General features: G+C 64.4%; 56 protein-coding genes (2 of these 56 running past the window's edge). 23 read left to right on the forward strand and 33 right to left on the reverse strand.

Annotated elements, in window-relative coordinates; all coding sequences use genetic code 11:
- The 3 genes from zapE to N5C28_RS04765 all read right to left on the reverse strand — a co-directional run.
- A protein-coding gene (zapE, locus tag N5C28_RS04755; protein WP_279820689.1) for a cell division protein ZapE crosses the window boundary here: on the reverse strand, positions 1–161 show its 5' portion. The gene continues 934 nt to the left of window position 1, outside the view; the window shows 161 of its 1,095 coding nt (coding positions 1–161); the start codon lies at positions 159–161; its stop codon lies beyond the left edge, outside the window.
- Positions 162–311: 150 nt separating this feature from the next.
- Positions 312–1,658 carry a tryptophan--tRNA ligase gene (locus N5C28_RS04760; RefSeq protein ID WP_279820690.1) on the reverse strand — a complete coding sequence of 449 codons (1,347 nt, stop codon included), beginning with the start codon at positions 1,656–1,658 and terminating at the stop codon, positions 312–314.
- A 36-nt stretch (positions 1,659–1,694) separates the two neighbouring features.
- Positions 1,695–2,324, reverse strand: a complete 630-nt coding sequence (locus N5C28_RS04765) for an alpha/beta fold hydrolase (RefSeq protein WP_279820692.1) — start codon at positions 2,322–2,324, stop codon at positions 1,695–1,697.
- A 129-nt stretch (positions 2,325–2,453) separates the two neighbouring features.
- Here N5C28_RS04765 and N5C28_RS04770 point away from each other — a divergent pair, with 129 nt between their 5' ends.
- Positions 2,454–2,903, forward strand: a complete 450-nt coding sequence (locus tag N5C28_RS04770; protein ID WP_279820693.1) for a DUF1043 family protein — start codon at positions 2,454–2,456, stop codon at positions 2,901–2,903.
- Positions 2,904–3,017: 114 nt separating this feature from the next.
- Here the strand turns inward: N5C28_RS04770 and cysN are convergent, their stop codons facing one another.
- From cysN to N5C28_RS04785, 3 genes are all read right to left on the reverse strand, one after another.
- Positions 3,018–4,919 (reverse strand): sulfate adenylyltransferase subunit CysN, encoded by a 1,902-nt coding sequence (gene cysN, locus N5C28_RS04775; protein ID WP_279820694.1) that lies wholly within the window; start codon positions 4,917–4,919, stop codon positions 3,018–3,020.
- A gap of 12 nt (positions 4,920–4,931) precedes the next feature.
- On the reverse strand, positions 4,932–5,849 hold the full coding sequence (cysD, locus tag N5C28_RS04780) for a sulfate adenylyltransferase subunit CysD (RefSeq protein WP_279820695.1): 918 nt from the start codon (positions 5,847–5,849) through the stop codon (positions 4,932–4,934).
- Positions 5,850–5,982: 133 nt separating this feature from the next.
- Positions 5,983–6,741 (reverse strand): Nif3-like dinuclear metal center hexameric protein, encoded by a 759-nt coding sequence (locus tag N5C28_RS04785; protein ID WP_279820696.1) that lies wholly within the window; start codon positions 6,739–6,741, stop codon positions 5,983–5,985.
- 111 nt (positions 6,742–6,852) lie between these two features.
- On the opposite strand from N5C28_RS04785, the gene algW reads away from it, so the two are divergent.
- The 3 genes from algW (at position 6,853) to N5C28_RS04800 (ending at position 10,899) form a co-directional block, all read left to right on the forward strand.
- Complete coding sequence (gene algW / locus N5C28_RS04790; RefSeq protein WP_279820698.1) at positions 6,853–7,995, forward strand: Do family serine endopeptidase AlgW; 1,143 nt, start codon at positions 6,853–6,855, stop codon at positions 7,993–7,995.
- A 122-nt stretch (positions 7,996–8,117) separates the two neighbouring features.
- A complete protein-coding gene (locus N5C28_RS04795; RefSeq protein ID WP_279821072.1) occupies positions 8,118–10,169 on the forward strand; it encodes a TonB-dependent siderophore receptor in 2,052 nt (683 codons plus the stop codon).
- A 13-nt stretch (positions 10,170–10,182) separates the two neighbouring features.
- A complete protein-coding gene (locus N5C28_RS04800; RefSeq protein ID WP_279820699.1) occupies positions 10,183–10,899 on the forward strand; it encodes a DUF4198 domain-containing protein in 717 nt (238 codons plus the stop codon).
- 62 nt (positions 10,900–10,961) lie between these two features.
- On the opposite strand, the gene hisC is transcribed toward N5C28_RS04800, so the two are convergent.
- The 10 genes from hisC to N5C28_RS04850 form a co-directional block, all read right to left on the reverse strand.
- Entirely contained in the window at positions 10,962–12,014 is a 1,053-nt protein-coding gene (gene hisC / locus N5C28_RS04805; RefSeq protein ID WP_279820702.1) for a histidinol-phosphate transaminase, read from the reverse strand.
- A 61-nt stretch (positions 12,015–12,075) separates the two neighbouring features.
- On the reverse strand, positions 12,076–13,386 hold the full coding sequence (hisD, locus tag N5C28_RS04810) for a histidinol dehydrogenase (RefSeq protein WP_279820704.1): 1,311 nt from the start codon (positions 13,384–13,386) through the stop codon (positions 12,076–12,078).
- 124 nt (positions 13,387–13,510) lie between these two features.
- Positions 13,511–14,146, reverse strand: a complete 636-nt coding sequence (gene hisG / locus N5C28_RS04815) for an ATP phosphoribosyltransferase (protein WP_279820706.1) — start codon at positions 14,144–14,146, stop codon at positions 13,511–13,513.
- Positions 14,147–14,275: 129 nt separating this feature from the next.
- Positions 14,276–15,541, reverse strand: coding sequence for a UDP-N-acetylglucosamine 1-carboxyvinyltransferase (gene murA / locus N5C28_RS04820; protein ID WP_279820708.1), 1,266 nt, complete (start codon positions 15,539–15,541; stop codon positions 14,276–14,278).
- A 12-nt stretch (positions 15,542–15,553) separates the two neighbouring features.
- Positions 15,554–15,793 (reverse strand): BolA family transcriptional regulator, encoded by a 240-nt coding sequence (locus tag N5C28_RS04825; RefSeq protein WP_279820709.1) that lies wholly within the window; start codon positions 15,791–15,793, stop codon positions 15,554–15,556.
- A gap of 129 nt (positions 15,794–15,922) precedes the next feature.
- Positions 15,923–16,231: an STAS domain-containing protein gene (locus N5C28_RS04830; RefSeq protein WP_279820711.1), complete on the reverse strand. Its 309-nt coding sequence runs from the start codon at positions 16,229–16,231 to the stop codon at positions 15,923–15,925.
- A complete protein-coding gene (locus N5C28_RS04835; RefSeq protein WP_279820713.1) occupies positions 16,228–16,860 on the reverse strand; it encodes an ABC transporter substrate-binding protein in 633 nt (210 codons plus the stop codon). Before N5C28_RS04835 ends, N5C28_RS04830 begins: the two co-directional genes overlap by 4 nt.
- 11 nt (positions 16,861–16,871) lie before the next feature.
- The gene (gene mlaD / locus N5C28_RS04840; protein WP_279820714.1) at positions 16,872–17,342 is read right to left on the reverse strand and encodes an outer membrane lipid asymmetry maintenance protein MlaD; all 471 of its coding nucleotides are present in this window, start codon (positions 17,340–17,342) and stop codon (positions 16,872–16,874) included.
- Positions 17,342–18,139 carry a lipid asymmetry maintenance ABC transporter permease subunit MlaE gene (gene mlaE / locus N5C28_RS04845; protein ID WP_279820716.1) on the reverse strand — a complete coding sequence of 266 codons (798 nt, stop codon included), beginning with the start codon at positions 18,137–18,139 and terminating at the stop codon, positions 17,342–17,344. The genes mlaD and mlaE overlap by 1 nt, the downstream gene beginning before the upstream one ends.
- The gene (locus tag N5C28_RS04850) at positions 18,139–18,948 is read right to left on the reverse strand and encodes an ATP-binding cassette domain-containing protein (RefSeq protein ID WP_279820719.1); all 810 of its coding nucleotides are present in this window, start codon (positions 18,946–18,948) and stop codon (positions 18,139–18,141) included. Before N5C28_RS04850 ends, mlaE begins: the two co-directional genes overlap by 1 nt.
- A 248-nt stretch (positions 18,949–19,196) precedes the next feature.
- Between N5C28_RS04850 and N5C28_RS04855 the strand changes: the two genes are divergently transcribed.
- From N5C28_RS04855 to N5C28_RS04900, 10 genes are all read left to right on the forward strand, one after another.
- Positions 19,197–20,171 carry a KpsF/GutQ family sugar-phosphate isomerase gene (locus N5C28_RS04855; protein ID WP_279820721.1) on the forward strand — a complete coding sequence of 325 codons (975 nt, stop codon included), beginning with the start codon at positions 19,197–19,199 and terminating at the stop codon, positions 20,169–20,171.
- Positions 20,171–20,692: an HAD family hydrolase gene (locus tag N5C28_RS04860; RefSeq protein WP_279820722.1), complete on the forward strand. Its 522-nt coding sequence runs from the start codon at positions 20,171–20,173 to the stop codon at positions 20,690–20,692. The genes N5C28_RS04855 and N5C28_RS04860 overlap by 1 nt, the downstream gene beginning before the upstream one ends.
- Before the next feature lie 8 nt (positions 20,693–20,700).
- On the forward strand, positions 20,701–21,270 hold the full coding sequence (gene lptC / locus N5C28_RS04865; RefSeq protein WP_279820723.1) for an LPS export ABC transporter periplasmic protein LptC: 570 nt from the start codon (positions 20,701–20,703) through the stop codon (positions 21,268–21,270).
- Positions 21,257–21,799 carry a lipopolysaccharide transport periplasmic protein LptA gene (lptA, locus tag N5C28_RS04870; RefSeq protein WP_279820724.1) on the forward strand — a complete coding sequence of 181 codons (543 nt, stop codon included), beginning with the start codon at positions 21,257–21,259 and terminating at the stop codon, positions 21,797–21,799. The genes lptC and lptA overlap by 14 nt, the downstream gene beginning before the upstream one ends.
- A gap of 3 nt (positions 21,800–21,802) precedes the next feature.
- On the forward strand, positions 21,803–22,528 hold the full coding sequence (gene lptB, locus N5C28_RS04875; protein WP_279820726.1) for an LPS export ABC transporter ATP-binding protein: 726 nt from the start codon (positions 21,803–21,805) through the stop codon (positions 22,526–22,528).
- A 133-nt stretch (positions 22,529–22,661) separates the two neighbouring features.
- Positions 22,662–24,170, forward strand: coding sequence for an RNA polymerase factor sigma-54 (locus tag N5C28_RS04880; RefSeq protein ID WP_279820727.1), 1,509 nt, complete (start codon positions 22,662–22,664; stop codon positions 24,168–24,170).
- 182 nt (positions 24,171–24,352) lie between these two features.
- Positions 24,353–24,661, forward strand: a complete 309-nt coding sequence (gene raiA / locus N5C28_RS04885; RefSeq protein WP_279820728.1) for a ribosome-associated translation inhibitor RaiA — start codon at positions 24,353–24,355, stop codon at positions 24,659–24,661.
- A gap of 15 nt (positions 24,662–24,676) precedes the next feature.
- Positions 24,677–25,141 carry a PTS IIA-like nitrogen regulatory protein PtsN gene (gene ptsN / locus N5C28_RS04890; RefSeq protein ID WP_279820729.1) on the forward strand — a complete coding sequence of 155 codons (465 nt, stop codon included), beginning with the start codon at positions 24,677–24,679 and terminating at the stop codon, positions 25,139–25,141.
- Positions 25,142–25,156: 15 nt separating this feature from the next.
- Positions 25,157–26,014 (forward strand): RNase adapter RapZ, encoded by an 858-nt coding sequence (rapZ, locus tag N5C28_RS04895; RefSeq protein ID WP_279820731.1) that lies wholly within the window; start codon positions 25,157–25,159, stop codon positions 26,012–26,014.
- 12 nt (positions 26,015–26,026) lie between these two features.
- The gene (locus N5C28_RS04900; protein WP_279820732.1) at positions 26,027–26,299 is read left to right on the forward strand and encodes an HPr family phosphocarrier protein; all 273 of its coding nucleotides are present in this window, start codon (positions 26,027–26,029) and stop codon (positions 26,297–26,299) included.
- A 34-nt stretch (positions 26,300–26,333) separates the two neighbouring features.
- On the opposite strand, the gene N5C28_RS04905 is transcribed toward N5C28_RS04900, so the two are convergent.
- The 6 genes from N5C28_RS04905 to pmbA form a co-directional block, all read right to left on the reverse strand.
- The gene (locus N5C28_RS04905; RefSeq protein ID WP_279820734.1) at positions 26,334–27,233 is read right to left on the reverse strand and encodes a ZIP family metal transporter; all 900 of its coding nucleotides are present in this window, start codon (positions 27,231–27,233) and stop codon (positions 26,334–26,336) included.
- Positions 27,234–27,401: 168 nt separating this feature from the next.
- Complete coding sequence (locus N5C28_RS04910; protein WP_279820735.1) at positions 27,402–28,013, reverse strand: superoxide dismutase; 612 nt, start codon at positions 28,011–28,013, stop codon at positions 27,402–27,404.
- Between the two features lie 10 nt (positions 28,014–28,023).
- A complete protein-coding gene (locus N5C28_RS04915) occupies positions 28,024–28,473 on the reverse strand; it encodes a hypothetical protein (RefSeq protein WP_279820737.1) in 450 nt (149 codons plus the stop codon).
- 71 nt (positions 28,474–28,544) lie between these two features.
- A complete protein-coding gene (locus N5C28_RS04920) occupies positions 28,545–29,921 on the reverse strand; it encodes a class II fumarate hydratase (RefSeq protein ID WP_279820739.1) in 1,377 nt (458 codons plus the stop codon).
- A complete protein-coding gene (locus N5C28_RS04925; protein WP_279820741.1) occupies positions 29,914–30,309 on the reverse strand; it encodes a FagA protein in 396 nt (131 codons plus the stop codon). Before N5C28_RS04925 ends, N5C28_RS04920 begins: the two co-directional genes overlap by 8 nt.
- Positions 30,310–30,494: 185 nt before the next feature.
- Positions 30,495–31,841 (reverse strand): metalloprotease PmbA, encoded by a 1,347-nt coding sequence (gene pmbA / locus N5C28_RS04930; RefSeq protein WP_279820743.1) that lies wholly within the window; start codon positions 31,839–31,841, stop codon positions 30,495–30,497.
- Positions 31,842–31,945: 104 nt separating this feature from the next.
- On the opposite strand from pmbA, the gene yjgA reads away from it, so the two are divergent.
- The gene (gene yjgA / locus N5C28_RS04935) at positions 31,946–32,464 is read left to right on the forward strand and encodes a ribosome biogenesis factor YjgA (protein ID WP_279820745.1); all 519 of its coding nucleotides are present in this window, start codon (positions 31,946–31,948) and stop codon (positions 32,462–32,464) included.
- Positions 32,465–32,488: 24 nt separating this feature from the next.
- Here yjgA and tldD read toward each other — a convergent pair whose 3' ends face one another.
- The 8 genes from tldD to mreB all read right to left on the reverse strand — a co-directional run bounded on the left by tldD (position 32,489) and on the right by mreB (position 43,706).
- The gene (gene tldD, locus N5C28_RS04940) at positions 32,489–33,931 is read right to left on the reverse strand and encodes a metalloprotease TldD (protein WP_279820747.1); all 1,443 of its coding nucleotides are present in this window, start codon (positions 33,929–33,931) and stop codon (positions 32,489–32,491) included.
- A 2-nt stretch (positions 33,932–33,933) separates the two neighbouring features.
- Positions 33,934–34,782: a carbon-nitrogen hydrolase family protein gene (locus N5C28_RS04945; protein ID WP_279820748.1), complete on the reverse strand. Its 849-nt coding sequence runs from the start codon at positions 34,780–34,782 to the stop codon at positions 33,934–33,936.
- A gap of 56 nt (positions 34,783–34,838) precedes the next feature.
- The gene (locus tag N5C28_RS04950; RefSeq protein ID WP_279820749.1) at positions 34,839–38,666 is read right to left on the reverse strand and encodes a YhdP family protein; all 3,828 of its coding nucleotides are present in this window, start codon (positions 38,664–38,666) and stop codon (positions 34,839–34,841) included.
- A gap of 19 nt (positions 38,667–38,685) precedes the next feature.
- Complete coding sequence (gene rng / locus N5C28_RS04955; RefSeq protein ID WP_279820750.1) at positions 38,686–40,143, reverse strand: ribonuclease G; 1,458 nt, start codon at positions 40,141–40,143, stop codon at positions 38,686–38,688.
- Between the two features lie 114 nt (positions 40,144–40,257).
- A complete protein-coding gene (locus tag N5C28_RS04960; RefSeq protein WP_279820752.1) occupies positions 40,258–40,881 on the reverse strand; it encodes a Maf family protein in 624 nt (207 codons plus the stop codon).
- A gap of 45 nt (positions 40,882–40,926) precedes the next feature.
- Positions 40,927–41,415 carry a rod shape-determining protein MreD gene (mreD, locus tag N5C28_RS04965; protein ID WP_279820754.1) on the reverse strand — a complete coding sequence of 163 codons (489 nt, stop codon included), beginning with the start codon at positions 41,413–41,415 and terminating at the stop codon, positions 40,927–40,929.
- Positions 41,412–42,464 (reverse strand): rod shape-determining protein MreC, encoded by a 1,053-nt coding sequence (gene mreC, locus N5C28_RS04970; RefSeq protein WP_279820756.1) that lies wholly within the window; start codon positions 42,462–42,464, stop codon positions 41,412–41,414. The genes mreD and mreC overlap by 4 nt, the downstream gene beginning before the upstream one ends.
- Positions 42,465–42,668: 204 nt before the next feature.
- Positions 42,669–43,706, reverse strand: a complete 1,038-nt coding sequence (gene mreB, locus N5C28_RS04975; RefSeq protein WP_279820758.1) for a rod shape-determining protein MreB — start codon at positions 43,704–43,706, stop codon at positions 42,669–42,671.
- Positions 43,707–43,945: 239 nt separating this feature from the next.
- Between mreB and gatC the strand changes: the two genes are divergently transcribed.
- The 5 genes from gatC to N5C28_RS05000 all read left to right on the forward strand — a co-directional run bounded on the left by gatC (position 43,946) and on the right by N5C28_RS05000 (position 48,812).
- Entirely contained in the window at positions 43,946–44,233 is a 288-nt protein-coding gene (gene gatC / locus N5C28_RS04980) for an Asp-tRNA(Asn)/Glu-tRNA(Gln) amidotransferase subunit GatC (RefSeq protein WP_279820759.1), read from the forward strand.
- Between the two features lie 15 nt (positions 44,234–44,248).
- Positions 44,249–45,700, forward strand: a complete 1,452-nt coding sequence (gene gatA, locus N5C28_RS04985; protein ID WP_279820761.1) for an Asp-tRNA(Asn)/Glu-tRNA(Gln) amidotransferase subunit GatA — start codon at positions 44,249–44,251, stop codon at positions 45,698–45,700.
- Complete coding sequence (gene gatB / locus N5C28_RS04990) at positions 45,697–47,163, forward strand: Asp-tRNA(Asn)/Glu-tRNA(Gln) amidotransferase subunit GatB (RefSeq protein ID WP_279821073.1); 1,467 nt, start codon at positions 45,697–45,699, stop codon at positions 47,161–47,163. Before gatA ends, gatB begins: the two co-directional genes overlap by 4 nt.
- An 83-nt stretch (positions 47,164–47,246) precedes the next feature.
- Complete coding sequence (locus tag N5C28_RS04995) at positions 47,247–47,621, forward strand: septal ring lytic transglycosylase RlpA family protein (RefSeq protein WP_279820764.1); 375 nt, start codon at positions 47,247–47,249, stop codon at positions 47,619–47,621.
- Between the two features lie 81 nt (positions 47,622–47,702).
- Entirely contained in the window at positions 47,703–48,812 is a 1,110-nt protein-coding gene (locus N5C28_RS05000) for a calcium/sodium antiporter (protein ID WP_279820765.1), read from the forward strand.
- Positions 48,813–48,875: 63 nt separating this feature from the next.
- On the opposite strand, the gene N5C28_RS05005 is transcribed toward N5C28_RS05000, so the two are convergent.
- From N5C28_RS05005 to N5C28_RS05015, 3 genes are all read right to left on the reverse strand, one after another.
- Entirely contained in the window at positions 48,876–49,817 is a 942-nt protein-coding gene (locus N5C28_RS05005) for an AEC family transporter (RefSeq protein ID WP_279820766.1), read from the reverse strand.
- A gap of 119 nt (positions 49,818–49,936) precedes the next feature.
- A complete protein-coding gene (locus N5C28_RS05010; RefSeq protein WP_279820768.1) occupies positions 49,937–50,497 on the reverse strand; it encodes a response regulator transcription factor in 561 nt (186 codons plus the stop codon).
- Between the two features lie 13 nt (positions 50,498–50,510).
- Complete coding sequence (locus tag N5C28_RS05015) at positions 50,511–51,764, reverse strand: ATP-binding protein (RefSeq protein WP_279820770.1); 1,254 nt, start codon at positions 51,762–51,764, stop codon at positions 50,511–50,513.
- A gap of 192 nt (positions 51,765–51,956) precedes the next feature.
- Here N5C28_RS05015 and N5C28_RS05020 point away from each other — a divergent pair, with 192 nt between their 5' ends.
- The 3 genes from N5C28_RS05020 to N5C28_RS05030 form a co-directional block, all read left to right on the forward strand.
- The gene (locus N5C28_RS05020; RefSeq protein ID WP_279820772.1) at positions 51,957–52,667 is read left to right on the forward strand and encodes an SIMPL domain-containing protein; all 711 of its coding nucleotides are present in this window, start codon (positions 51,957–51,959) and stop codon (positions 52,665–52,667) included.
- A gap of 222 nt (positions 52,668–52,889) precedes the next feature.
- On the forward strand, positions 52,890–54,488 hold the full coding sequence (locus tag N5C28_RS05025; protein WP_279820774.1) for an ABC transporter substrate-binding protein: 1,599 nt from the start codon (positions 52,890–52,892) through the stop codon (positions 54,486–54,488).
- A gap of 191 nt (positions 54,489–54,679) precedes the next feature.
- A protein-coding gene (locus N5C28_RS05030; RefSeq protein WP_279821074.1) for an ABC transporter substrate-binding protein crosses the window boundary here: on the forward strand, positions 54,680–56,084 show its 5' portion. The gene runs 149 nt beyond the window's last position; 1,405 of the gene's 1,554 nt are visible here — the first part of the coding sequence; it begins with the start codon at positions 54,680–54,682; its stop codon lies beyond the right edge, outside the window.

The following is a 56,084-nucleotide window of genomic DNA, read 5'->3' on the forward strand; positions in this document are numbered from 1 at the left end:
TTCTTGCCGAACAGCTTGCCCAGCAGCCCCGGCTTGGCCGACTCACTGGCCACCAGGTCGTCGTAGAGACGCTGCAGATGGCGCACGGCAGTTTCCTGCGCCGCATCATGGAAGAAGTCCGGACGTTTGAGGTCGGCCTGATAGCGCTCTAGCGGAGTCATGATTCGTTAGCCGGGCAAGTAAAAACGGGGGCGTACTTTAGGGTCTGTTGCGCGTTCTGCGCAAGCTGTGGACGACGGGAGCCGCTACCAGGAAGGTACGTACCGTGACAGCAGCGATAGGGGCGGCGAGTCATCGCCGCCCCCACTGCCTCATTCAGCCGGTGCCAGCGCCTCGCGCAGGCGGGTGGTCGCGGTTTCCAGTGCCGCTGCATCGGTGAACTCGGGGCTGTTGGCCACGCACTCGCCCTCCAGCCAGACGCCGACGCTCAGGCCTTCGCTGCGCAGGTCCAGCGCCTCGCCGGACTGCAGGCGCTTGTTGACCATGCCGGCCGACTTGCCATCGGCGAAGGATTTCGACAGCAGCAGTTGCTCACCATCGGCATCCAGCAGGCGGAAGCGGAAGCTGCCGTCCTCGTCGCGGAAGCTGACGAAGCGTGCACTCTTGGCCGCTTTCTTCTTCTCGCCACCAGCGACCTGCACCTGCTCGCGGAACGAACGCAGGCCAACGGCTTCGCGCAGCTCACCGAGGAATGGCGTGGCGATCCGGCGCGCCTTGGCCGCGCCCGCCAGCAGGATGTCTTCCAGGTCGGCCGGGCGGGCGATCAACGCGTTGTAGCGCTCACGGGCCTCGCCCAGTTCGCCTTCGAGCAGTTGATACAGACGATTCTTCGCCTCACCCCAGGCCAGGCCACCTTCCAGCTCGGCACGGAACTCGGCCTGCTGCGACTGGCTGGCGAAGGCCTGATACAGCGTGAACAGGTGGGCGTTGTCCGCATCTTTCGGCTCGCCCGGCAGGCGGGAGTCGGTGACGATGCGGGCCACGGCGTCCTTGAGCTGCTTGGCAGTGCCGAACAGCGGGATGGTGTTGTCGTAGCTCTTGCTCATCTTGCGCCCGTCGAGGCCTGGCAGGGTCGCCACGTCTTCCTCGATCACCGCCTCGGGCAGGGCGAACAGCTCCTTGCCCTGGCCAAACAGGTGGTTGAAGCGCTGACCGATGTCACGGGCCATCTCCACGTGCTGGATCTGGTCGCGGCCGACCGGCACCTTCTGCGCGTTGAACATCAGGATGTCCGCCGCCATCAGCACCGGGTAGCTGAACAGGCCCATGGTCACGCCGGCGTCCGGGTCTTCGCCCTGCTCGACATTCTTGTCCACCGAGGCCTTGTAGGCATGGGCGCGGTTGAGCAGGCCCTTGCCGGCCACGCAGGTCAGCAGCCAGCACAGCTCCGGGATTTCCGGGATGTCGGACTGACGGTAGAAGGTCGCCGTGTCGGTATCCAGGCCGAGCGCCAGCCAGGTGGCTGCGATTTCCAGGCGCGAACGCTGGATGCGCGCCGGGTCGTCGCACTTGATCAGGGCGTGGTAGTCGGCCAGGAAGTAGAACGAATCGGCATCGGCAGCGCGGCTGGCGACGATGGCGGGACGGATGGCGCCGGCATAGTTGCCGAGGTGAGGCGTCCCGGTGGTGGTGATACCGGTAAGGATACGAGTGGTCATGGCGTTCGCTTGGTCAGGTGCAGGCAATATAAGGAATCAGAGACGTGGCAGCACCAGATCCTTCAGATCGGTGAGCTTGCCGTGAAAAAAGTGCCCGCATTCTGCCACTTTCAGCAGCTCGTGGGGGCGTTGCAGTGCCGCCGACCAGGTATAAACCGACGCCGGATCGACCACTTCATCGGCCTCCGGCTGGATCACCGTCAGCGTGCCGCGCTCGGCAATCGGATTCTCTGCCGTGAGCCGGTGCACCGCTGGCGCGACCATGAACAGCCGCTCCACCGCTGCGCCCTGACGCTCCAGGCGCCCGGCCAGGCTGGCCGCGACGAAACCGCCGAAAGAGAAGCCCAACAGCGTCAGCGGCAAGCCTGGGTACTGCGCCTGCACCCAGCGCGCTGCCGCTTCGGCGTCATCCACCTCACCGGAGCCCATGTCGTGGCTGCCGGCGCTGGCGCCCACGCCGCGGTAATTGAAACGCAGGGTGGCGTACCCGGCATCGCGCGCAGTGCGCTGCAGCGTCGACACGACCTTGTTGAGCATGGTACCGCCCTGCACCGGATTCGGGTGGCACAGCAGCGCCACGCCACGGGCGTCGGCGACCTCGAGGGACAGGGCTTCCAACTGGCCGCAGGGGCCATCGATAAATACGGGGGTTTCGCGGGTAAGCAACGGGGAACTCCGTGACCTCAGGCTGGGTCGACTCGTCTAGCTGACAGCCTGCACGGCATCGCGATTGCGGTATACAGCGCAGGTTCGAGCCGTTAACGTAAAGCAAAGCCGTTTAGAGAGGAAGGACTCGTGGAACAGACGCTCACAGCCTGGCTGCTACCAGCTCTCACCCTGGTAGCCGGCATCGCCATCGGTTTCCTGATCGCCCGTCTCGCGCCCAATGCAGCCCCAGGCCGCACGCAGCGCCAGCTGGACGAAATGCAGGAGCGCTTCGAGGCGTACCAGAGCGAGGTGGTCACCCACTTCAATACCACCGCCAACCTGGTCAAGAAGCTCACCCAGAGCTACCAGGACGTGCAGGAACACCTGTCCGACGGTGCCAACCGCCTGGCACTCGACGAACTGACGCGCCAACGCCTGCTCGCCGCCCTGCACACGGACGAAAGCAGCGACAAGCGTGAAAAGCGCGATCGCCTCACGCCGCCGCGCAACAACGAAATGCCCAAGGACTACGCGCCCAAAAGCGCCGATGTTCCGGGCATGCTCGACGAAAGCTACGGCCTCAAGGGTCGCCAGTAACGTCCTCCAAGGCCCCGGTGTTCCGGGCTCTCCGCAGTCTGTTGCAGAGCCCCGCTCGATGCCCACAAAAAAGCCCCGCCTAGGCGGGGCTTTTTTGTGGGGCAATGACGCGACTCAGATCGCGCCACGCTCACGCAGGACATCCAGCACCTGCTTGACGCCCTCCTCCACGCTCACCGTCTGCGTGTCGATCACCAGATCGGCATTCAGCGGCACGTCGTACGGGAAGGACTCGCCCGGGATGTTGTCGCCAGCGGCGGCGTACAGGCCCTGCGGGTCACGCTCGGCGCAGACCTGCGGAGACGCCTGCACGTAGACGGTGACCAGGCGCTCGGCACCGATCAGCGCCTTGGCCTGCTCCCGACCTTCCGCATCCGGCGCAACGAACGCCGCCAGGGTCAGCAGACCGGCTTCGTTGAACTGACGGGCCACATGGGCCGCACGACGCCAGTTCTCGGTGCGCCCGGCACGGTCCTGCGGCAGGCCCTTGTTGAGGTCATGGCGCAGGTTCTGGCCATCGAGCACGTACACCGCACGGCCCATGTCGAAGAGCTTGCGCTCCACGGCGTAGGCCAGGGTGCTCTTGCCAGCGCCCGACAGGCCGCTGAACAGCACGGTGGCCGGCTGCTGACCGAAACGCGCAGCACGCTCCTCGGTGGAGACGTGGGCGAACTTGCCGTGGCTACCACCGCTTCCCTGCGCACCCACCGGCTCGGCGATGATCATGCCGGCGCCGACGGTGCCATTGGTCAGGCGATCGATCACGATGAACGCGCCCGTGGTGCGGTTGTAGGCATAGCCGTCGAGAGCGATCGGTGCATCCAGGGCGATCTTGACCTGGCCGATCTCGTTGAGCTGCAGACTGCTCGCGGCGCCCTGCTCCAGGGTGTTCACATCGACCCGGTGGGCGATGCTGGCAATGGAGCCCGGCACGTAGCTGGTCGCACGCTTGATGTCGTATTTCTTGCCGGGCAGCATCGGCTCTTCGGCCATCCACACCAGCATGGCGCTGAAGCTGTCGACCACCTGCGGACGGTTGTCGGCATGCACCAGCATGTCGCCGCGGGATACGTCGATCTCGTCTTCCAGGGTCAGGGTGATGGCCTGGCCGGGGCCGGCCTGCTCCAGTTCGCCCTCATAGGTCACGATCGACTTGACGCGGCTGCCCTTGCCGGACGGCAAGGCCACGACTTCATCACCCTTGCGCACGATGCCGCTGGCCAGGGTGCCGGCGAAACCGCGGAAGTTCAGGTTCGGCCGATTGACGTACTGCACCGGGAAACGCATGTCGTCGAAGTTGCGGTCACCCGACACCTCGACGGTTTCGAGGATTTCCATCAGCGACTGGCCTTCGTACCACGGCGACTGCTCGCTCTTGTTGACCACGTTGTCGCCCTTGAGCGCGGACATGGGCACGAAATGCAGCGAGGTCGGCTTGAGCTGGATGCCTTCGGCGAACTTCAGGTAATCGGCCTTGATCTGCTCGAATACGCCTTGATCGAAGCCCTTGAGGTCCATCTTGTTGACCGCGACCACGATGTGCTTGATGCCCAGCAGCGAGGCGATGAAGCTGTGGCGCTTGGTCTGGGTCTGCACGCCGTAGCGCGCGTCGATCAGGATGATCGCCAGGTCGCAGGTCGAGGCGCCGGTGGCCATGTTGCGCGTGTACTGCTCGTGGCCGGGGGTGTCGGCGATGATGAACTTGCGCTTGGCGGTGGAGAAATAGCGGTAGGCCACATCGATAGTGATGCCCTGCTCGCGCTCGGCCTGCAGGCCGTCGACCAGCAGTGCCAGGTCGATGTCGTCGCCGGTGGTGCCGACTTTCTTCGAGTCGCGGCTGATGGCTTCGAGGTGGTCCTCGTAGATCATCTTGGAATCGTGCAGCAGGCGCCCGATCAGGGTGCTCTTGCCGTCATCGACGTTACCGCAGGTCAGGAAGCGCAGCAGTTCCTTGCGTTCGTGCTGGGCGAGGTACGCGAGGATGTCCTCGCTGATCAAATCAGACTGATGACTCATGGTGCGCGATCCTTAGAAATAGCCCTGACGTTTTTTCTCTTCCATCGAACCTGCGCCGTCGTGATCGATCACGCGGCCCTGACGCTCGGACGTCCGGGTCAGGAGCATCTCCTGGATGATGTCGGTCAGGCTGGTCGCCTCGGACTCCACCGCGCCGGTCAGCGGGTAGCAGCCCAGGGTACGGAAGCGCACCATTTTCTTGGTGATGCGGGCTTTTTCTTCGTCGGACAGGTGCTCGAGGATGCGGTCGTCGTCGATCATGATCAACGTGCCGTTCTTCTCGATCACTTCACGCTCGGCCGCGAAGTACAGCGGCACGATCGGGATCTGCTCCAGATAGATGTACTGCCAGATGTCCAGCTCGGTCCAGTTCGACAGCGGGAAGACGCGGATCGACTCGCCCTTCTTGACCTTGCCGTTGTAGACGTTCCACAGCTCGGGACGCTGGTTCTTCGGGTCCCAGCGGTGTTTGCTGTCGCGGAAGGAGTAGACGCGCTCCTTGGCCCGGGACTTCTCTTCGTCACGGCGCGCGCCACCGAAGGCGGCATCGAAGCCGTACTTGTCCAGCGCCTGCTTCAACCCTTCGGTCTTCATGATGTCGGTGTGCTTGGCACTGCCGTGGGTGAAGGGGTTGATGTTCTGCGCCACGCCATCGGGGTTGATGTGAGTGATCAGGTCCAGGCCCATTTCCGCGACCATCTTGTCACGGAAGGAATACATCTCCTGAAATTTCCAACGGGTGTCGACGTGCATCACCGGGAACGGCAGTTTGCCGGGAAAGAACGCCTTGCGTGCCAAGTGCAGCATCACGGCGGAGTCTTTACCGATGGAATAGAGCATTACCGGATTGTCGAATTCGGCGGCCACTTCACGAATGATGTGGATACTTTCCGCCTCCAGCTGCTTCAGGTGGGTCAATTTATCGAGCATGGCTACTCACGGATTGCTGTTTTATTGGGCCGGCGGGCCGTGGACGAGCGCGCACTCTAGCACAGCACCCTCTTCTATTCAGGGCGCTGCTTAGATCGAAAAAGTCTAGGTTTATACCCGCTGCACAGGGCGCTCAGATGGGGTTGGGGCAGTCGATGAACAGGTGCTCGATGGCGAACCGACGGGCCAGGTAGTCACCCAGCGCCTGGACCCCGTAGCGCTCGGTGGCGTGGTGACCGGCCGCTATGAAGCTGACGCCGTTTTCACGGGCACTGTGGAAAGTCTGCTCCGAGGCTTCGCCGGTCAGGTACAGGTCCACGCCGGCGGCAATCGCCTGATCGATATAGCCCTGGCCGCCGCCCGTGCACCAGCCGACGCGGCGGATCATGTCGTCCCCTTCCACCAGCAGCGGTTCACGTCCCAGCACATCCTGCACGCGCCGGGCGAAGTCGCGGGCGCTCATGGGCTCGGCGAGCGAACCGACCAGCCCCACCGTCCGCGGGTTCTCCGGCTCCAGCGGGCCCTCCACGGTGATGTCGAGCTGACGGGCCAGTTGTACGTTGTTGCCCACGTCCGGGTGCAGGTCGAGTGGCAGGTGATAGGCCAGCAGGCTGATGTCGTTGGCCAGCAGGGTTTTCAGGCGGCGCTGCTTCATCCCGGTGATGCAGGGATTCTCGCCCTTCCAGAAATAGCCATGGTGCACCAGCAGCACGTCCGCCTCGGCCTCGACCGCCGCGTCGATCAGCGCCTGGCTGGCGGTCACACCACTGACGATACGCCTTACCTGGGGACGTCCTTCCACCTGCAGGCCATTCGGACAATAGTCGCTGATCCGGGCAGCGTTCAGAAACCGGTCCGCCTCATCGACCAGTGTTGTCAGGGAAATGGCCATAAAGATTCCTCACGAGCTGTTGCAAGCCGCTGCTTTATTGCCGAACGGCCCTCTATAATGGCGCCACCTTAAGGGGCGCCTTTCGCCCCCGCAACCCTCAGGATTTCATTGATGCTCAAGGCCCTGCGTTTTCTCGGCTGGCCCCTGCTGGTCGGCGTCCTGCTGGCACTGCTGATCATGCAGTACCACCCGCAGTGGGTCGGTTTGCCGAACCAGGACGTGCAGGTCCGTCAGGTGCCTATCTATAGCCGCATGCAGGAAGGGCCGGCGTCCTATGCCGATGCCGTGAGCACCGCCTCGCCCGCCGTGGCCAACCTCTACACCACCAAGTTCGTCAACAAGCCGAACCATCCGCTGTTCGAAGACCCGCAGTTCCGCCGCTTCTTCGGTGACAACCTGCCGAAACAGCGACGCATGGAATCCAGCCTCGGCTCCGCGGTGATCATGAGTTCGGAAGGCTACCTGCTGACCAACAACCACGTGACCAGTGGCGCCGACCAGATCGTGGTGGCACTGAAGGACGGCCGCGAGACCCTCGCCCGGGTCATCGGCAGCGACCCGGAAACCGACCTGGCAGTGCTCAAGATCGACCTGGAAAACCTGCCTTCCATTACCCTCGGCCGCTCCGACAACATCCGCATCGGCGACGTCACCCTAGCCATCGGCAACCCGTTCGGCGTCGGGCAGACCGTGACCATGGGCATCATCAGTGCCACCGGGCGCAACCAGCTGGGCCTCAACACCTACGAAGACTTCATCCAGACCGACGCGGCGATCAACCCCGGCAACTCCGGCGGCGCGCTGGTCGATGCCTACGGCAACCTGGTCGGCATCAACACTGCCATCTTCTCCAAGTCCGGCGGCTCGCAAGGCATCGGCTTCGCGATCCCGGTAAAGTTGGCGCTGGAAGTCATGCAGGCGATCATCGAGCACGGCCAGGTCATTCGTGGCTGGCTGGGTATCGAAGTACAACCGCTGACGCCCGAGCTGGCGGAATCCTTCGGCCTGGAAGGTCGCCCCGGCATCGTCGTCGCCGGCATCTACCGCGACGGCCCCGCCCAGAAGGCCGGCTTGCAACCCGGCGACCTGATCCTCAACATCGACGGCGAACCCGCCGGCGATGGCCGCCGCTCGATGAATCAGGTCGCGCGCGCCAAGCCCGGCGACAAGATCCGCATCGAGATCATGCGCAACGGCAAGCCGATGATGCTGACCGCTGAAATCGGTATCCGCCCCCCTATCAACGGCAACTGAAAAAACACCGCAGGAAGCGAGTTGATAATTTCTCTTGAACAATATGTAATGTTATTACATAAAAATACAGAGAAGGATGCGTCATCTTGCGCCCCGTCCATGCCCTTATCGCCGGCCTGCTCATCTCGAGCAGCGCCAGCGCCGTCGAATCGTCCGACGCCATCGTTCTCGACGACAGCCTCATCTCCGCCGACCAGGAACGCGCCGACGGTCCCGTACAGGGCTATCGCGCCACCCGCTCGAGCAGCGCCACCCGAACCGACACCGCCCTGGAGGCAATTCCTCAAGCCATCAGCGTGGTACCTGCCCAGGTTTTCGAAGACCTCAACACCACGCGCATCGACCGTGCCCTGGATTTCGCCGGCGGCGTGTCGCGGCAGAACAACTTCGGTGGCCTGACCTTCCTCAACTACAGCGTGCGCGGCTTCACCACCGGCGAGCTGTACAAGAACGGTTTCGCCATCAACCGCGGCAGCTACAGCACCCCCGACGCCTCCGGCATCGAACGCATCGAGGTTCTCAAGGGGCCGGCAGCAAGCCTTTATGGGCGGGGCGACCCGGGCGGCCTGGTCAACATCGTCACCAAGAAGCCCCAGGCCGAAGCGTTCACCCGACTCGACGCCAGTGCCGGCAGTTGGGATCGCTACCGCACCGCTCTGGACGTCAACACCCCGCTGAACGAAGACGGCAGCCTGCTTTCGCGGGTCAACCTGGCCGTGGAAGACAACCAGAGTTTCCGTGACCACGTGGGCAACTCCCGGCAGATCATCAGCCCGGCGTTCAGCTGGCAGATCAGCCCGGATACCTACCTGCTACTGGAAAGCGAGTTCTCGCGGACCGAGTCGGTGTTCGATCGCGGCATACCGGCGCCCAACAACCAGGTCGGCGCAGTCAAGCGCTCCGCCTTCTTCGGGGAGCCCAACGACGGCGAGATCCACAACAACAACCAGATGATCCAGCTCACCCTTGAGCACTACCTCAACGACGATTGGAAACTGCGCCTGGCCAACCACTATTCCCAGGGCAACCTTCATGGCTACAGCTCGGAAACTTCGCGCTTGGTCGGCGACGCCGTCACGCGCTTCTACCGGCACCGCAATTTCGAGTGGAACGACAGCATCACCCAGGCGGAGCTGCACGGTAATCTCGATGTTGCCGGCTGGCAGCACCAGTTGCTGCTGGGCCTGGAATACGAGAACTACCGCAACAGCCAGAAGTATCCGCAGAGCGCGACGAGCCTGGGCTATGGCCTGGATATCTACAACCCGGTCTACGGGCAGCCCAAGCCGGCGATCATCAACCCCAACGATTTCTTCGAGCAGGTCGAAAGCCAGGCCATCAACCTGCAGGACCAGATCACCTTCACCGACCGCCTGAGCGGCCTGGTCGGCGTGCGCCTGGAGCGCTTCGAGCAGACCGCCCTGAACCGCACCAGCCGGGTGAGCAACGAACAGGATAAGGACGTGGCGACGCCGCGCGCCGGCCTGCTGTACCAGTTGACCCCGGCCGTGGGCGTGTTCGCCAACGCCTCCACCTCGTTCAAACCCAACGCCATCAGCAGCCAGGGCACGGTGTTCAAGCCGGAAAAGGGCGTCGGTTATGAAACCGGTCTGAAGCTGGATCTCTTCGACAGCCGGCTGGGCGCCACCCTCGCCCTGTTCCACATCGAAAAGGAAAACGTGCTGACCGCTGACCCGGCGAGCCCGGGCGACAGCATCGCCGCCGGTAAGGCGCGCAGCCAGGGCATCGACCTGCAGTTCAGCGGACAGTTGACCGATGCCCTGCGGGTGATCGGCGCCTACGCCTACATCGACGCCGAGGTGACCGAGGACAACACCCTGCCCGAGGGCAGCCGCCTGCTCGGCATCCCCGAACACAGCGGCAGCCTGCTGGGGGTATACGAGTTCCAGGACGGCTGGCTGCGCGGCTCCGACGTTGGCGCTGCAGTCAATTACGTCGGCGACCGCTCCGGCCAGGCCGGCAGCAACTTCGAACTGCCCGCCTACACCACCGTCGACCTGCTGGCCCATTACCAGGCCAGCGACACCGTGCGCGTGGGCCTGAACCTCAACAACGCCTTCGACCGCAAGTACTACGAGCGCGCCTTCAACAGCGTGTGGGTGCTACCGGGCGACCCGCGCAACCTCAGCCTCAGCCTGTCCATCGATCTGTAACCAAGGAACGACCATGAAAAGAAGCTTCGTCTTTATCGCTGCCGCCCTGTTCATCGCCGATGCCGGCGCCCATGGCCTGTGGACCGAACAACGCCGTGGCAATATCGAGATCGTCTACGGCCACGGCGCCGAGGACGACGCCTTCAAGCCCGAGAAGATCAGCGGCGCCTGGGCCTTCGACCGGGCCGGGAAAATGGTTCCGGTCACCGTGGAGCGCCTGGCCGACCATGCCCGCCTCAAGCCCCTGAAAGCCCCCGCCCTGATCGGCGTCGCCCTGGACAACGGCGCCTGGTCGCAGACGCCGGACAAGCAATGGATCAACCAGGGCCGCACCCAGGTGAGCAACTCGACCCAATCCCTGCACGCCCTCAAATACAGCCTGGCGATCTACCAGGAAGGCGTGAAGCTGCCAGCCCTCGACCACCTGAAGATGATCATCCGACCGGAAGTCGATCCGCTCACCGTCGGCCCGGGCAAACCGCTCCCGGTGCGCGTGCTGGTGGACGGCAAGCCGGCTGCCGGGGTCAAACTGATCGGCGATTACCGCAGCGCGCCGCACCAGATCAGCGCCACCACCGACGACGAAGGGCGCGCGCAGGTGATCGTGCGTAACGAAGGGTTGAACATCATCGCCGCGCAGACCAGCGTCCCGGTCAAGGGCGACAAGAACATCGAAAGCCGCAGCCTGTTCACTTCCCTGACCTTCGCCGGCGAACCGCACCACGAGTAACCCGTCTGGCAGGCACAAAAAAGCCGGAGCATTGCTCCGGCTTTTTGCATTCAGACCAATGCTCAGAGGCTGCGCAAGGCGTCCAGCAGTGCCTGGTTCTGCTCCGGCGCACCGATGGTGATGCGCAAGAATTGAGCGATACGCGCCTGTTTGAAATGACGCACGATCACCCCCTGCTCACGCAGCATCGCCGCCACACCGGCCGCGTCGTGTTGCGGGTGACGGGCGAAGACGAAGTTGGCGGCCGAAGGCAGCACCTCGAAGCCCAGCGCCTGCAGGCCGGCGGTCACACTTTCGCGGCTGTCGATCACCTTCTGGCAGGTTTGCTGGAAGTAGGACTCGTCTTCGAATGCCGCCGCCGCGCCGGCAATCGCCATGCGGTCCAGCGGGTAGGAGTTGAAGCTGTTCTTGACCCGTTCCAGCGCTTCGATCAGGTCCGGGTGGCCAACGGCCAGGCCAACCCGCAGGCCGGCCAGGGAGCGCGACTTGGACAGGGTCTGGCTGACCAGCAGGTTCGGGTACTTACTGACCAGACTGATGGCCGTCTCGCCGCCGAAGTCGATGTAGGCCTCGTCGACCAGCACCACGCTGTCCGGGTTGGCCTGCAGCAGGCGTTCGATGGCCTCCAGCGCCAGGACACAGCCGGTGGGCGCGTTCGGGTTGGGGAAAATGATGCCGCCATTGGGCCGCGCATAATCCTCGACGCGAATCTGGAACTGCTCATCCAGCGCGATCGTCTCGAACGCGATGCCGTACAGGCCGCAGTAGACCGGGTAGAAGCTGTAGCTCACGTCCGGGAACAGCAAGGGTTTGCCGTGCTGGAACAGGCCATGGAAGGCGTGAGCCAGCACCTCGTCGGAGCCATTGCCGACGAACACGTGGGCGGTGCTGACGCCGTAGTACTCGGCGACCGCCTGCTTCAGGCGATCCCCGTTGGGGTCCGGGTACAGGCGCAGGTTGTCGTTGAGTTCGGCCTGCATGGCCGCGATCGCCTTGGGCGACGGGCCATAGGGGTTCTCGTTGGTGTTGAGCTTGACCAGTTTGGCCAGTTTCGGCTGCTCACCCGGCACGTAAGGCACCAGGTCCTTGACGAAGGGGCTCCAGAATTTGCTCATCTGCCCTTCTCTCCTCGAATTCGTTGCAAGTGGCGGGAGCGCTCGCTCCCGCAGTATGGGGTCAGGGCTTGATCCGGTACTCGGCGCTGCGGGCGTGGGCCGTCAGCGATTCGCCACGGGCGAGCACCGAGGCGCTCTTGCCCAGTTCGGACGCCCCGTCAGCCGAGCAGTAGATGATCGACGAGCGCTTCTGGAAGTCGTACACACCCAGCGGCGAGGAGAAACGCGCCGTGCCGGAGGTCGGCAGCACGTGATTCGGGCCGGCGCAGTAGTCACCCAGGGCCTCGGCGGTATAACGGCCCATGAAGATCGCACCGGCGTGGCGGATTTCAGGCAACCATTTTTCCGGTTCGGCCACCGACAGCTCCAGGTGTTCCGGCGCGATACGGTTGGCCACTTCGATGGCCTGGGCCATGTCGGCGACCTGGATCAGCGCACCGCGCCCTTCGAGGGACGTGCGGATGATCTCGGCACGCTCCATGGTCGGCAGCAAGCGGGCAATGCTCTCGGCCACCTTGTCGAGGAAGGCGGCGTCCGGGCTGACCAGAATCGACTGGGCATCTTCGTCGTGCTCGGCCTGGGAGAACAGGTCCATGGCGATCCAGTCCGGGTCGGTCTGGCCATCGCACACCACCAGGATCTCCGACGGGCCGGCGATCATGTCGATGCCGACCTTGCCGAATACGTGACGCTTGGCGGTGGCCACGTAGATGTTGCCCGGGCCGACGATCTTGTCCACCGGCGGTACGCTTTCGGTGCCGTAGGCCAGGGCCGCAACGGCCTGGGCGCCACCGATGGTGAAGACGCGGTCGACCCCGGCGATGCAGGCGGCAGCGAGGACGATCTCGTTGATCTCGCCACGCGGCGTCGGCACCACCATCACCACTTCCGGCACACCGGCGACCTTGGCCGGGATGGCGTTCATCAGCACCGAAGACGGATAGGACGCCTTGCCGCCCGGCACGTACAGACCGGCACGGTCCAGCGGCGTGACTTTCTGGCCCAGCACCGTGCCGTCGGCTTCGGTGTAGGTCCAGGAATCCTGCTTCTGCTTCTCGTGGTAGAGACGCACCCGCTCGGCGGCGACGGTCAGGGCCTCGCGCTGTGCTTCGCTGATACGGGTCAGGGCCAGTTCCAGGCGCTCGCGCGGCAGGATCAGATCAGCCATCGAGGCGACTTCCAGGCCGTCGAAACGCTGGGTGTATTCGACCAGCGCGGCATCGCCACGCTGACGCACGGCATCGATGATTTCCAGCACACGCTGGTTGACGCCATCGTCCGACACGCTTTCCCAGCTCAGCAGATGATCCAGATGACCGGCGAAATCCTGATCAGCAGCGTTGAGTCGGCGGATGGCGGTAGGAGCAGTCATGGCTAAGCCTCGTGTGATGGCAATTTTCAGGCGCCGCTAGAGTAGCAAGCCCACCGTGCGGGCACCTGAGAAATTTGGCTATGACACGGATAGGCGTGTGCGGCTGACCGCCGCACAGGGGGAATCAGTGCGGATGTCGCGACTCGACCGCTTCGCGGAGGGTATCGATCAGGGCCTGGATGCGGCCGTGCTGCATTTTCATGGAGGCTTTGTTGACGATCAGGCGCGAACTGATCGTGGCGATCAGCTCCTGGGCCTCGAGGCCGTTGGCACGCAGGGTGTTGCCGGTGTCGACCACGTCGATGATCTTGTCGGCCAGGCCGACCAGCGGCGCCAGCTCCATCGAGCCGTAGAGCTTGATCACATCGACCTGACGGCCCTGTTCGGCGTAGTAACGCTTGGCCACGTTGACGAACTTGGTGGCCACGCGCAGGCGACCCTTGGGCTCCGGCGCACCCACGGCACCGGCGGTCATCAGCTTGCACTTGGCGATACGCAGGTCCAGGGGCTCGTAGAGGCCCTGGCCGCCGTATTCCATCAGCACGTCCTTGCCTGCCACGCCCAGGTCGGCGGCGCCGTGCTCGACGTAGGTCGGCACATCGGTGGCACGCACGATCAGCAGGCGCACGTCATCCTGGGTGGTCGGGATGATCAGCTTGCGACTCTTGTCCGGATTCTCGGTCGGCACGATGCCGGCTGCCTCGAGCAGCGGCAGGGTGTCATCCAGAATACGGCCTTTGGACAGCGCAATGGTGAGCATGGAGCAGATATCCTTTGAAACCTGGCGAAGCTGGCGCCGGCGGCCCAGACAAGCAGATGGTTCAGGTCAGTCGGACACCACCGGCCGCGCATGCTTCATGCACGGACCGGGTGGCGCCGGTGCAGGTGATCAGCCCGGAACGCGGCGGATCTTGGCACCCAGCAACTGCAGTTTTTCCTCGATGCACTCGTAACCACGGTCGATGTGGTAGATCCGGTCGATCAGCGTGTCGCCGTCGGCGACCAGCGCTGCCAGCACCAGGCTCGCCGAGGCACGCAGGTCGGTGGCCATGACCGGGGCGCCCTTGAGCTTGTCGACGCCGGTGACGATCGCGGTGTTGCCTTCGACCAGGATCTGCGCGCCCATGCGCGACATCTCGTAGACGTGCATGAAACGGTTTTCGAACACGGTCTCGATGACGGTGCCAGTACCTTCGGCAATGGCGTTGAGGGCGATGAACTGCGCCTGCATGTCCGTCGGGAAGGCTGGGTACGGTGCGGTACGCAGGTTCACGGCTTTCGGCCGCTTGCCCTTCATGTCCAGCTCGATCCAGTCGTTGCCGCAGGTGATTTCCGCACCGGCTTCCTGGAGCTTCGACAGCACGGCTTCCAGGGTGGTCGGGTCGGTGTCTTTCAGCTTGACGCGACCGCCAGTGGCCGCAGCGGCCACCAGGTAAGTGCCGGTTTCGATACGGTCGGGCATCACGCTGAAACGCGCGCCGCCCAGGCGCTCGACGCCTTCGATGACGATGGTGTCGGTACCGGCACCTTCGATCTTGGCACCCATGGCGATCAGGCAGTTGGCCAGATCGACCACTTCCGGCTCGCGGGCAGCGTTTTCCAGCACGCTGCGGCCCTTGGCCAGGGTCGCGGCCATCATGATGTTTTCGGTACCGGTCACGCTGACGGTATCGAAGAAGAAGTGCGCACCGCGCAGGCCGCCCTCAGGCGCCTTGGCCTTGATGTAGCCGCCCTCGACGTCGATGATCGCGCCCATGGCTTCCAGGCCGCGGATGTGCAGGTCCACCGGACGCGAACCGATGGCGCAACCGCCGGGCAGTGCCACTTCGGCTTCGCCGAAACGGGCCACCATCGGCCCCAGCACCAGGATCGAGGCGCGCATGGTCTTGACCAGCTCGTACGGTGCGACCAGGGTCTTGATTGCCCGCGCATCGACTTCCACGCTGAGCTTCTCGTCGATGATCGGCTCGATGCCCATGCGGCCGAACAGCTCGATCATGGTGGTGATGTCGTGCAGGTGCGGCAGGTTGCAGATGGTGATCGGTGCATCACCCAGCAGGGTGGCGGCGAGAATCGGCAGTGCAGAGTTCTTCGCCCCGGAAATGCGGATTTCGCCATCGAGGCGCACGCCGCCGGTAATAATCAGTTTGTCCATGACTCTCTCGGTTTAGGAGCGCGCGGCCCAATCGGCACGGCTGAAGAATTTCATGCTCACGGCGTGGATGCTGCCATCGGCGATCCAGGCGTTGAGGTGAGCATAGATCTGCTGCTGACGCTTGACCGGGCTCAGCGCGGCCAACTCATCACTAATCAGGTTCAGTTGGAAGTTACAGCCTTCGCCTTCCACTTCCACTACGGTATCCGGCAGTTTAGCCTCCAGGAGGCTTTTCACTTCTAAGGCCTGCATGCTCAACCTCGATCGGCGCATTCATTAACGACAGCAGAGCCTAGGCTCGCGGGCCGAGCATGATACAAAAAAGCCCTTCGCCTGCGAACCCCGGATGCGGTCGCGCCGATCAATGCCCTGTGGGGCGGCTCAATCGGCCTGCGGCAGGATATCGAGCAGCCCCGACACCCCGGCGATTTCACGCATGTCGTTGGGCAGCGCGCGGATGCTCAGGGTCTTGTTCGCCCGCTGGGCATCACGCATGAAGGCCAGCAGCAGCGACAAGCCGACGCTGCTGGACTTCTCCACCGCACCGCAATCCACCACGCAGGTGCTGGCGGTACTGGCGGCAATCAGTCTCGCCCCCTGCTCGCGCAGGGCCGGCCCACTGAGGTGGTCCAGCACACCACTGAGCTGGAATACCCCCGGGGACTGTTCGACGAAACCGGCGCGACTCACTGCTCGCCCCTGGCCTGACGGGCCTTGGCCACGGTGTCGGCCCAGGTGTCGATGACCTTGTCCAGGTCGTTGCCGTTGTTCTGCATGGACTGGGCGAACTGGTCGCGGAACAGCTTGCCGACGTTGATGCCGTTGATCACCACGTTACGCATCTTCCAGGAACCGTCCTGGGCGACCATGGTGTAGGACAGCGGGTAGACCGTGCCGTTGCCGTCCTTGATCTCCATGTTCACCGCGGTGCGCTCCGGGTTCTGCTTGCCGCTGACCGGCAGCACGCGGATGTCCTGGTTGTTGTATTCCAGCAGGGCATTTCCGTAGAACTGCATGAGGCTGCGCTTGAAGTTTTCCTGGAAGCGGGTCATCTGCTCCGGAGACGCCTGGCGCGCGTAGCGCACGGTCATCACGCCACGGGAGATGCCATCGACGTCCACCACCGGGCCGAGGATGCGGTCCAGCGAGGCATAGAATGCCCCCGGGTCCTTGCGGTACTGCTCCTTGTTGGCCTTGAGGTCGGCCAGCAGGGTATCGGTGGTTTCCTGCACCACTTCGTGAGCGGCAGGGGCTGCCACGGCTAGCATCGGCAGGGCGGCCAGCAGAACCAGCAGGCCATTACGCAGAGTCTTGATCATTTCCAGTGTCCTCAATTGGCTTGGTCTTTGTTGACCGAATTGAGCAGGAACTTGCCAATCAGGTCTTCGAGTACCAGCGACGACTGGGTGTCGTGAATGGTGCTGCCCTCCTTGAGCAACTCCTCATCCCCCCCCACGCTGATGCCGATGTACTTTTCTCCGAGCAGGCCCGCCGTGAGGATCGACGCGGTCGAATCGAGCGGCAGGTTGTTCACGTCGTCGTCCAGCAACATGGTCACGCGACCGGTGTAGCTGTCGCGATCCAGGTCGATAGCAGTCACCTTGCCGATGGTCACACCGGCCATGGTCACCTTGGAACGTACCGTTAGACCGGCAATATTGTCGAAGTGCGCATAGACCTTGTAGGTATCCGCGTTGCTGCCCACGGCCAGACCACTGACACGCAGCGCCAGCAACAGGGCTGCCAACAGACCGGCCAACAGGAACAGGCCGACACCAATCTCCAGTGTGCGGTTTTGCATCAGAAGTCTCCAAACATCAAAGCGGTCAGAATAAAGTCCAGCCCCAGCACGGCCAGCGAGGCGTAGACCACCGTTCGGGTGGTTGCGCGGCTGATCCCTTCCGAAGTCGGTTCACAGTCATACCCCTGGAACACGGCGATCCAGGTGACGACGAAGGCGAAGACCAGGCTTTTGATTACCCCGTTGAGGACGTCTTCGCGGAACGAAACACTGTTCTGCATATTGGCCCAGAACGAGCCCTCGTATACCCCCAGCCAGTCGACGGCGACCATCGCGCCGCCCCAGATGCCGACGACACTGAAGATCATCGCCAGCAGCGGCATGGAAATGAAACCGGCCCACAGGCGCGGGGCGATGATGTGCTTGAGCGGGTCGACACCGATCATCGCCAGGCTGGACAGCTGCTCAGTGGACTTCATGTTGCCGATTTCCGCGGTCAGGGCCGAACCGGCCCGCCCGGCGAACAGCAACGCAGTGACCACCGGCCCAAGCTCGCGCAGCAGCGTCAGGGCCACCATCTGGCCGACCGCCTGCTCCGAACCGTACTTGGCCAGGATGCTGAAGCCCTGGAGCGACAGCACCATGCCGATGAAGATGCCCGAGACCACGATGATCGCCAGCGACATGACGCCGACCGAATACAGCTGTTTAGTCAGCAGTTGCAGCGGGTTGCCCGAGGTGCCGCGACCGAACAGTGCGCCCAGCAGGAACAGCGTCGAGCGTCCCAGGGTGGCGACTACGTCAATACCGGCACGGCCGAACAGACGGATCCGTTCGAGCGGAGATGTCTTGCGCATCAGCGCCCTCCCAGAAGGTCGTCGCGGAAGCTTTCCGCGGGGAAGTGGAAGGGTACCGGACCGTCAGGGGTCCCTTTCATGAATTGGCGCACACGCGGGTTCTCGGATTCCATCAACTCGGCCGGTGTCCCCTGCCCCAGCACCTGGGTATCGCCCACCACATAGATGTAGTCGGCAATGCTGGCCGTCTCGGCTAGGTCATGGGACACGACGATGCTGGTGATGCCCAGCGCATCGGTGAGCAGGCGGATCAGGCGAACCAGAACGCCCATGGCGATCGGGTCCTGGCCCACGAACGGCTCGTCATAGATGAGGATCTGCGGATCGAGGGAAATGGCACGCGCCAGTGCCACCCGGCGCTTCATGCCGCCCGACAATTCATCGGGCATCAGCTCGACGGCACCGCGCAGCCCTACGGCCTGCAGTTTCATCAGGACGATGTCACGAATCATTTCTTCGGGTAGCTGGGTATGGACCCGCAGCGGGAAGGCGACGTTCTCGAACACATCGAGGTCGGTGAACAGCGCGCCGCTCTGGAACAGCACGCCCATCTGCTTGCGCATGTCGAACAGTTCGCTGCGCGACAGGGTGGGCAGGTTCACGCCATTGACCCACACTTCGCCCTGGCTGGGGCGCAGTTCGGCCGCGATCAGGCGCAGCAGCGTGGTCTTTCCGCAGCCGGAAGGTCCCATGATGCCGGTGACCTTGCCCCGCGGAATGCTTATGTCGACATTTTTGAAAATGTCCCGGTCGCCACGCTGAAAGCTCAGGTTTTTCAGCTCGACCGCGTACTGATTCTCGGCGCTCATCTGGACTCCTTGCGAACGGCCTTCCTTGAAGACGTACCCCCTGGCGCTCAGGACACTACAGTCTGCAGGAGGGGCCGAAACAGCCGCGCACTATACCATCGCAGAGCCCGCCCGCCCACGACGGAACATTTGTTTACAGACGTGGTTCTAAACGCGCCATCACATTCCTTGCACGATTGGAAGGTGAGCACGGCAGGCTTTCCCGGTATAATCGCCGCCTTTTAACTTGGCACGCCTATCCAGACGCTATGAGTCAGTCCAACGATCTGATCAAGTCCGCGCAACGCACCATCCGCCTCGAACTCGAAGCGGTTGAAGAACTGCTGTCCCGGATCAACAGCGAATTCGTCCGGGCCTGCGAGCTCATCCTGGCCAGCAAGGGCCGGGTGGTCGTGGTCGGCATGGGCAAGTCGGGGCATATCGGCAACAAGATCGCCGCCACCCTGGCCAGCACCGGCACCACCGCCTTCTTCGTGCACCCGGCGGAAGCCAGCCATGGCGACATGGGCATGATCACCCGCGACGACGTGGTGCTGGCCCTGTCCAACTCCGGCTCGACCGCCGAGATCGTGACCCTGCTGCCCCTGATCAAGCGCCTCGGCATCACCCTGATCAGCATGACCGGCAACCCGGACTCCCCCCTGGCCAAGGCCGCGGAAATCAACCTGGATGCCCGCGTCGCCAAGGAAGCCTGCCCACTGAACCTGGCGCCCACTTCCTCCACCACGGCCTCACTCGTGCTGGGTGATGCGCTGGCCATCGCCCTGCTGGAAGCCCGCGGCTTTACCGCCGAAGACTTCGCCTTTTCCCACCCGGGCGGCGCCTTGGGTCGTCGCCTGCTGCTGAAGGTCGAGAACGTGATGCACGCCGGCGACACCCTGCCCTGCGTCTCCCGCGGCACCAGCCTGCGCGACGCCCTGCTGGAAATGACCCAGAAAGGCCTGGGCATGACCGCCGTGGTGGAAGACGACGGCCGGCTGGCCGGTATCTTCACCGACGGCGACCTGCGCCGCGCCCTGGACAAGGGCATCGACGTGCGCCAGGCCCGCATCGATGACGTCATGACCCTGCACGGCAAGACGGCCCGCGCCGAGATGCTCGCCGCCGAGGCCTTGAAAATAATGGAAGACAACAAGATCAGCGCCCTCGTCGTGGTCGACGACGCCGACCACCCGATCGGCGCCTTCAACCTTGGCGACCTGCTGCGCGCCGGAGTGATGTGATGAACGACCTGCTGCAGCGCGCGCGCGCAATCAAGCTGGCCATTTTCGATGTCGACGGTGTTCTGACCGACGGCAAGCTGTACTTCCTCACCGACGGTAGCGAGTTCAAGACCTTCAATACCCTGGACGGCCACGGCATCAAGATGCTGATCGCCTCGGGCGTGCGCACCGCGATCATCAGCGGACGCAAGACCCCGGTGGTCGAGCGCCGGGCCCAGAACCTGGGCATCCAGCACCTGTACCAGGGCCGGGAAGACAAATTGGTGGTACTCGACGAGCTTCTCGGCGAACTCGGCCTAAGCTATGAAAACGTCGCATTCCTCGGGGACGACCTGCCAGACCTGCCGGTCATTCGCCGCGTCGGCCTCGGCATGGCCGTCGCCAGCGCAGACAACTTCGTCCGCCAGCACGCCCACGGCGTTACCCAGGCCCGCGGTGGCGAAGGCGCAGCCCGTGAGTTCTGCGAATTGATCATGCGTGCCCAGGGCAGCCTCGATGCCGCCCAGGCCGCCTACCTGTAGAGCCCACTATGTTGCGTAAACTGCTGAATCCAGCCCTGTTCGTCATTGCCGCCCTGCTGCTGGCGGCGGTCGGCTACTGGAACATCAACCCCAACAGCTTCTCCGATCGCCCCGCGCAGACGGCCAGCGACAATCCGATCGACTTCTACGTGACCAATGCCCGGACGCTGCAGTACCAGGCGGACGGCAAACTGCACTACGAAATGACCGCCAGCAAGGTGGAGCACGTCACCGCGACCGACGTCACCCTGCTGACCGATCCACACATGGACCTGTACCGTGGCACCGAGTACCCGTGGAAGATTCGCAGCGAGAAAGGCGAAGTCGCGCCGCAGGGTACCGAGGTGGAGCTGATCGACAAGGTGCGCGTGGAGCGCACCGACGCCAAGGGGCGCCCGACCATCCTCACCACCAGTCGCCTGACCATAATCCCCGAGAAGGAATATGCGCAGACCGAGCAAGCCGTTAGAATCGACGCGGCCAATGGGGTGACCACGGCACAAGGAATGAAAGCGTATTTGAATGACGGCAGGATGCTCCTGCAGTCCAACGTAAGAGGCCAGCATGAGGTTCGTTAAAACCCTCCCCCTTCTGCTCAGTTTGGGCGCGGTGCTCGGAAGCGCCAGCGCTTGGGCGCTGCCAACCGATCGCGACCAGCCGATTCGCGTGCAGGCCGACAGCGCTGAACTCGATGACAAGCAAGGCGTCGCCGTGTACCGCGGCGACGTGATCATCACCCAGGGCACCCTGAAGATCACCGGCGACACCGTGACGATCACCCAGAATGCCCAGGGCGACATCGAAGTTTTCACCTCCGTGGGCAAACCGGCCTACTACGAGCAGAAACCGGCTGCCGACAAGCAGATCGTCCAGGCCTACGGCCTGACCATCCAGTATTTCGCCGCCAACGAACGCATCGTGCTGATCGACCAGGCCAAGGTGATCCAGGAAGGCAATACCTTCGAAGGCGAGAAAATCGTCTATGACACCCGTCGCCAGATCGTCAACGCAGGTCGTGCCACCGGCAACAACGTGACTACGCCACGTCCGCGCATCGACATGGTGATCCAGCCGAAAAACAAACCAGCCGACCAGCAGGCGCAGTAACCGATGGCCATCCTGAAAGCCCAGCACCTGGCCAAGAGCTACAAAGGCCGCCAAGTCGTTCGCGACGTCAGCCTCAGCATCGAAAGTGGCCAGATCGTCGGACTCCTCGGCCCCAACGGTGCCGGCAAGACCACCTGCTTCTACATGATCGTCGGCCTGGTACAGGCCGACCAGGGCCGCGTGCTGATCGACGACCTCGACGTCAGCCACCAGCCCATGCACGGCCGCGCCCGCGCCGGTATCGGCTACCTGCCGCAGGAAGCCTCGATCTTCCGCAAGCTCAGCGTGGCCGACAACATCATGGCCATCCTCGAGACGCGCAAGGAGCTGGACCGTGCCGCCCGTCACAAGGAACTGGAAAGCCTGTTGCAGGAATTCCACATCAGCCACATCCGCGACAACCTCGGCATGAGCCTGTCCGGTGGTGAGCGCCGCCGCGTGGAAATCGCCCGTGCCCTGGCGACCGCCCCCAAGTTCATCCTGCTCGACGAGCCCTTCGCCGGCGTCGACCCGATTTCGGTGGGCGACATCAAACAGATCATTCACCACCTCAAGGCCAAGGGCATTGGCGTGCTGATCACCGATCACAACGTGCGTGAAACCCTCGATATCTGCGAAACGGCCTATATCGTCAACGATGGCCAGCTGATTGCCGAGGGCGGCGCCGATGCCATCCTGGCCAACCAGGTGGTCAAGGAAGTCTATCTGGGGCACGAGTTCCGCCTGTAAACGCGGTTTTTCACCGCAGAGCATCGAGCAGAGCTAGGCAAAAGCCTCAGATTCAGGCATATAATTTGCTTCCTAGTGGCGCCTGGCGCCCTGTAGTGGATCGCGCACAGACGCCGGTAAATTAAGGTCTGCAATGAAACCATCGCTAGTCCTGAAGATGGGCCAGCAGCTGACGATGACGCCGCAGCTGCAACAGGCCATCCGCCTACTCCAACTGTCCACCCTGGATCTGCAACAGGAAATCCAGGAGGCCCTGGAGTCCAACCCGATGCTCGAACGCCAGGAAGAAGGCGACGACTTCGACAATTCGGACCCCATGGCCGACGGTGCCGAAAGCGCGACGCCGGCCAGCCAGCAACAGGACACCTACCAGGAAAGCACCTACCAGGAATCCTCGCAGACCGTGGATAACCTGGAGGACGGCGAATGGAACGAGCGCATTCCCAATGAGCTGCCGGTGGATACCGCCTGGGAAGACGTCTACCAGACCAGCGCCAGCAGCCTGCCCAGCAACGACGATGACGAGTGGGACTTCACCACCCGCACCTCCAGCGGCGAGAGCCTGCAGAGCCACCTGCTCTGGCAACTCAACCTGGCGCCGATGTCCGACAAGGACCGCCTGATCGCCGTCACCCTGATCGACTGCATCAACGAACAGGGCTATCTGGAAGAAACCCTCGAGGAAGTGGTCGAGGCCTTCGACCCGGAACTGGACATCGAACTCGACGAAGTCGAGGCCGTCCTGCACCGCATCCAGCAATTCGAACCCTCCGGCATCGCCGCACGTGACCTGCGCGAATGCCTGCTGCTGCAACTGCGCCAGCTGTCCGCCAAGACGCCATGGCTCAGCGAAGCCCAGCGCCTGGCCAGCGACTACCTGGACCTGCTGGGCAGCCGTGACTACAGCCAGCTGATGCGCCGCATGAAGCTCAAGGAAGACGAGCTGCGCCAGGTGATCGAGCTGATCCAGAGCCTCAACCCCCGCCCCGGCTCGCAGATCGAATCGAGCGAACCGGAGTACGTGGTCCCCGACGTCATCGTGCGCAAGCACAACGAACGCTGGCTGGTGGAGCTGAACCAGGAAGCCATGCCGCGCCTGCGCGTCAACCCGCAATACGCAGGCTTCGTCCGCCGAGCCGACTCCAGCGCCGACAACACCTTCATGCGCAACCAGTTGCAAGAAGCCCGCTGGTTCATCAAGAGCCTGCAGAGCCGCAACGAAACGCTGATGAAGGTGGCCACGCAGATCGTCGAGCACCAGCGCGGCTTCCTCGACTACGGCGACGAAGCGATGAAACCGCTGGTGCTGCACGACATCGCCGAAGCGGTGGGCATGCATGAATCGACCATTTCGCGGGTCACCACGCAGAAGTTCATGCACACCCCGCGTGGCATTTACGAGCTGAAATACTTCTTCTCCAGCCACGTCAGCACCTCGGAAGGCGGTGAATGCTCGTCGACCGCGATCCGCGCGATCATCAAGAAACTCGTCGCCGCGGAAAATGCAAAAAAGCCGTTGAGCGACAGCAAGATCGCTGGTTTACTGGAAGCACAGGGTATTCAAGTGGCCCGCCGCACCGTCGCGAAGTACCGCGAATCCCTCGGTATAGCGCCCTCCAGTGAGCGCAAACGATTGATGTAAGGCGCCATCCTACGGAAGACCGAAAGAGCCAGAAAAGACTCAGCCCGCATCCCATTTGGCAGCTTCGCTGCAACAGACGGCGAAGCGACAGCGACAGTTCTGCCTGCGTCGACCAGGCCAAAGTGTTCCGGCGGCAGGCCCGATAGCCTGCCTCTCACACACGGCAACAAGGAGAAAGCGGTATGCAAGTCAACATCAGTGGACACCAGCTGGATGTGACCGACGCCCTGCGTGACTACATCGACGAGAAACTGAGTCGATTGGAGCGCCACTTCGACAAGATCACCAACGTACAAGTCATTATGGAGGTCGAGAAGCTCAAGCAGAAAATCGAAGCGACTCTGCACATCGCCGGTGGTGAGGTGGTCGCCAACGCCGAACATGAAGACATGTACGCCGCCATTGATTTACTGACCGACAAACTCGACCGTCAACTGATCAAGCACAAGGAAAAGCAGCTCGAACGTCAGCAAGGCGCCATGGCTCGCTGACATCGCCTCCCTCCTATGATTCGACTTGAAAATATCCTGACCCCCGGCCGTTCCCTGGTGAACGTGCCGGGCGGCAGTAAAAAACGTGTTCTCGAACAAATCGCCAACCTGATCGCGCGCGACCTGCCCGATCTCGATGGACAAGATATCTTCGAAAGCCTGATTGCCCGTGAAAAACTCGGTTCCACCGGTTTCGGCAATGGCATTGCCATTCCGCACTGCCGCCTGCCTGGCTGCCAGGCGCCGATCAGCGCCGTGCTGAAGCTGGCCACGGCGGTCGATTTCGATGCCATCGATGGCGCCCCGGTCGACCTGCTGTTCATTCTCCTGGTCCCTGAAGCCGCCACCGACGAGCACCTTGAATTGCTGCGCCAGGTCGCCAGCATGCTGGACCGCAGCGAGGTCCGTGAGCGCCTGCGCATGGCCCAGAGCAACGAAAGCTTGTATCAGGTCGTCGTCGACGTACAGAACGGTCGCTAACCCGGGGACAGAGTCATGCGCTTGATCATTGTCAGCGGTCGCTCCGGCTCCGGTAAAAGCACCGCCCTCGACGTCCTTGAAGACAATGGCTTCTACTGCATCGACAACCTGCCCGCCGGCCTGCTGCCCGAGCTGGCCGAACGCGCACTGCTGCACACCGAACTGCTGCACCCGCAAGTCGCGGTCTCGATCGATGCCCGCAACCTGCCCAGCCAGCTGAAACGCTTCCCCGAGCTGCTGGATGAAGTCCGCGCCCGCCACATCCAGTGCGATGTGCTGTACCTGGACGCCGACGAGGAAACCCTGCTCAAGCGCTTCTCGGAAACCCGTCGACGACACCCGCTGACCAACGAAAACCGCTCCCTGGCCGAGGCCATCGCCGACGAGAGCGCGCTGCTCGGCCCGATCACCGACCTCGCCGACCTGAAGATCGACACCACCCACCTCAATCTCTACCAGCTGCGCGACACCCTCAAGCTGCGCCTGCTCAATCAGCCGGAACCGGGTACCGCGTTTCTGGTGGAATCGTTCGGCTTCAAGCGCGGCATGCCCGTGGATGCCGACCTGGTGTTCGATGTCCGCTGCCTGCCCAACCCGTACTGGAAGCCCGAGCTGCGCGACTATTCCGGGCTGGACCAGCCCGTGGTCGAGTACCTGTCCGCGCAAGCCGATGTGGAGGAGATGTACCAGGACGTGTTCACGTACCTGAAGAAATGGCTGCCCCGCTTCGCTGCCAGCAACCGGGCCTACGTCACCGTGGCCATCGGCTGCACGGGAGGGCATCACCGCTCGGTCTACTTGGCCAACCGCCTGGGCGAGGCCCTCAAACCCATCCTGAAGAACGTTCAGGTTCGCCACCGCGACCTCAGCTAAGGAACTACCGCGATGCCTGCCTGCGAAATCACCATCATCAACAAGCTCGGGCTCCATGCCCGGGCAGCCGCCAAGTTCGTGGGCGTGGCCGGCCGCTTCCCCTGCCAGATCAAGATCGGCCGCGCGCCGGACAGCCTGGTCGACGGCAAGAGCATCATGGCGGTCATGATGCTGGCCGCCGGCAAGGGCACGCCGGTCTACCTGTACACCGAAGGTGATCAGGACGCCGATGCACTCAATGCCCTCGTCGAGCTGATCAACAACAAGTTCGACGAAGGCGAGTGAGCCGAAGGCGAGCCACCCGCCTCGCCCGAAGCATTCAGACCAGCGCGGTATCCATCACCATCATCAGGCAGAAGCCTGCCGCCAGCCCCAGGCTGGCCTCGGTTTCATGCCCCTTGCGATGGGATTCCGGAATGATCTCGTGGGTCACGGCGAACAGCATGGCGCCGGCGGCCAATGCCAGGCCCCACGGCAACAACAGTGCCGAAACACCCACCAGCCAGGCGCAGATCACCGCGAACAGCGGCTCCACCAACCCGGATGCCGCGCCAATCAACAGCGCCTTGCCCCGCGACATGCCGGCACTGACCAGCACCAGGGAAATGATCAGGCCCTCGGGCAGGTCCTGCAGCGCGATCCCCATCGCCAGGCTGTCCGCCCCCGCCAGCCCCGCTCCCGCCGCTACCCCGACGGCCATGCCCTCAGGAATGTTGTGCAGCACCACGGCGATGACGAACAGCAGGACCCTCGGTTCGAGCCCCCGCACCCCACCGGTTTCCTCATTCAATACCGGCTTCGGCAACACCCGCCCCAGGCCGAACAGCGCACTGGCCCCGATCATCAGCCCGAGGCTGGCGAGAAACCCGGCACCCCACTTGGAAAAACCGATGTCCTGGGCTGCCCCCATGGCCGGGATCAACAGGGAAAACACCGTGGCGGCAAGCATCACCCCGCCGCCGAACCCCAGCAGCGTGTCCGACACCCGGGTCGAGATCGAACGCATGAACAGCACCGGCAGCGCCCCGAGCGCCGTTCCCAGCGCGCACAGCATGCCGCTCTGCAGGGCTCTCCAGATCTGCGGCTCGATGGACTGGGCGGCGATGGCGGACGCCTGCATCAGCAGCAGCGTGCTGCCACCGAGCAAGACGCAGAACCCGACCAAGTAGCGCAGCGTGCGGCCGTTGGAAAGCGTGATGGTTTGCAGCAAGGTTCGCATGAAAGCCCTATTTGTCAGCGGCGCGGCAGTCATCACCGTCGGGATGAACCGGCACCGTTCAGCGATTGGGAAGGTATCGAGCCCCGACGCGGAGCGCCTCCCCAGGCACCCCGACACCGCGTGGAGCACCTGAAGAAAGCCTAGCAGGCAGCGGCCCTTCTGCCGGTGTCAGGCCAGTGCGGCCTGGTAGCGCCGCGCCACTTCAGCCCAGTGAATGACGTTGTAGAACGCCCCGATGTATTCGGGACGGCGGTTCTGGTAACGCAGGTAGTAGGCATGCTCCCACACGTCCAAGCCCAGAATCGGCGTGTTGCCGTGCATCAGTGGGCTGTCCTGGTTGGCACTGCTCTCCACCACCAGGGTTTTCCCCGGGGTCACGCTGAGCCAGGCCCAGCCGCTGCCAAAGCGGGTCAGTGCCGCCTTGGTGAACGCGTCCTTGAACACGTCGAAGCCACCCAGCTGCGATTCGATCGCAGCGGCCAGCGCACCCTCGGGCGTACCGCCGCCCTGGGGTGACATGACCGCCCAGAACAGGCTGTGGTTGGCGTGGCCACCGCCATGGTTGACCACCGCACCACGCACGTTGTCCGGTACCTCGGCCAACCGGGTCAGCAGTTCCTCGACCGGCAGCTCACCGAGGGCGTTGCCCTCCAGCGCTGCGTTCAGGCCGTTCACATAGGTCTGGTGGTGCTTGCTGTAGTGAATCTCCATGGTCTGCGCATCGATGTGCGGTTCCAGGGCGTCGTAGGCGTAGGGCAAGGCAGGCAGCAGGTAAGGCATGGGCGATTCCTCAATGTAATAGGCGAGCATGGGGCGCGGCCGACGCCCCAGGGATTGCCTGGGGACTGGTCGGCCGTTCAAGCAGGCGATCCGTGCGCGGGTAGGCGCCGTATTCACCGATGAAATGCAGCAACACGCTGTAGGTACGGCTGCTGTGGCGCAGCGCCGCCGCACGCAATGCCGGCGGCAGGCGCTCATCGGAGCGGCTGCTCAGCAGCCGCTCGTGGCAGGCGCACAGGCATTCGGCGGCCTCTTCGGGCTGGCCCAGCATCAGGTGCAGGTCCGCCAGGTTGTGCTGGGAAATGACGAACGCGGCGACCGCGCCGTCGACATCCGAACAGCGCGCGAACAACACCTGGGCCAAGGCCAGCGCCTGCAAGTAATGCTCCCGCGCCTCGACCCAGAGTCCTGCACTGAAACAGCGGTTACCGGCTTCGATGGTCCGTTTCCAGAGCTCCATCAGACTTGCCTCCTCGCCCACCCGGGGCATCAGTGGCGCCGCCTCAGGGCCGCGCCGGGCTCATGACCCTGTTACAGACCGCCTTCGGTCAGCCGCTCCGGATTGAGCAGTTGCTCCAGCTGGGCGCGGTCGAGGTCGGTGTTTTCCAGCGCCACATCGATGATCGGCCGACCTTCGCGGTAGGCCTGCTTGGCGATTTCCGCTGCCTTCAGGTAGCCGATCAGGGGGTTCAGGGCCGTCACCAGGATCGGGTTGCGGCCCAAGGCTTCCTTGAGCTTCGGCTCGTTGACCTTGAAGCTGGCAATGGCACGGTCAGCCAGCAACCGGCTGACGTTGCTCAGCAACTGGATGCTGCTGAGCAGGTTGTGCGCGACCACCGGCAGCATCACGTTCAGTTCGAAATTGCCGGACTGCCCGGCGACAGTGATCGCCGCATCGTTGCCGATGACCTGCGCCGCCACCATGGCGGTCGCCTCCGGGATCACCGGGTTGACCTTGCCCGGCATGATCGACGAGCCGGGCTGCAACGCTTCCAGCTCGATCTCGGCCAGGCCGGCCAGGGGGCCGGAGTTCATCCAGCGCAGGTCGTTGGCAATCTTCATCAGCGACACGGCGGTGGTTTTCAGTTGCCCGGACAGCGCCACGGCGGTGTCCTGCGAGCCGATCAGGGCAAAGAAATTGGTGCCCGGCGCGAACTGCTGGCCGGTCAGCGCGTTGAGCTCCACACAGAAGCACTCGGCGAAGCGCAGGTGGGCATTGATCCCCGTGCCGACGGCCGTCCCGCCCTGGGCCAGGCACTGCAGGCTGGGCAGCAAGGCGTTCAGATGCTGGATGTTGGCCTGAATCTGTTGCGCCCAGCCGTCCAGTACCTGGCTCATGCGCACCGGCATCGCATCCATCAGGTGGGTGCGGCCGGTCTTCACGTAGGGCTGGACCTCCAGCGACTTGTCGCAGAGCACCGCCAGCAGGTGCCCCAGGGCCGGCAGCAGTTGCTCGCTCAGCTCGATGACCGCGCTGACGTGGATGGTCGTAGGAATGATGTCGTTGCTGCTCTGCCCGCAATTGACGTGGTCGTTGGGGCTGACTGTCTCGCCGAGAATCCGGCTGGCCAGGGTCGCGATCACCTCGTTGGCGTTCATGTTGGAGCTGGTGCCGGAACCGGTCTGGAACACGTCGACCGGAAAATGCGCGATGAAATCCCCCGCCAGCAGTTCCTGGCAGGCCGCCACGATGGCATCACCCTGGGCCGGCAGGATCTGTTCGAGATCGACGTTGGCCCGCGCAGCGGCGGCCTTGGCCAGGATCAGCGCACGGATGAAGGCCTCGGGCATGCGCTGCCCCGACACCGGGAAGTTGTTCACCGCTCGCTGGGTCTGCGCGCCATAGAGCGCCTCGGTCGGGACAGCCAGCTCGCCCATGCTGTCGCGTTCGGTCCGGGTGTTATGCATAGGGATTTCCTTGTGCCAGTTCGGCGGGAGAGAGGGAGGGCACCAGTTGCAGCGTTGCCAGGCGGTTGCGCATCTGGTTGAGGCTGCGCTGCTTGGCGCAATCGTCGGCCAGGTGCTGCAGAACGCGCATAGGCCGGTAGACGTGGTCCAGGCAGAGGCTGCGCCAGTGCCAGGGCAAGGCCGGGTCGCTGGCGGTGTCGAGCAGCAGGCGCAGCATGGTGCTCGACACACGCCAGGGGCTCATCACGCCCTGCTCGATCAGCAGCGCGCTGTGCATCATGTAGTGATCGAGTTGTCGCGGCTCATCGGGGAACAGCGCACAGCGGATGCGCCATGCCTGCCAGTACCAACAATCCTTGCAGGGTGTGGCGCGGGATCGAGATGTCATGGAAAGCAACCCTGGCAGAAAAGTAATGATATTTATTATCATTTGATAAAAATAATCAATACCTTGCGCCACTGGACTAAACGACAGCCGCGCCTCGCCCGGCGCGATGAATACGCACCCGGCAAGCGGCAGGAAAACAGAAGGGAGAAAGCAAGGAGGCACAGAGTGTGCCTCCGGGGAACCGGTCAGCTGCCGGCGACGGTCATCCGCTCGATCAGCACTGAGCCCGTACGGATATTGCTGCGCAGCTCCAGGTCGCTGCCGACCGCGACGATCTGTTTGAACATGTCGCGCATGTTGCCGGCGATGGTGACTTCCTGGACCGGGAACTGGATTTCGCCGTTTTCCACCCAATAACCGCCAGCGCCCCGGGAATAATCACCGGTGACCATGTTCAGCCCCTGCCCCATCAGCTCGGTGACCAGCAGGCCGCGGCCCATGCGCTTGATCAGGGCCTGCTGGTCTTCGTTGCCATGGCTGACGAACAGGTTGTGCACGCCACCGGCGTTGGCCGTGCTCGGCATGCCCAGCTTGCGCCCGGAATAGGTGCCCAGCACGTAGGACAGCAATTCGCCCCCTTCGACGAAGAACTTGGCGTAGGTCGCCAGGCCATCGCCATCGAACGACGCGCTGCCGAGGGCCCGCGGGATATGCGGTCGCTCATCCAGGCTCAGCCACTCAGGGAACAGCTTCTGCCCCAGCGAGCCTTCGAGGAAGGACGACTTGCGGTACAGGTTGCCACCGGAGATAGCGGCCAGGAAGCTGCCGAACAACCCGGTGGCCAGTTCTGCGGAGAACAGCACCGGCACCTCGCAGGTGGGCACCGGGCGTGCCCCGAGGCGGCTGACCGCACGCTGCGCGGCGCGACGGCCGATGCCCGCCGGGTCGGCGAGCAGCTCGCCCTGGCGGTTGACGTCATACCAGTAATCACGCTGCATCTGGCCGTTATCTTCGGCGATCATCACGCAACTCAGACTGTGCCGTGTGCTCGCGTAGCCGCCCACGAACCCATGGCTGTTGCCGTATACACGGCAGCCCTGATGAGTGTTGAGGGTGGTGCCGTCGGCGTTGCGAATGCGTTTGTCCGCCGCAAAAGCCGCGCCCTCGCAGACCAGCGCCTGCTCGATGGCCTGTTCCGGAGTGATCGACCAGGCGTGGTACAGGTCCAGGGGCGGCAACTCGCGCGCCATCAGCCCGGCGTCCGCTAGACCGGCACACTCATCCTCCGAGGCGTGCTTGGCGATCGCCAGGGCCGCCGCCACCGTTTCCCGTATCGCCGCGTCGCCACTGGCCGAGGTGCTCGCCGAGCCCTTGCGCTGGCCGACATACAGCGTGATGCCGAAGCCCTGGTCACGGTTGAACTCCACCGTTTCCACTTCGCCCTGGCGCACCGAGGTGGACAAGCCCTGCTCGACGGAAACCGCTACTTCGCAGGCGCTGGCGCCCTGCTTCTTCGCTTCGGCGATGATCTGCTCGACCTGGGCCTGCAATTGCGGCAAGGCCTCGGGGCCGACGACGTCTACTGCACTCATAAGAACTCCTGAACGAAGGCTGCAAACGCGCCCATACGCGGGCCGAACGCTTGCAGCCGGAAACTTGCTGCTATCATGACGGCGTTTTCCACTGGACCGCCCCCATGTCTGAATACCTTGACGACTTCTCCGGAGAGAAGAGCAAATCCCAGGTCAAACGCGAGCTGCATGCCCTGCAGGATCTCGGGCAACGCCTGACCACCCTCAAGCCCGACCTGCTCAACAAACTACCACTGACCGACGGCCTGCGCCGGGCACTGGAAGAGGCGCCGAAACACACGGCCAATGCCGCCAAGAAGCGCCACGTGCAGTTCATCGGCCGGCTGATGCGCGAGCAGGACGTCGAAGCCATCCTGCAACTGCTCGACCAGGTCGACGCCTCCACGCGTCAGTACAACGAGCGCTTCCATAACCTGGAACGCTGGCGCGATCGCCTGATCAATGGCGACGACGCCGTGCTCGAAGCCTTCGTCAACGACTATCCGCAAACGGACCGTCAGCACCTGCGCCAGCTCCTGCGCCAGGCACAGCACGAAGCCGCGCAGAACAAGGCCCCGGCCGCTTCGCGGAAAATCTTCAAATACATCCGCGAGCTGGATGAAACACAGCGTGGGTTGCGCTGAGCGCACCCCACACCTCCTTCGCCATCAGGCGCCGGTCCCGCCTACGGTAATCGCATCGATCTTCAAGGTGGGCTGTCCGACGCCCACCGGCACCGATTGCCCATCCTTGCCACAGGTTCCCACACCACTGTCCAGCGCCAGGTCGTTGCCGACCATGGAGACCCGGCTCATCGCCTCGGGGCCGTTGCCGATCAGCGTGGCGCCCTTGACCGGGGCGGTGATCTTGCCGTCCTCGATCAGATAGGCCTCGCTGGTGGAAAACACGAACTTGCCGCTGGTGATGTCCACCTGGCCGCCGCCGAGGTTGGCGCAGTAGATGCCCTTCTTCACCGAACGGATGATTTCTTCCGGATCGCTCTCGCCGGCCAGCATGTAGGTGTTGGTCATGCGCGGCATCGGCAGGTGCGCATAGGATTCGCGGCGACCGTTACCGGTCGGGGCCACGCCCATCAGGCGGGCGTTGAGCTTGTCCTGCATGTAGCCCTTGAGCACGCCGTTCTCGATCAGCGTGGTGCACTCGGTCGGCGTGCCTTCGTCGTCGACACTCAGCGAGCCGCGACGGCCCGCCAGGGTACCGTCGTCGACGATGGTGCACAGGCTCGACGCCACGCGCTCGCCGACCCGGCCGCTGTAGGCGGAGCTGCCCTTGCGGTTGAAATCACCTTCCAGGCCATGGCCCACCGCTTCGTGCAGCAGCACACCGGACCAGCCCGCGCCCATCACCACCGGCAGGGTGCCCGCTGGTGCGGCGATCGCCTCGAGGTTAACCAGTGCCTGGCGCAGGGCTTCACGGGCATAGCCCATGGCCCGGTCTTCATTCAGGAAGTAGCGGTAGTCGGTGCGCCCTCCACCGCCGTGGCCACCGCGTTCCCGGCGACCGTTCTGCTCGACGATGACGCTCACGTTGAAGCGCACCAGCGGGCGGATGTCCGCGCCCAGAGAGCCGTCATTGGAGGCCACCAGCACGCGGTCCCACACGCCCGCCAGGCTGACGGTCACCTGCTTGATGCGCGGATCGAGGGCTCGGGTGGCCTGGTCCACCTGCTTGAGCAGCTCGACCTTCTGGGCGCGGTCGATTACATCCAGCGGGTTATCCGGCGCATACAGCGGCGTCACCAGCGGGCTGCTGAACGCCTGGACGCGCCCATGCTGACCGGCCCGGGCAATCGAGCGCGCCGCACGGGCCGCCTGACTCAGGGCCTCGGCGGTGATCGCGTTGCTGTAGGCGAAGCCGGTCTTCTCGGCGGACTGGGCGCGCACCCCGACACCCTGGTCGAGGTTGAAGCTGCCTTCCTTGACGATGCCGTCCTCCAGCACCCAGGTCTCCGAGACCTGGCTCTGGAAATACAGGTCGGCGGCATCGATACCGGGACCCGCCAGCTCGGTCAGGACACCCGGCAGGTGATCGATGGTCAGGCCTCCCGGCCCCAGCAGGTGCTCACTGACGGCACTCAACGTCGCGTTCATAACTACTCCAAACCTGGCAGCCGCGGTTCGGCCGCTGCAAAAAATCGTTTATGCCGGGACACCGGCATGCGCTGGCGAATCGCCGCCTGCTCCGCCGCATCGTGCGGCGCCAACAGCACGGCCTCGCCCTGGGCCTGTTCGGCCAGTACGCGGCCCCATGGGTCGACGATCATCGAATGGCCATAGGTCTCGCGTCCGCCGGGGTGTACGCCACCCTGACCAGGCGCCAGCAGGTAACACTGGGTTTCGATGGCCCGGGCCCTGACCAGTACATGCCAATGCGCTGCCCCGGTCACCGCCGTGAACGCCGAGGGCGCGGTGATCAGCTCGGCACCGGCCTCGCGCAAGGCGCCATAGAGCTCAGGGAAGCGCAGGTCATAGCACACCGTCAAACCCAGGCGCCCGACGGGCGTGTCGGCGACCACCACCTGTGCGCCGTGGGCGTAGTCGTCCGACTCCCGATAACGGCCACGGCTGTCGGCCACATCCACATCGAACAGGTGCAGCTTGTCGTAACGCGCCACCTGCTCGCCGTGTTCATCGATCAACAGCGAACAGGCCCGCACCTTGGCCTCGGGCTGCCCGTCCGGCGGCAGCGGCAGGGTCCCACCCACTATCCATAACCTGAGGTCGCGGGCCGCCTGTTTCAACCAGGGCAGGATCGGACCCTCGCCCAGCGCCTCGGCCCGGCCGATCGCCGCCTGGTCACGCCGGCCCATGGCGGCGAAGTTTTCCGGCAGCACTGCCAGCCGCGCGCCCTGCTCGGCCGCCTCTTCCAGCAGGCGCCGCGCCTGCTGCAGATTGGCCAGGATATCGTCCTGACTGACCAGTTGAATGACGGCGAGGCTCATACAGGCTCCAGACCGGTGAGGGATACCTGGCCAGCTTACACAGCCTGGCCGGGCGGTTAACGCGGTTTTTCGAACGGTTTGTCGAAGGTGATTTCCGGGTCCTGCAGCGGGCCCTTGACGTCGTACTGCACGCTGGCGAAACGCGCGACGCGGTCGCCCAGCAGCTTGTCGACCACGAACAGCGCCCCGCCGATGGCCGGCGCACCAACGATCAGCGCAGCGATCGGCAGGTTGTTGGTCACCGGCAGGGTCACCAGCAACTTGGCGTCGATCAGTTGATCGGCCATGTTCAGGGTGCCGTCCAGTTCCAGGTTGCTCGACGGGCCGGTCAGGGTGATCGGCTCGCGGGTGACGAACACCCCGTTGTTCGCCGACAGCAGGCCTTTGACCCGGTCGTAGCTCAGGCCCTTGCCGAGCAGGTCGGAGAAATCCAGGCGCAGCCGGCGGCCGATGGAATTGAAATTGAGCAGGCCGAACACCCGCAGCGCCGACGCCGAGCCCTGCACTTCGGAGAATTGGCCCTTGCGCAGGGAGGCGTCCATGGTGCCGGAGAACCGCTTGAGGCTGAGCCAGGCCGGCGAGCCGGGCCAGGTGCCATCGACATCCAGGCGGAACGACTCGCTGCTGGCGGTGGGCGCGAAGCCCCAGGCCAACAGCACGTCCGCCAGGTCCTTGCCCTTCAGGCGCCCCTTGTACCAACTGCTAGTCGAGCCGGGTATACCCTGCCAACCCGCGCTGCCATCGATCTCCAAGCCCTTGAGGTTGAGGTTCAACTCGCTGAACTGCACCCCGTTGGCTTGCGGCCTGGCCTTGAGCGACCAGGCCCCCAGCAGGTCATCGCCTTGCTGGACCCGCGCGATGCGCACATCCACCGCCGGGATCGACCGGGGGTCGAAATCAACCAGTGGGTCGGGCTTGTCCACGGGCGCCTTGCCCTGCGGTTCCGCCGCCGGCAGGCGCAGGTGATCCAGATCGATGACAATCGGTGCCTCACCGCCATCCGGGAGGTTGACCCGGCCCTTGACCACCTGGCTGTCCAGGCTCAGGGCCCAGGTCGACTGGGCGCGCTCCAGGCCCACGCTGAGGTTGTCCAGCGAAGCCCCCATGCCGGTGACGCGGCCGATCTGCAATTGCGCATCGCGGAACAGCTGCTGCGCATCGTCTCGCGGCACGCTGGCGTAGGGTTTCAGGGTGTTCTGCCAGGCCGCGAGGTCGAGCTCGGCCACCCGTCCACGCAAGCGGACACCCCTGGCGGAGGGCAATACCGCCGGGCCGTCTGCCAGGCGCAATTCACCGCGTCCTTCGTTGAGTTTCCCGGCCGGCGAAGCGAACGAGAAACTGGCCAGGTCGGCGTAATCGAACCAGTAGCGCTGCTCGCGTCCGCCCAGGCTCATGCGCCAGCGGGCCTGGCGCTCGTCGTTGGCCGCCTTGCCGAAGGGGGCCGGCAGGTCGACCGAGACGCCCTTCAGGTTGGAATCCACGCGCAGCTGGCTGTCGTCGCCATCCAGGGTCAGGTTCAGGGTATAGGGCAACGACCCTTTCAGCGGCAGCGGCTGGGTCACGCCGAGCCAGCCGCTCAGGGTGTTCACCGGCGCGGTACCGAGCGCTTCGATGCGGCTGCGCGCCTTGCCGCGCGCGCCTTCGGCCACCGCCTTGCCGCGCACGGCGTGCCCCAGGGCCTTGGCGCGAATGTTTGGCGCACTCAGACCACGGGCGGTGTCGTAGCGAAAATCCCCCTGAATATCGCTGAGTTCCAGCAGTGGCTTGCTCAGCTTGAGGCGTGCGCGCTGCGTGGCGAAATCCACCACCACCTCAGGGGCAGCACCCTTGGTCAACGGCAGGTCGAGCTTGAGCGCGCCCTGCAGCGCCCCGTCGCCTTCCCAGCCAGCGAACACCTCCTGGGTGCCCATGGGCGCGTTCTGCAGAATGTTCAACGCATCGACCACGCTGCTCTCCAGGTCGCCGCTGAGTTTCAGGCGCGGTGGCTGGCCCTGGGTCGAGGTGGGCACCTCGGCGTAGGCATTGGTGATCCGGGTATCGAGCAGGCGGCCTTCGCTGACCGCTACCCGCACGCCACTGTCTTCGATCTTGACCTCGCCACGGGCTTCGCGCAGCGACGGCCAGCCCGGCTGGAACGCCAGCTCGGCATCGTGCACGGCGAAGAACAGGCTGAGGCTGCGTGCCGCGTTTTCCGCGCCCTTGTTCAGCGAGCCCTGGTACTGGAAATAGCCCTCGTCCACCGCCCCGCCGACGATGGCGGTTTTCAACCAGTCCGCCAGTTGCGGGCTGAGGCCGGGTGCCAGGGTCGGCAGGTACTTCTCGGTGTAGCGTGCATCGCCATCGCGCAGGCCCACCCGCAGGTCCATGTAATCTTCGGCCTCGGGATCGAACAGCAGGCGGATCAGGAAATCCCCGGCCACGTTGCCTTCCTCGCCCACCACTTGCAGGTAAGGGCTGCGCAGGGTGAAGCCCTCCTCGTTCAAGCGCCAGGTCAGCCGCGCGCCCGCCTGGCTGTAGTGCCAGGGTTTCGGGAACAGGGTGTCCAGGTGCAGGGAGAAGTCCTCGGTGGCCATGCGCAACTCGCCCTGGCCGAGATCGCCGGCAATGCTGCCAGTGACGTTTTCCGCCGCAGGCGAGGCGTGGAACGCGGAAAACCCGATGCGCTGCAGGTTGGCGAAGAAACGCAGGCGCTCGTCGCCCTCGGCCTGCGGGCGGATATCCAGGTGGACATTGCGCAGCGAACCGTGAGGATTGAGTTCGTGCAGCACCGTCATGTGCTGCTCCTGCAAAGGCGCCAGGGCTTCGACCAGCGGAACCAGCGGGCCGAGGTCGAGGCGGTCGGCCTCGATCACCCAAGCAGCCGGGCTGTCGGTCGCTGCCAGTCGGTGGTTCAGCGCCAGTTGCACCTCGCCCCAACGCACATCGTCACGGCTGAACGCCAGGTCATCGAACTGCAGCTGAAAGCCCTGCGCGGTGCGCTCGAAATACGCGTTCAACGCCAAACCCTGGATCGCCACGTCCTTGCGCGTGGCGTAGCCGCCACGAACCTGCGGCGCATGCAGGCGGCTGACCGCCCGCTGCACGGTGCCATCGGCCCAGGTCATCCACACTTCGCCACCGGCCTGCAGCTCCTCGAGTCGCCAGTCGCGGGTCAGGCCCGGCGGCAGCCAGCGCGCCCAGTCGCTCTGGGGCAGGCTCACGTAGGCTTCGGCCTTGGCCTCGCGCCAGCGCTCGGCGCGCATCCGGGTGCGAACCTGCAAGGCTACCGGCTGGCCGTCCGGCAACAGCAGGCGACCGTCCAGGCGCTGGCGGCTGACACCGTTGCGCCAGGTGAGGTTGACGTAAGTGAGGGTCTGCGCAGGCTGCTCGAATGCCTCGACGGTCACCTGGCTGTTGACCAGGAAAAGCCGTCGCACCATCTGCAGTTGCTTGAGTGTCTTGGCGACATCCAGGTCAGCGGCGTCGTCGCGCTGCGGCAAGCCCTTGAGCACCCACTTGCCGTCCTGATCCTGCTGCACATGCAGTTGCAGGCCGTCCAGTTCCAGACGGGCCACCTGCGGTTGCCACGCCATCAGGCTGCCCAGGACATCCGGCACGATGCGGATCTGGTCCACGCGCAGGACATTGTCGCCCTCGCCCAGCTGGATATCGTGACCGATCAGGTGCGGCGACAACCCGCGCCAGCGGCCTTCCAGGCTGCCGATCTCCACGGGGATGCCCAGGGCGGCGCGCGCCTGGTCCTCGGCCTCCAGGCGGTACTCGGCCACCAGCGGCACCAGTTCGCGCCCGAGGCTGACATACAGCGCCGCCAGCACCAGCAGCGCGGCGCACACCCCCAATCCCCAGCGCAGTGCGCCGGACAGCCAGACGGCGAGACGCGTCATTCAGCGCGGGCCCGGCGCATCAGAGCAGCACCACATCGTACTGTTCCTGGGAATACATGGTCTCGACCTGGAACTTGATGGTGCGGCCGATGAAGGCTTCCAGGTCGGCGACGTTGCCGGACTCCTCGTCGAGCAGGCGATCGACCACCTTCTGGTTGGCCAGCACCCGGTAGCCTTCCGGCTGGTAGGCCCGCGCCTCGCGCAGGATTTCGCGGAAGATCTCGTAGCAAATGGTTTCCGGCGTCTTCAGCTTGCCGCGCCCCTGGCAGCTGATGCACGGCTCGCACAGCACCTGCTCCAGGCTTTCGCGGGTGCGCTTGCGGGTCATCTGCACCAGGCCCAGCTCGGTGATGCCGATGATGTTGGTCTTGGCGTGGTCGCGCTCCAGCTGCTTTTCCAGGGTGCGCAGCACCTGGCGCTGGTGCTCCTCGTCTTCCATGTCGATGAAATCGATGATGATGATGCCGCCGATATTGCGCAGGCGCAGTTGCCGGGCAATGGCCGTGGCCGCCTCGAGGTTGGTCTTGAAGATGGTTTCTTCGAGGGTGCGATGACCGACGAAAGCGCCGGTGTTGACGTCGATGGTGGTCATCGCTTCCGCCGGGTCCACCACCAGGTAGCCGCCCGACTTCAGCGGCACCTTGCGCTCCAGGGCCTTCTGGATCTCATCCTCGACGCCGTACAGGTCGAAGATCGGCCGCTCCCCGGGGTAATGCTCCAGGCGGTCGGCGATTTCCGGCATCAGCTCGGCGACGAACTGGGTGATCTTGCCGAAGGTTTCCCGGGAGTCGACACGGATTTTCTCGGTGCGCAGGCTCACCAGGTCGCGCAGGGTACGCAGGGCCAGGCTCAGGTCTTCGTAGATGACCGACGGCGCGGGCGCGGTCTGCATCTGCGAGGCGATCTGGTCCCACAGGCGCCGCAGGTAGCGGATGTCGATGAGGATTTCATCGGCCCCCGCGCCCTCGGCCGCAGTACGCAGGATAAAACCGCCCGCCTCTTCGATGCCTTCGGCGCTGACGCAATCGGCCACCACCTGTTTGAGGCGCTCGCGCTCGGCTTCGTCCTCGATCTTCAGGGAAATCCCGACATGGCTGGTACGCGGCATGTACACCAGGTAGCGCGACGGAATCGACAGCTGGGTGGTCAGGCGCGCGCCCTTGCTGCCAATCGGGTCCTTGGTCACCTGCACGACCAGACTCTGGCCCTCGTGGACCAGGGCGCTGATGCTTTCCACCGCCGGGCCTTCGCGGTTGGAGATTTCCGAGGCGTGGATGAAGGCGGCACGTTCCAGGCCGATGTCGACGAACGCCGCCTGCATGCCGGGCAGCACGCGGACCACACGGCCCTTGTAGATATTGCCCACGATGCCGCGACGCTGGGTGCGCTCGACATGCACTTCCTGCAGCACGCCGTTTTCCACCACCGCGACCCGGGATTCCATCGGGGTGATGTTGATCAGAATCTCTTCACTCATGCGCTCATCTCTTCTGAAACCTGTCCTTGATCGGCTGCATGTCGGCCCTGCGTGGATCGTGCAGGGCGCCGGCTCGCGAACTCGTGAGCAGGTTCTGGAGCAAAGCCGGGGTGTTCAGCGCACGCGGCCCGCCACCTCTTGATTGTCGACCGGCAGAGACTGCCAGCACGGAATAGCGAATTCTGCGAGCAGTTCGGCCGTTTCGCACAGGGGCAAGCCCACCACGGCCGAATAGCTGCCTTGCAACTGGCTGACGAACACCGCCGCCAGCCCTTGAATACCATAACTGCCCGCTTTGTCCTGCGGCTCGCCGCTGGCCCAGTAGGCCGCGATTTCCACCTCGCTCAGGGTCCGGAAGCGCACCTGGCTGACCACCACCCGGGAGCGCACACGGCCGCGACTGGCCAGGGCAATGGCGGTCATCACCTGGTGCTCGCGGCCGGACAGGGCGTTCAGGGTCGCCAGCGCATCGGCGCGGTCCAGCGGCTTGCCCAGGATCCGCCCGTCCAGCACCACGGCGGTGTCGGCGCCCAGCACCACAGCATCCTCCAGATCGCCCAGGCTGGCCAGGCCCGCTTCGGCCTTGGCACGGGCCAGACGCTCTACATAGACGTCCGGAGCCTCGTCTGGCAATGGGCTTTCATCAATGGGGGCGATTTGCGTGACGAAGGGCACACCGATCTGGGTCAACAGCTCGCGGCGGCGAGGTGATCCCGAGGCGAGATAGAGTGTGGCCATGGCAGACTGCTCCCTGTCGGATTAGCGCAAGGCCGAAAGGCCTGCTCAGTTGACGCTGAGACGTTGGTGAATACCGCGCAGGATCATGCAGACCCAGGGCCACAGCAAGGCACTGACCAGGGCCGGCAGCAGGAAAACCAGGGTCGGCGGGCGGCTGCCGGTCAAGGCATTGAGCCAGAGCTGGACCAGCTGGGCCAGGCCGAACACCACCATCAGCACCATGCTCTGCTGCCACATGGGGAACATGCGCAGTCGCTGATGCAGGCTCAACACCAGGAAGGTGATCAGGGTCAGGATCAGGGCGTTCTGGCCCAGCAGCGTACCGTTCAACACGTCCGCCAGCAGGCCGATGATCCAGGCCGTCGCCATGCCCACCCGGTGAGGCAGTGCCAGCACCCAGTAGGTCAGAAACAGCGCCAGCCAGAGCGGCCGGCCCATTTCCATGAACTTGAGCATGGGGGCCACACTGAGTAACAGGGCCAGGGCCAGACTCAACCAGATCACCCATACATTGCGCGCACGTGCAGCAATCATTGCTCGCTCTCCTGGGTCGGGGCCGGGGCGCTGTCGGTTTCAGCCGCCGGCGGCGTGGTGGACTCGGCGGCCGGCGTAGCATCGGCGGCCGGAGCGGGCGGCTGGCCGGTTTCCTGGGCCTTGCGGTCGGCGGCTTCCTGGGCCTCGGCCGACTCGGTGGCGCGCTGCTCGGGCGTGCGAGGGTCGGTGGACACCAACAGCATGTAGCGGCTGCGGTTCAGGCTGGCGGTGGGCACCGCGCGTACGATGGCGAACGGCTGGCCGGAGTCATGAACCACTTCGCTCACCGTGGCCACCGGGTAACCTGCCGGGAAACGCTGGCCCAGGCCGGAGCTGACCAGCAGATCGCCTTCCTTGATGTCGGCGGTGTCGGCCACGTGGCGCAGCTCGAGGCGCTCCGGGTTGCCGGTGCCGGTGGCGATGGCGCGCAGGCCGTTACGGTTGACCTGCACGGGAATGCTGTGGGTGGTGTCGGTCAGCAGCAGCACCCGGGCGCTGTAGGGCATCACTTCGACGACCTGGCCCATCAGGCCGCGGGCATCGAGCACCGGCTGGCCCAGCACCACGCCGTCCTTCTCGCCCTTGTCGATCAGGATACGGTGGGTAAAGGGGTTGGGATCGATACCGATCAGCTCGGTGGCCAGCACTTCGTCATCGACCAGTGCGGCGGAATTGAGCAGCTCGCGCAGGCGAACGTTCTGCTCGGTGAGCGCGGCGAGCTTCTGCAGGCGACGCTCCATCATCAGGCGTTCGGCCTTGAGCTTTTCGTTTTCAGCCATCAGCTCCGTGCGGGAGCTGAGCTCCTGGGTCGCACTTTCCCACAGGGTGACCGGTAATTCGCCCAGCCAGAACACCGGCTCCACGATCACCCCGATCTGACTGCGCACCGGCTTGAGCACGGTGAAGCGGGCATCCACCACCATCAGCACAGCCGACAGCACGGCGAGTACCAGCAGGCGCACACCCAGCGAAGGACCTTTGGCAAAAAGCGGTTTTATGGGGCAGCTCCTCGTAACGTCAGCAGCAACAAAAAGCTGCAAGCGGATCATCACCCGGCTTGCAGCTCAGTGGTCGTACGAAAAGCATCGTGCGGTGGCCGGGCCCGGCAGAAATCAGCTGGGATGCGCACTGTACATGAACATCCCCCAGCTTCGCTCCCCCGTGAACGCTGCACCGGCGACCTGTCGCCAGAGGGTGCAGCACACCGAGCGCAGTCACTTCCCGTATCGGGCCAGGGACCGTAAGCGGACGCCTTACTCCGTGGACAGCAGGTCCATGGTGTGACGGTCCATCATTTCCAGCGCCTTGCCGCCGCCACGGGCCACGCAGGTCAGCGGGTCCTCGGCAACGATCACCGGCAGGCCGGTTTCCTGGGACAGCAGCTTGTCCAGGTCACGCAGCAGCGCGCCACCACCGGTCAGCACTAGACCGCGCTCGGCGATGTCCGAGGCCAGCTCGGGCGGGGACTGCTCCAGCGCGCTCTTGACCGCCTGGACGATGGTCGCCAGGGATTCCTGCAGTGCTTCGAGCACTTCGTTGGAGTTCAGTGTGAAGCTGCGCGGTACGCCTTCGGCCAGGTTGCGGCCACGGACGTCGACTTCACGCAGCTCGCCACCGGCGTAGGCGGTGCCGATTTCCTGCTTGATGCGCTCGGCGGTGGATTCGCCGATCAGGCTGCCGTAGTTGCGGCGCACGTAGGTGATGATGGCTTCGTCGAAGCGGTCGCCACCGACACGCACGGATTCGGCGTACACCACGCCGTTCAGGGAGATCAGGGCGATTTCGGTGGTACCACCACCGATGTCGACGACCATCGAACCGCGGGCTTCTTCGACCGGCAGGCCGGCACCGATGGCAGCGGCCATCGGCTCTTCGATCAGGAACACTTCACGAGCACCGGCGCCCAGGGCCGATTCACGGATGGCACGGCGCTCGACCTGGGTCGACTTGCACGGTACGCAGATCAGTACGCGCGGCGACGGTTGCAGGAAGCTGTTCTCGTGCACTTTGTTGATGAAGTACTGCAGCATCTTCTCGCAGACGCTGAAGTCGGCGATCACGCCGTCCTTCATCGGACGGATGGCGGAAATATTGCCCGGTGTACGACCCAGCATGCGCTTGGCTTCGGTACCGACGGCGACAACGCTCTTCTGGTTGCCATGGGTGCGGATAGCAACGACCGACGGCTCGTTCAGGACGATGCCGCGCTCGCGAACATAAATCAGGGTATTGGCAGTGCCCAGGTCAATCGACAGATCGCTGGAAAACATGCCACGCAGTTTTTTGAACATGGGATATGGGACCCTAGGAAACGCGTGGGTAAAAAAGTGCGGCAAACTCTAACAACGGCAGGGATTTTGAGCAAGGCGCCAATATGGTAGATTGCCTGTTTTTCCGGGCTTCCAGGCCCATCATCGCGGCCTTTGACCGCCTGCTCACGGCATCCGTTCCCTGCTACGTTCACGCACGGTAACCCGTTCACATTCCCGCTGGCGGCCGCTTACCGGCCACCTTATATATGGAGAACCCGATGGCGCTTGACCGCTCCGACGTGGAGAAAATTGCCCACCTGGCCCGCCTGGGCCTGAATGACGGCGATGTTCCGGCTACCACCGACACCCTCAACAACATCCTCGGCCTGATCGACCAGATGCAGGCCGTCGACACCACCGGCATCGCGCCCCTGGCCCACCCCCTGGAAGCCACCCAACGCCTGCGTGCCGACGCCGTTGCCGAAGAAAACCACCGCGATGCCTACCAGGCCATCGCCCCGGCCGTGGAAAACGGCCTGTACCTGGTTCCGAAAGTCATCGAGTAAGGGAAAGCGCACGCCATGCATCAATTGACCCTGGCCGAGATCGCCCGCGGACTCGCCGACAAACAGTTTTCCGCCGAAGAACTGACCCGCAGCCTGCTGGCCCGCATCCAGCAGCTCGACCCGCAGCTCAACAGCTTCATCACTGTCACCGAAGAACTGGCCCTCGACCAGGCCAAGGCCGCCGACGCCCGTCGCGCCGCTGGCGAGAACGGCGCCCTGCTCGGCGCGCCGATCGCCCACAAGGACCTGTTCTGCACCAACGGCGTGCTGACCAGCTGTGGCTCGAAGATCCTCACCGGCTTCAAGGCCCCCTACGACGCCACCGTGGTCGAGAAGCTGGCCACCGCCGGCAGCGTCACCCTGGGCAAGCTGAACATGGACGAATTCGCCATGGGGTCGGCCAACGAGTCCAGCCACTACGGCGCCGTGAAAAACCCCTGGGACCTGACCCGCGTACCGGGCGGCTCCTCGGGCGGCTCGGCCGCAGCCGTCGCCGCGCGCCTGCTGCCCGCTGCCACCGGCACCGACACCGGCGGCTCGATCCGCCAGCCGGCGGCCCTGACCAACCTCACCGGGATCAAGCCGACCTACGGCCGCGTGTCGCGCTGGGGCATGATCGCCTACGCCTCCAGCCTCGACCAGGGTGGCCCGCTGGCCCGCACCGCCGAGGATTGCGCGCTGATGTTGCAGGCCATGGCCGGTTTCGACCCCAAGGACTCCACCAGCGTCGACCAGCCGGTCGATGACTACCTCGCCGCCCTGAGCCAGCCCTTGGCCGGCCTGCGCATCGGCCTGCCGAAGGAATACTTCGGCGCCGGCCTGGACGCCCGCATCGGCGAGAAGGTCATGGCCGTGGTCGAGGCGCTGAAAAAGCTCGGCGCCACCGTCAAGGACATCAGCCTGCCGAACATGCAGCACGCCATCCCGGCCTACTACGTGATCGCCCCGGCCGAAGCCAGCTCCAACCTGTCGCGCTTCGACGGCGTGCGTTTCGGCTACCGCTGCGAGAACCCGAAAGACCTGCAGGACCTGTACAAGCGTTCCCGTGGTGAAGGCTTCGGTGCGGAAGTGAAGCGCCGCATCATGGTCGGCACCTACGCGCTGTCAGCCGGCTACTACGACGCCTACTACCTGAAGGCGCAGAAGATCCGCCGCCTGATCAAGAACGACTTCGTCGCCGCCTTCAACGAGGTGGACGTGATCCTCGGCCCGACCACGCCGAACCTGGCCTGGAAACTGGGCGAGAAGAACGCCGATCCGGTTTCTGCGTACCTGGAAGACATCTACACCATCACCGCCAACCTCGCCGGCATTCCCGGCCTGTCGATGCCAGCTGGCTTCGTCGACGGCCTGCCGGTCGGCGTGCAACTGCTGGGCAACTACTTCCAGGAAGGTCGCCTGCTCAACGTCGCGCACCAGTACCAGCAGGTCAGCGACTGGCACAAACAAGCACCGAGCGGATTCTGAGGAAGGGTTACGACATGCAATGGGAAACAGTGATCGGGCTCGAGATCCACGCTCAGCTCAGCACCCAATCGAAGATTTTCTCGGCCAGCGCCACCACCTTCGGCGCCGAGCCCAACACCCAGGCCAGCTTGGTCGACCTCGGCATGCCCGGCACCCTGCCGGTGCTCAATGCCGAAGCCGTGCGCATGGCCTGCCAGTTCGGACTGGCGATTGACGCCGAGATCGCCGAGCGCAACGTTTTCGCCCGCAAGAACTACTTCTACCCAGACCTGCCGAAGGGCTACCAGACCAGCCAGATGGATCACCCCATCGTCGGCAAGGGTTTCCTCGACATCACCCTGGAAGACGGCACCGTCAAGCGCATCGGCATCACCCGCGCGCACCTGGAAGAAGACGCCGGCAAGAGCCTGCACGAAGACTTCCACGGCATGAGCGGCATCGACCTGAACCGCGCCGGCACGCCGCTGCTGGAAATCGTCTCCGAGCCGGACATCCGTTCGGCCAAGGAAGCGGTCGCCTACGTCAAGGCCATCCACGCCCTGGTGCGCTACCTGGGCATCTGCGACGGCAACATGGCCGAAGGCTCGCTGCGCTGCGACTGCAACGTGTCGGTACGCCCCAAGGGCCAGGCCGAGTTCGGCACCCGTGCCGAGATCAAGAACGTCAACTCCTTCCGCTTCATCGAGAAAGCCATCAACCATGAAGTGCAGCGCCAGATCGACCTGATCGAGGACGGCGGCAAGGTGGTCCAGGAAACCCGCCTGTACGACCCGAACAAAGACCAGACCCGCTCCATGCGCAGCAAGGAAGAAGCCAACGACTACCGTTACTTCCCCTGCCCCGACCTGCTGCCGGTGGTGATCGAGCAGAGTTTCCTCGACCAGTTGCGCGCCGGCCTGCCGGAGCTGCCGCCGCAGAAGCGCGAGCGTTTCGAGAGCCAGTTCGGCCTGTCCACCTACGACGCCAGCGTATTGAGCGCGAGCCGCGAGCTGGCCGACTACTTCGAAGCGGTCAATGCGGCCTGCGGCGACGCCAAGCTGGCGGCCAACTGGGTGATGGGCGAGCTGTCCAGCCTGCTCAACAAGGACAACCTGGAAATCGACCAGTCGCCGGTGTCCGCCGAGCAGCTGGGCGGGATGATCCTGCGCATCAAGGACAACACCATCAGCGGCAAGATCGCCAAGATGGTCTTCGAGGCCTTGGCGGCCGGCGAAGGCGCCACCGCCGATGAGGTGATCGAGAAGAAGGGCCTCAAGCAGGTCACCGACTCCGGCGCCATCGAAGCGATGCTCGACGAGGTCCTGGCGGCCAATGCCGAGCAGGTCGAACAGTACCGTGCCAGCGACGAAGCCAAGCGCGGCAAGATGTTTGGCTTCTTCGTCGGGCAGGCCATGAAAGCCTCCAAGGGCAAGGCCAACCCGGGGCAAGTGAACGAACTGCTGAAGAAGAAGCTCGAAGGCTGAGGCCTTTGCCAGACAGACAACGCCGGGCTTGCCCGGCGTTGTTTCGAGTGGATGGCCATCGGGACACATGACGTGGAGTCGACATGCGTGCACTTTCCCTGCTACTGGTTTGCCTGGCGCTGCTGCTGAGCGGTTGCGCCAGTTCCCGCTACAGCCTCGACGGCACCAGCGCCGAAGGCCAGGCGTCCTATTACGGCGCCCGTCACCACGGCAACAAGACCGCCAGCGGCGAGCGCTTTGACCAGAACGCGCTGACCGCCGCGCACCGCACCCTGCCCTTCGGCACCCGCGTGCAGGTGACCAACCTGAACAACGGCAGGACGGTGGTGGTGCGCATCAACGACCGCGGCCCCTTCGCCAAGGGCCGCATCATCGACCTGTCACGACGGGCGGCGGAGCAGATCGACATGATTCGCTCCGGCATCGTCCCGGTACGTCTCCAACCATTGACGGACTGATTCACCCCACGGTGATCGATCCGCACCACTGATGGCGCGGCGCCAAGCGTCAAACTGGCCATTTTTCGGGGGAACCCTGTCATGACCGCAACAACCTTTATCTACCTGATCGCCGGCCTGGTGCTGCTTGTGGCCGGCGCAGAGGTGCTGGTACGAGGCGCCGCCCGCCTGGCTGCACAATTCGGCATACCACCTCTGATCATCGGCCTGACTGTGGTGGCCTTCGGCACCAGCGCACCGGAAACGGCGGTCAGCGTCCAGGCCGCGCTCGACGGCAGCGGCGACCTTGCCATCGGCAACGTGGTCGGCAGCAACATCGCCAACGTCCTGCTGATCCTTGGCGCGACAGCGCTGATCGCGCCGCTGATCGTGTCCCGGCAACTGATCCGCCTGGACGTGCCAATCATGATCGGCGCCAGCCTGCTGGCCTACGCCCTGGCCTGGGACGGTAGCTTGAGCCGCCTGGACGGCGCCCTGCTGTTCGCCGGCATCCTCGGCTATACCGTTTTCCTGGTCATCAGCAGTCGCCGCGAGAAAGCCGCGGGCAACGACGACGAATTCACCCAGGAATTCGGGCTCCATGAAAAACCCAGGCCTTACGCCTGGCTGATCAACCTGGGACTGGTGGTCATCGGCTTGGTCCTGCTGGTGGCCGGTTCCAACTTTCTGGTCGAAGGCGCTGTCGCCCTGGCCCGCGCCCTGGGTCTTTCGGAGTTGATCATCGGCCTGACCGTGGTCGCCGTCGGCACGTCACTGCCGGAACTGGCGACCTCGCTGCTCGCGGCGATCAAGGGCGAACGCGATATCGCGGTGGGCAATATCGTAGGCAGCAACATCTTCAACCTGCTGTGCGTACTCGGCCTGGCCTCGCTCATCTCCCCTCTGCCGATCTCCGTATCGCCGAATGCCCTGGCCTTCGACTTCCCGGTAATGATCGCCGTCGCGGTGGCCTGCCTGCCGATATTTTTCTCGGGTTTTCGCATCAACCGCTGGGAAGGGCTGCTGTTCCTCGGCTATTACGCGGCCTACACCCTTTACCTGGTGCTGTTCGCCACCGGCCGCCCTGCCGCCCAGACATTCGCCGCCGCCATGATTGGCTACGTGCTCCCACTGACGGCCGTGACCCTGGTCGTGATAGCCGGCCGCGCCTGGCACCGGCAACGCAACACCCACGATGAGACAGGTTCCTGAGGGGCGAGCCCAACCTGACAGCGCGGTCGGGCGTTCAGACGCAGCCCTGAACGCCCAACCGCGCTAGATCCAGCCCGCCCACTGCAACAGCAGCAGGCCGACGTTGGTGGTGACCACCGCCGCCAGGGTGGTGATCACGATGATCACCGCGGCCAGCTCGTGGTTGCCATTCACTGCCCGGGCCATGACGTAGCTGGCCGCCGCCGTCGGGCTGGCGAAATAGAGGAAGAGAATCGCCAGGTCCGCATCGCGGAAACCCCACGCCCATGCCCCCAGGGTCGAAAGCAACGGCAGCCAGACCATTTTCATCAGGCTGGAGCTGAGGGCGATGCCGCTGCTGGCACGCAGCGACGCCAAAGTCAGGGTGCCGCCGATGCAGATCAGCGCCAGCGGCAGGGTCATCTGCGCGAAGTACTCGCCGGACACCAGCAGCCAGTCAGGCAGCGGAATCTGCCAGTAGGCGATCGGCATCGCCGCCAGCACGCCGATGATCAGCGGGTTGTTGAAGATGCTCTTGCAGATCGCCCAAGGACTGGATTTCACGTCCGGGCTGTAGATCGCCAGGACGATCGACGACAGGGTGTTGTAGCAGAGGATCACCACGCCGCCGAGCACCGCCCCCACCGACAGGCCGTAGTCGCCGTACATGCTGGTGGCCAGGGCCAGGCCGACGATGCCGTTGTTGCCGCGAAACGCGCCCTGAGTGTAGATGCCGCGATCGACCAGCGGGCAGCGCCAGACCGCCCAGGCCCAGGCGATGGCGAAACACACCAGGGTCGCCAGCACGAAATAGATGATCAGCTCGGGCTGCAGCGCGGTGCTCAGGTCCGCCTTGACGATACCGAGGAACAGCAGGGTCGGCATGGTGCCGCGAAACACCAGGGACGACGCCGTGTTGATGAAGTTGGTATCGATCCAGCCCAGGCGGCGCAACGCGACGCCCAGGAAGAGCATGGAAAAGACCGGTGCGGTGATCGCGAGGGTTTGCTGAGCGACAGCGAGCATGGCAGCCCCTGAACAGGCAGTTTGCTTAGGAGACTAATGATAGCAAGGGAAATGACCGCCGGGTCTGGCCTGGCGATCGGAGCGGATATTTAATCCGATTTCGTCGACAGCGCCCGCCGTCAGCGACGGACCGGGCGCTTCTGCAGCTTGCGCTGCAAGGTCCGGCGGTGCATGCCCAGGGCCCGTGCCGTGGCGGAGATATTGCCTTCGTGCTCGGCCAGTACACGCTGGATGTGCTCCCACTGCAGGCGGTCCACCGACATCGGGTTTTCCGGCACCAGGGTGTCGAGGTCGGCATGCTGGGTCAGCAGCGCCGCCAGCACGTCGTCGGCGTCCGCCGGCTTGCACAGGTAGTTGCAGGCGCCCCGCTTGATCGCCTCCACCGCCGTGGCGATGCTCGAATAGCCGGTGAGGATGACCACGCGCATCTCGGCATCGAGCTCCAGCAGCTTGGGCAGCAGCACCAGGCCCGAGTCGCCGTCCATTTTCAGGTCGACCACGGCGTAGTCCGGCAGGTCCTGCTCGGCCATGCTCAGGCCTTCTTCCGCCGACCCGGCGATCGACACGCGCAGGCCCCGCCGGCTCATGGCCCGCGCCATGACACGGGTGAAGGTCGGATCGTCGTCGACCAGCAACAGGTGCGGTTGCTCTTCGCCTTCGAACAGAACGTCTTCGCTCATACTGAATACTTCCTCAGGGTCTGCCATAGACACGCGGCAATTTGAGCTCGGTGAGCGTGCCGCCTTCTTCATGGTTATACAGCTTTACCGTGCCGCCGGCACGGGTGACGCTGGCCTGGCTGAGAAACAGCCCCAGGCCGAACCCCTTGCCCTTGGTGGTGAAAAACGGCCGGCCGAGCTGCTCGGCGATGGCCAGCGGCACGCCGGCGCCGAAGTCGCGAATGCACAGACGCAGCCACTGGTGATCCCAGTCCAGGCGGATGTCCAGCTTGTCCGGGCAGGCATCGGCGGCGTTGTTCAGCAGGTTGAGCAGCGCCTGGGTCAGGTCGGCCGGCGGCATCAGCCGCGGCGGCGTACCCTGGCCCAGGCACTGGTAACGGTAGCTGGCCTCGGGGCGCATCAGGTGCCAGCGGTTGAGGGTGGTTTCCAGCCACTCCACCGACGACTGCTCGACCACCGCCTGGCGCCGGTCGGCCTCGGCGGCACGCACCAGTTGCTGCAGGGTGTCCTTGCACAGCTTCACCTGCTCCTGCAGCACCGCCAGGTCTTCCTGCAACAGCGGATCACGGTGCTCGCGGCGCAACTCCTTGATCAGCACACTCATGGTCGCCAGCGGCGTACCCAGTTCATGGGCGGCACCGGCAGCCTGGGTGGCGACGGCCAGCAACTGCTGGTCACGCAGTCCTTCCTCGCGACGCTCGGCGCGCTGCTCTTCCTGACGGCGCAACTCTTCAGCCATGCGCGCGACGAAAAAGGTGATCAGCGCCGCGGCCAGGGCAAAGCTCAGCCACATGCCGTAGATCAGCAGGCTCTCGCGGGGGCCGGTCGGCAGCTCCAGCGGGTGCGACCACACCAGCAGCAGGGTGTAGCCCGCCAGCGCCAGGCCCGACAATGTGATGGTGTAGAACCACGGCAGCGTCGCCGCAGCGATGGTCAGCGGCACCAGGTAATAGGACACGAAGGGGTTGGCGGAACCGCCCGAGTAGTAGAGCAAGGCGCTGTGGATCACCAGGTCCAGGCCCAGTTGCACGGCGTACTCCTGCTCGGTGACCGGCCACGGGCCGCGCAGGCGCAGTGCCGTCAGCAGGCACAGCACCAGGGAAACGCCGAGGGTCAGGCTCAGCTCCTGCCACGGCAGCGGCAACAGGCCCGATTTGTAGGCGAGCCCCACCGAACCGGCTTGAGCGGCCAGCACCAGGATACGAATAAGGGTCAGACGCCATAGATTTTGTCGACTGGCCGACAATAACTGCACAGGTGCGAGCATAAGCTCTCCGAAAAGGCGTGTTGGCCGAGCCTGGCGAGTATAACCAAACGCGGCCGCGGCCTTCCGCCGCTGCGTCAACAGGCCGCAGCGAAAATTATTCGGAAAAAAAAGAACCCGGTTTAACCCCGACGGTCATTTGCCTTCGTCTACCGTCAGGAAATGGCCAGATCGGCCACCAGAAAGGAGCTTCACATGCACGCCATGACCCGCCTCGCCACCGCCTTCGCCCTGGCCGCCGCCACCTTCGGCAGCAGCGCCCTGCTCGCCGACGAAGCGCGCTACAACCAGGTCGCCCTGCGCGCCGAAGTGAGCCAGGAAATCGCCCATGACCTCATGCACGTCACCCTCTACAGCGAGTCGCAGAACGAGGACGCCGCCAAGCTGGCCGCCGAGATCACCAACACCCTGAACGCCGGCCTGACCCAGGCCCGCGCGGTCAAGGGCATCACCGTGGCCCTGGGCAGCCGTCACAGCTACCCGGTCTACGACGACAAGGGCCAGACCATCACCGCCTGGCGCGAGCGTGGCGAAATCCGCCTGGAAAGCGCCGACTTCGCTGCCCTCTCGACCCTCACCGGCAAGATGCTCAAGACCCTGAAGATGGGCGGCATGAACTTCAGCATCGCCTCGCCGACCCGCAAGACCCACGAGGACGCGCTGCTCAAGGATGCGGTCAACGCCTTCAAGGCCCGCGCCCAGCTGGCCACCGACGCCCTGGGCGGCAGCGGTTACAAGCTGGTCAGCCTCAACCTCAACAGCGGTGGCTTCCAGCCGCCGATGCCGATGCGCATGAACGCCATGAAGGCTGAAATGATGGACGGTGGTGCCTCGCCGCAGATCGAGGCCGGCACCAGCCAGGTCACCGTCAACGCCGATGGCGTGATCGAAGTGCAGATGCCCTGAGTCCTGCCCTGAAAAAGCACAGCGCCGCTATCGGGGCGATAGCGGCGCTATGCCAGCTTCTGCGGGAAAATTTTCAGATATGCGACAGGGACGTACAGCCGCGTTACAGATACTAGACTGAACCCCACTTGCCGCTTTACGGCGGCACATGCCGTGCATAGTTTCATCCGAGGTTTCCACAAGAAGCCCCTCACCGAGAACCACAATAAACATGAGGTCACTATGCGTAAGAACGCCGTTATCCAGGCAATGGTCGTCGCTGGGCTGATCGCCGGCGCACCGCTCGCTCAGGCTGCCAACCTGGTGTTTTGCTCCGAAGGCAGTCCCGCCGGTTTCGACCCTGGCCTGTACACCACCGGCACCGATTTCGACGCCGCCGCAGAAACCGTCTTCAACCGTCTGACCCAGTTCGAGCGTGGCGGCACCGCCGTGATCCCGGGCCTGGCGGAAAAATGGGACATCGCAGCCGACGGCCTCAGCTACACCTTCCACCTGCGCCCCGACGTCAAGTTCCACACCACCGAATACTTCAAGCCGAGCCGCACCTTCAACGCCGATGACGTGCTCTTCACCTTCCAGCGCATGCTCGACAAGGAACACCCGTTCCGCAAAGCCTACCCGACCGAATTCCCCTATTTCACCGACATGGGCATGGACAGCAACATCGCCCGTATCGAGAAGGTCGACGACCTCACCGTCAAGTTCACCCTCAACGAAGTCGACGCCGCGTTCATTCAGAACCTGGCCATGAGCTTCGCCTCGATCCAGTCCGCCGAATACGCCGATCAATTGCTCAAGGCCGGCCGCGCCGCCGACATCAACCAGAAGCCGGTCGGCACCGGTCCGTTCGTCTTCAACCGCTACCAGAAAGACGCGGTCATCCGCTTCAAGGGCAACAAGGACTACTGGAACCCGGCCGACGTGAAGGTCGACAACCTGATCTTCACCATCAATACCGACGCCTCGGTGCGCATGCAGAAGCTCAAGGCCGGCGAATGCCAGGTGACGCTGTTCCCGCGCCCCGCCGACCTCGACTCGCTGAAGAAGGACCCGAACCTGCAGATGCCCGAGCAGGCCGGCTTCAACGTCGGCTACATCGCCTACAACGTGCGCCACAAGCCGTTCGACCAGCTCGAAGTGCGCCAGGCCCTGGACATGGCGGTGAACAAGCAGGCGATCATCGACGCGGTCTACCAGAGCGCCGGCCAGCTGGCCACCAACGGCATGCCGCCGACCCAATGGTCCTACAACGAGACCATCAAGGACCCCGCCTACGACCCGGAAAAAGCCAAGGAGCTGCTCAAGGCCGCCGGCGTGGCCGAAGGCACCGAGATCACCCTGTGGGCCATGCCGGTGCAGCGGCCCTACAACCCCAACGCCAAGCTGATGGCCGAGATGCTGCAAAGCGACTGGGCCAAGGTCGGGATCAAGGCCAAGATCGTCACCTACGAGTGGGGCGAGTACCTCAAGCGCGCCAAGGCCGGCGAGCACGACACCATGCTGATCGGCTGGAGCGGCGACAACGGTGACCCGGACAACTGGCTGGGCACCCTGTACGGCTGCGACGCGGTGGACGGCAACAACTTCTCCAAGTGGTGCTTCGAGGAGTACGACAAGCTGGTCAAGGCCGCCAAGCGCACCTCCGATGTCGCCGAGCGCACCGAGCTGTATAAGCAGGCGCAGGTGATCCTCAAGCGTGAAGTGCCGATCACCCCGATCGCCCACTCCACCGTGTACCAGCCGATGCGCAAGAACGTGCAGGACTTCAAGATCAGCCCGTTCGGCCTCAACTCGTTCTACGGCGTAGGCGTGGAAAAATAGCGGCACCCCCGCCCTGGCAGCGACCCGTTGCTGCCAGGTGCTCCGACCCGCGACGGCTACCCGCCGTTGCGGGTCTTGCGTCAGCGCCGGGCCACCCCTCCGCCGCCGATCCGCACCGCCGCCAACCGGAACCCCAGATGCCAAAACGCCCACGCACGCTTGCCCACCTGCTCTGCTGCACCAGCCTGTTGATGGCCAGCCAGCTGCACGCGGCCGCCGAAAATCTGGTGGTCTGCACCGAGGCCAGCCCGGAAGGGTTCGACATCGTCCAGTACACCGCGGCCACCACCGCCGACGCCTCGTCGGAAACCGTCTTCGAGCGCCTGATCAGCTTCGCCCCCGGCAGCACCGCCCTGGTGCCCGGCCTGGCCGAACGCTGGGAGGTCTCCGCCGACGGCCTGCGCTACACCTTCGAGCTGCGCAAGGGCGTCGCCTTTCACCGCACCGCCTGGTTCGAGCCCAGCCGGCCGTTCAACGCCGACGATGTGATCTGGAGCTTCCGGCGCCAGCTGGACCCCGAGCACCCCTGGCATTCGCTGTCGCTGCGGGGCTTCCCCTATGCCGAAGCGATGGCCATGGCCGACCTGGTCGAACGCATCGAGAAGCTCGACGAGCACCGCGTGCGTTTCACCCTGAAGCACCCCGAAGCGCCGTTCCTGGCCAACCTGGCCATGGGCTTCGCCTCGATCTATTCCGCCGAGTACGCCGACCAGTTGCTGGCCCAGGGCAAGCCCGGCCAGCTCAACACCCTGCCGGTGGGCACCGGCCCGTTCGTCTTCGAGCGCTACGCCAAGGACGCCCAGGTGCGTTTCAGCCATCATGCGGCGTACTGGAACGGCGTACCCGCGATCAAGCGCCTGATCTTCGACATCACCCCCGAGCCCAACGTGCGCCAGCAGAAACTCAAGGCCGATGCCTGCCAGATCGCGCTGTTCCCGCGCCCGGTGGACATCCCGGCGCTGAAGGCCGACCCCAACCTGCAGGTGCTCGAACTGGACTCGCTGCTGGTGGCCTACATCGGCATCAACACCCGCCACACCCCGCTGGACGACGTGCGCGTGCGCCAGGCGATCAACCTGGCCTTCGACAAGAACGCCTACATCCGCGCGCAATACGGCGTGGGCGGCGCCAGCGCGGCCGTGGCGCCTTACCCGAACACCCTGTGGGGGCACGACGCCAGCCAGCCCGGCTGGCCCCATGACGTGGCGCGCGCCAAACAACTGCTCAACGAGGCCGGGCACGCCAGCGGCCTGAAGCTGTCGATCTGGACCCGCCCCGGCGGCGGCCCGACCAACCCCAACCCGGGCATCGGCGCGCAGATGCTGCAGGCCGACCTGGCCGCCATCGGCATCGACAGCGATATCCGCGTGTTCGAGTGGGGCGAGCTGATCAAGCGCGCCAAGAATGGCGAGCACGACCTGGTGTTCATGGGCTGGGCCGGCGACAACGGCGACCCGGACAATTTCCTCACCCCCAACCTGTCCTGCGCGGCGGCGCAGAGCGGCGAAAACCAGGCCGGCTGGTGCAACAAGGAATTCGATGCGCTGATCCGCCAGGCGCGCCAGGTCAGCGACCAGGACCAACGGGCGGCGCTGT

The sequence above is a fragment of the Pseudomonas sp. GD03944 genome (assembly GCF_029839275.1).
In the GTDB taxonomy this organism is placed as follows: Bacteria; Pseudomonadota; Gammaproteobacteria; order Pseudomonadales; family Pseudomonadaceae; genus Aquipseudomonas.

Excerpts from the sequence above, each read along its gene's own strand:
- N5C28_RS04850 (WP_279820719.1), bottom strand. The coding sequence starts at position 18,948 with ATGAGCGCCGAGAATCAGTACGCGGTCGAGCTGAAAAACCTGAGCTTT.
- N5C28_RS04900 (WP_279820732.1), top strand. The coding sequence starts at position 26,027 with ATGCCTGCCTGCGAAATCACCATCATCAACAAGCTCGGGCTCCATGCC.
- rapZ (WP_279820731.1), top strand. The coding sequence starts at position 25,157 with ATGCGCTTGATCATTGTCAGCGGTCGCTCCGGCTCCGGTAAAAGCACC.
- N5C28_RS04880 (WP_279820727.1), top strand. The coding sequence starts at position 22,662 with ATGAAACCATCGCTAGTCCTGAAGATGGGCCAGCAGCTGACGATGACG.
- N5C28_RS04915 (WP_279820737.1), bottom strand. The coding sequence starts at position 28,473 with ATGGAGCTCTGGAAACGGACCATCGAAGCCGGTAACCGCTGTTTCAGT.
- lptA (WP_279820724.1), top strand. The coding sequence starts at position 21,257 with ATGAGGTTCGTTAAAACCCTCCCCCTTCTGCTCAGTTTGGGCGCGGTG.
- N5C28_RS05000 (WP_279820765.1), top strand. The coding sequence starts at position 47,703 with ATGACCGCAACAACCTTTATCTACCTGATCGCCGGCCTGGTGCTGCTT.
- murA (WP_279820708.1), bottom strand. The coding sequence starts at position 15,541 with ATGGACAAACTGATTATTACCGGCGGCGTGCGCCTCGATGGCGAAATC.
- N5C28_RS05020 (WP_279820772.1), top strand. The coding sequence starts at position 51,957 with ATGCACGCCATGACCCGCCTCGCCACCGCCTTCGCCCTGGCCGCCGCC.
- lptC (WP_279820723.1), top strand. The coding sequence starts at position 20,701 with ATGTTGCGTAAACTGCTGAATCCAGCCCTGTTCGTCATTGCCGCCCTG.
- N5C28_RS04825 (WP_279820709.1), bottom strand. The coding sequence starts at position 15,793 with ATGCAGGCCTTAGAAGTGAAAAGCCTCCTGGAGGCTAAACTGCCGGAT.
- hisG (WP_279820706.1), bottom strand. The coding sequence starts at position 14,146 with ATGCTCACCATTGCGCTGTCCAAAGGCCGTATTCTGGATGACACCCTG.
- N5C28_RS04855 (WP_279820721.1), top strand. The coding sequence starts at position 19,197 with ATGAGTCAGTCCAACGATCTGATCAAGTCCGCGCAACGCACCATCCGC.
- mlaE (WP_279820716.1), bottom strand. The coding sequence starts at position 18,139 with ATGCGCAAGACATCTCCGCTCGAACGGATCCGTCTGTTCGGCCGTGCC.
- N5C28_RS04835 (WP_279820713.1), bottom strand. The coding sequence starts at position 16,860 with ATGATCAAGACTCTGCGTAATGGCCTGCTGGTTCTGCTGGCCGCCCTG.
- mreB (WP_279820758.1), bottom strand. The coding sequence starts at position 43,706 with ATGTTCAAAAAACTGCGTGGCATGTTTTCCAGCGATCTGTCGATTGAC.
- N5C28_RS04945 (WP_279820748.1), bottom strand. The coding sequence starts at position 34,782 with ATGAGCCTCGCCGTCATTCAACTGGTCAGTCAGGACGATATCCTGGCC.
- N5C28_RS05025 (WP_279820774.1), top strand. The coding sequence starts at position 52,890 with ATGCGTAAGAACGCCGTTATCCAGGCAATGGTCGTCGCTGGGCTGATC.
- mreD (WP_279820754.1), bottom strand. The coding sequence starts at position 41,415 with ATGATTGCTGCACGTGCGCGCAATGTATGGGTGATCTGGTTGAGTCTG.
- N5C28_RS04920 (WP_279820739.1), bottom strand. The coding sequence starts at position 29,921 with ATGCATAACACCCGGACCGAACGCGACAGCATGGGCGAGCTGGCTGTC.
- raiA (WP_279820728.1), top strand. The coding sequence starts at position 24,353 with ATGCAAGTCAACATCAGTGGACACCAGCTGGATGTGACCGACGCCCTG.
- N5C28_RS04800 (WP_279820699.1), top strand. The coding sequence starts at position 10,183 with ATGAAAAGAAGCTTCGTCTTTATCGCTGCCGCCCTGTTCATCGCCGAT.
- ptsN (WP_279820729.1), top strand. The coding sequence starts at position 24,677 with ATGATTCGACTTGAAAATATCCTGACCCCCGGCCGTTCCCTGGTGAAC.
- algW (WP_279820698.1), top strand. The coding sequence starts at position 6,853 with ATGCTCAAGGCCCTGCGTTTTCTCGGCTGGCCCCTGCTGGTCGGCGTC.
- mlaD (WP_279820714.1), bottom strand. The coding sequence starts at position 17,342 with ATGCAAAACCGCACACTGGAGATTGGTGTCGGCCTGTTCCTGTTGGCC.
- yjgA (WP_279820745.1), top strand. The coding sequence starts at position 31,946 with ATGTCTGAATACCTTGACGACTTCTCCGGAGAGAAGAGCAAATCCCAG.
- tldD (WP_279820747.1), bottom strand. The coding sequence starts at position 33,931 with ATGAACGCGACGTTGAGTGCCGTCAGTGAGCACCTGCTGGGGCCGGGA.
- N5C28_RS05015 (WP_279820770.1), bottom strand. The coding sequence starts at position 51,764 with ATGCTCGCACCTGTGCAGTTATTGTCGGCCAGTCGACAAAATCTATGG.
- cysN (WP_279820694.1), bottom strand. The coding sequence starts at position 4,919 with ATGAGTCATCAGTCTGATTTGATCAGCGAGGACATCCTCGCGTACCTC.
- N5C28_RS04910 (WP_279820735.1), bottom strand. The coding sequence starts at position 28,013 with ATGCCTTACCTGCTGCCTGCCTTGCCCTACGCCTACGACGCCCTGGAA.
- N5C28_RS04960 (WP_279820752.1), bottom strand. The coding sequence starts at position 40,881 with ATGGCCACACTCTATCTCGCCTCGGGATCACCTCGCCGCCGCGAGCTG.
- N5C28_RS05010 (WP_279820768.1), bottom strand. The coding sequence starts at position 50,497 with ATGAGCGAAGACGTTCTGTTCGAAGGCGAAGAGCAACCGCACCTGTTG.
- hisD (WP_279820704.1), bottom strand. The coding sequence starts at position 13,386 with ATGACTGCTCCTACCGCCATCCGCCGACTCAACGCTGCTGATCAGGAT.
- gatC (WP_279820759.1), top strand. The coding sequence starts at position 43,946 with ATGGCGCTTGACCGCTCCGACGTGGAGAAAATTGCCCACCTGGCCCGC.
- pmbA (WP_279820743.1), bottom strand. The coding sequence starts at position 31,841 with ATGAGTGCAGTAGACGTCGTCGGCCCCGAGGCCTTGCCGCAATTGCAG.
- cysD (WP_279820695.1), bottom strand. The coding sequence starts at position 5,849 with ATGCTCGATAAATTGACCCACCTGAAGCAGCTGGAGGCGGAAAGTATC.
- mreC (WP_279820756.1), bottom strand. The coding sequence starts at position 42,464 with ATGATCCGCTTGCAGCTTTTTGTTGCTGCTGACGTTACGAGGAGCTGC.
- lptB (WP_279820726.1), top strand. The coding sequence starts at position 21,803 with ATGGCCATCCTGAAAGCCCAGCACCTGGCCAAGAGCTACAAAGGCCGC.
- hisC (WP_279820702.1), bottom strand. The coding sequence starts at position 12,014 with ATGAGCAAATTCTGGAGCCCCTTCGTCAAGGACCTGGTGCCTTACGTG.
- N5C28_RS04860 (WP_279820722.1), top strand. The coding sequence starts at position 20,171 with ATGAACGACCTGCTGCAGCGCGCGCGCGCAATCAAGCTGGCCATTTTC.
- N5C28_RS04925 (WP_279820741.1), bottom strand. The coding sequence starts at position 30,309 with ATGACATCTCGATCCCGCGCCACACCCTGCAAGGATTGTTGGTACTGG.
- N5C28_RS04785 (WP_279820696.1), bottom strand. The coding sequence starts at position 6,741 with ATGGCCATTTCCCTGACAACACTGGTCGATGAGGCGGACCGGTTTCTG.
- N5C28_RS04905 (WP_279820734.1), bottom strand. The coding sequence starts at position 27,233 with ATGCGAACCTTGCTGCAAACCATCACGCTTTCCAACGGCCGCACGCTG.
- N5C28_RS05005 (WP_279820766.1), bottom strand. The coding sequence starts at position 49,817 with ATGCTCGCTGTCGCTCAGCAAACCCTCGCGATCACCGCACCGGTCTTT.
- N5C28_RS04995 (WP_279820764.1), top strand. The coding sequence starts at position 47,247 with ATGCGTGCACTTTCCCTGCTACTGGTTTGCCTGGCGCTGCTGCTGAGC.
- N5C28_RS04760 (WP_279820690.1), bottom strand. The coding sequence starts at position 1,658 with ATGACCACTCGTATCCTTACCGGTATCACCACCACCGGGACGCCTCAC.
- rng (WP_279820750.1), bottom strand. The coding sequence starts at position 40,143 with ATGAGTGAAGAGATTCTGATCAACATCACCCCGATGGAATCCCGGGTC.
- gatA (WP_279820761.1), top strand. The coding sequence starts at position 44,249 with ATGCATCAATTGACCCTGGCCGAGATCGCCCGCGGACTCGCCGACAAA.
- N5C28_RS04950 (WP_279820749.1), bottom strand. The coding sequence starts at position 38,666 with ATGACGCGTCTCGCCGTCTGGCTGTCCGGCGCACTGCGCTGGGGATTG.